A 56,371-nucleotide genomic window follows, 5' to 3' on the forward strand; every position below is an offset into this window, starting at 1 on the left:
CGCTGGTGTTGTCGATCGCTTCCTGAGCGGCTTCGGCCTCGGCGATCATCGCCACGCAATGACGGTAATAGACTTCGCCGACCTCGGTCATCCCGAAATGCCTGGTCGAGCGCTGTAGGAGCCGGCTCTTCAGCCTTTCTTCGAGCAGCGCAACACGGCGGCTGAGCGTGGATTTCGGAAGGCTAAGAGCACGCCCGGCAGGCGCGAACCCGCCATGTTCAACCACCCGGGCGAAATAGTAGAGGTCGTTGAGGTCCTGCATATACCCGTTCCATTTTTGGAACGGACAGTACCGAATTAGGCAACTACAGGCAAATTCGTTCCATCAGTATGTCTTCAGCCAACGGGGCCGTTGCCTCGGTCAACCCCCAAGGAGATATAGCCATGGCAAAGAGTTCGCCGCCACCTTTTCAGCCCTTCGCTCCGCCGCGGGGTCTTTGCCTTCAGCGAGTTTCTTGCGAGCATCCGCGGCCTTGAGCCTGGCATCGGCGAGGGACAGTCCGTCCTTGCCTTTTCCCTTGGCCGGTCCAAGGCCAAGCTCTCTGCGCTTGCTGGTGCCACGCACACGGTAAAGGAAGATCCATTGGCGTCGGCCATGCACACCGGCCTCGATCACGAGGTAAAGCCCTCCACCATCACCGTGGCGGCCGGGCTCCGTAATGGTTTCCGCCTCGCGCGCGGAAAGCTTGTGCAACTGTCTTTTGGCCATCTCTCCGCCCCACCATCCGCCCCACCATTGAACACGGATCGCGGTGAATTCCGGCGGAGTTCCGCGAACGTTGGCAGACTTTCGAGGGAGGGATTATAGCTGAATCAACAGATACTTAGAAGCTCATCCACGAACTAGGGCGACCACCCGCGAAATCGCACCGCAACCGTGGTGATGCCAGCCGCGCCCCCCAATTTTTGAGAAATTTCCTGATGTTGTACGACCGCCCGCTTTGGCGTGCGGCGTTGGTGACGCTTGGGAACAATCCTTTCGCCTGACGCTCAACTAAACTGCGCCGGGGCAGATCGGCGTTTTCCACCGTTTTTTGCCGCCATGGAACCCGCGAAACCGCGCCGCGGAAGCAACTGCAAAAATGAATCCGCGAGTGTTGCGCGCCGTTCCTAGACGACGCATGGCCCATAATCTTAGGTGTCGGCGCGCCGGCATGGTTGCACCCTGCTCCCGCGCGTATCCATTGCAACCGGCAGGAGCGGTTCCATGGCTGACGACACAATTGCCTCGATTATTCCCCTTCATCAGATCCCGCTGGAGAAGAGGGATAAAAAGAGCGTGAGACGCGCGAAGGCTTACCGCCCGCGCAAAAAGCGGGCGAAGGCCGCTGCAACAGAGCGCGAATCTCTTTCTTCCGAGTCGTTCATACCCCCGGAATTTTTGCCGACAGAAGAGGCAATTTCGGAACCGCCCGTCACGCCGCCATCGGCCGTGACGACCCATCCGAGCGAAGCGGTCGCGTGCTCGCGCGACTACCTGGCTCCCGTTCTTTTGTCGATCGCGGCGCTGGCCCTTGCCGCCGTCGGCATCACGATCAACGGCTGGTTTGCCCGATCACTGGGATCAAGCGACGCCGCGGGATGGCTTTTCCTTGCCGTTGGCGTCGCCGCTGACCTCGTCGCCCTTGTCATGCCATCCTGCGCCGCCGGCCTATGGCGAACGGGGCAGCGTGCGACCGCGCTGGTAGGCTGGGCGCTCTGGCTGATGACATTCGTGTTCGCGGTAACGGCGGGCATCGGCTTCGCATCCACCAATATCAGCGACGTGGCGATCACGCGTGCATCGCGCGTCACCCCCGCAATTACAAACGCGCAGGCCGCGCTGACGGACGCGATGGCCGCCCGTGACCGGGAGTGCAAAGGCGGCGTCGGGAAATTCTGCCGCGAACGCGAAGCGGCCGTCGCAGAACGTCGCCAGGTCGTGGACTCCGCCATGACGGCTGTCGGGCAGACCGCGGACCCTCAGAGTGACGCGGCGATCAAGCTTGTTACGTGGGTCTCCCGCGGCCTGTTGCGGCCGACGCTCGAAGACTTTGCCATGCTCAGGCTTGTCTTGCTGGCGTTGCTGCCGCAAATCGGCGGGATTCTGATCATGGTCGGACGCCACGCCGCACTGAAGCCCGCATTAACGCATCAAACGAGCACGACATAAAAAACGGACGCGCTTTCGCGCGTCCGTTTCGTTTTGGCTTCCTTGGATGATTTTGATCAGGCGACCTTAGGCGAACGGTTGCGCGAGTTGCGCTGAAAGAACAGCGCCTGGCTTGCTACCGCCGATACCATCGCCGGCTGGAACGGCTTTGAGATCAGGAAGGCGGGCTCCGGACGCTCACCGGTCAGGAAGCGCTCGGGATAGGCGGTGATGAACACCACCGGCACCTCGAAGGTCCGCAACAGTTCGTTCACGGCGTCGAGACCCGAGCTGCCGTCGGCCAGTTGAATGTCGGCGAGGATCAGACCGGGCCTCTTGTTCTTGGCCAGCGCCACCGCATCCGTGTGCGTGCGCGCGACACCAATCACGTTGTGACCGAGATTTTTGACTAGGCTTTCGAGATCCATCGCGATGAAGGTTTCGTCCTCGATGATAAGAACATCGGTGGCGATTTCCGCGGCCATCTCGCGCCCGGCCGTATCGGCGAGCTTGCGTGCCTCCGGTACGTCGACGCTGAGAATGAAGGCGACTTCCTCTTCCGAAAAACCTTCCAGAGACAGGAGCAAGAACGCCTGACGCGGCAGAGGGGTGATATTTGACAGTCGGCGCTCCGGCGGCATCGGCAGCGTCGTCACCTCAGGATCTTCGTTGATCGAAACCGAATTCCAGATCTGGGTGAACAGCCGGAACAGGCCAGCGCGAGCGCCATGGCCTTCATCGAGCAAGGATGGATCCTGAAGCAGCGCCTCCAGCATGGCTCCGACGTAGGCGTCACCCGAGGACTGATTTCCTGTCAATGCGCGGGCATACCGGCGCAACAACGGCAAGTGTTCGGCAACGAGCTGTGATCGGGACATCCCCACTCCGTCTATTTCCTGGGTCAAACCTTTCAAATGGGGACCGACCCGATACTCCCCAAGTGCGGAATTTACGCCCGACTGGGGGAAAAGTTCCCCTCGTTCGCGGAACTTTTATGCCAACTTCGAATTAGGCCTTGCACGGAAGGAGCCGAGGCATGGGTCATTTCGAGGATTAGCCGTGAAAATACAGAAGCTTAACCCCCGGGGAAGCGTGGGACAGGACATGAAGGAAGCAAAAAAGCAGGGCGGCCTGAATGCCGAGATCCAGTCCAGAATCGGTCATCAGTTGCGCGCCATGTACGACGATGTTGTCCGGCAGGGCGTTCCCGATCGGTTCGTCGAGTTGATCCGCAAGCTTGATGTCCCTGAGGGTAGTCCCCACCTGAAAGATGCGGGCACAAAAGACGGAGGGGAGTAATGCCTCTCACCGATTCACTGCGCGACGACATTCTGGCGTCGGTACCGAGCTTGCGCGCCTTCGCAATTTCGCTTTCGGGTAGCGGCGATCGCGCCGACGACCTGGTGCAGGAGACGTTGTTGCGTGCACTCGCCAACATCGACTCCTTCCAGCCGGGCTCGAACCTGCCGGCCTGGTTGTTCACGATCCTGCGAAACCTGTTCCGCTCGGATTACCGCAAGCGGCGCCGCGAGGTTGAGGATGCCGACGGCAGCTACGCCAAGACTTTGAAAGCCCAGCCGGCGCAGAATGCCCACCTGGAGTTCGAGGAGTTTCGCACGGCGCTCGACAAGCTGCCGCAGGACCAGCGTGAAGCGCTGATCCTGGTGGGTGCTTCCGGCTTCTCCTATGAGGATGCGGCGGCGATCTGCGGCTGTGCGGTCGGCACCATCAAGAGCCGCGTCAACCGGGCGCGATCCAAGCTCTCCGCACTGCTCTATGTCGACGGCGCCGAAGACTTCGGCCCCGACGAGACGGTACGTGCGGTGATCGGTGGCAGCGGTTAATACCCGCGGCTATCGGACCGGCTTGAGCGGCGCCGAAAATTGTTCGGTCCGGTCTCTTTCCGACATGTCGACGACGGTCTCCATCGGAGCCGTCAATTCATACACGTAACTGACGTCGGTGAAATATCGTTTCGATGTGCCACCGAGCGCCTCGGGCGCGACGCGGTCGAGCAAAATGAGGCTGAAATCGCTATCGGCGCGGCGGGTCGCAGCGCTGGTATTGAACTCCTCCCAACGAAACTGAAAGGTCGTGTCCGGCTCTTCTCCGGACACTTCCCAATGCGCGACAATATGCGGATGCTTGCCGACCAGCGAGAGACCTTCGTCGGAGTGTGAGGCCAGCTCGAAGAACAATAGTGACAATGACTGCGCGGCCCGCGCGCTCACGACAATGTCGGGACCGCTGACGGCGATGCGGTCGGCATGCGGTATCGCCCGCGCTTCGAACAATCCCTTCAGGTTGACGCCCTGCCACTGGCTTTCGCTGAGCAGCGAAACCACGTTGGACATCGCATGAATTCGGCCGATCAGCAGTTCGCGGGCAACGTCGATATCCGCCCCATGGCGCAGCGTGCGCGTCACGATCGACTGGATCACCGCCAGGATATTCTTGACGCGATGGTTGAGCTCGTCGATGACCGCGGTCAGGCGGCGCTCGAAACCGATCCGCACCTGGATTTCGCGGCTCAGGCGCAGGTTATTGTAGGCCACATACCCGAACAGACCGCAGACGATGGCGGTCAAGGCAAGGCCAATGGCCGCCACAATCGCCGCCGTCTGCCGGGCGCGATTCATGGTGTTGGTCTTGGCGTAGTAGGTCAGCGTCCAGTCCCGCCCGCCAAATGAAACCGTCCGGCTCACGGCCGGCGTCGGGCTTTGCGGGTTGGCCTGTCGCGAAACAGCCGCGCCTCCCTCGCCTGCGACCAGTTCGCCATGTTCGTCGCGCGGATCTTTCAGCGCGACCGAGAACAGCGAGAGGTCGTCATTGGTCAGCATCAGCGGGGCGATTTCATAGGAGAAGGTCACGAAGCCGGCCGGCTGCGCTCCGTTACTCTGTAAAACCGGCGCGGCAAGGACGAAGCCGACGGGTCCGTCATGACGCAACAGCGGAAGTGGATCGGACGCTACCGGCTTCATCTCCGACATCGCCCGCGCCAGCATCGGCCCCAGAATGGGATGTTGATCGAGACGGCGGCCCGGAAAATCCATGGTCTCCGCGTTACGCGGTTCGACGTCCATCAACAGGTCGATAGGTTGGGAAAGAGCGGCCGTCTGCAACGGAACGTCGTCGAAACCGCGAATGGTCGGATTGGGAAACCCGGCATTTGCAAGCTCGGTCTGCGCCGCTCCCAGTTCTTCGGGACGAAGCCGTGCGATCCAGCTTGCAATCGCAAAATCCGTCTTGAAAGCGTAGATCGAGGAACGCAGGGGCTCCAGCATATTGGCCTTGATCACCGAAGGTGCCCGGAAAAGGCCGGATGCCACGCTCGCCAGCAGCTCGCGCTCGGTCAAGCGGTCCTGGACCAAACTTGCATGGACGTCGATCGCGCGTGCCAGCGCAATGCCATCGACCGTCAGTTCCTGATCGTGAACGCGATAGGCCGCAAGCCCGGAGAGCAGAACTCCGATCAGGGCGATAAAACCGGTGATGAGACCCAGCCGAACCACTCGTTCACTCAAATAAGAGGCGTTGGAAAATCGATTGAACTACCTCTGACGACGGCCTGAACAGCCATAAATCGGAATGCAGTGAGAGCCAACCATCCTGCATGAGACGGCTGTTATAGTCGATCGGAACGGCGATTGGTGGAAAGCGATCTAACACAGCGGGCAAAGCGACTACCACGCAAAATAGGTTAACGCGTCGGAGGATGCTAACGGCCACAAGCCGATTTTGTTCCCGGGAAGCTTTTTTGTTTCCACGAAGCCTTTTTTGTTTCCAGGGAGGCTTTTTACTTTAAGGAAGTCTTGGCCATTCTGCGAATTGTTGAAGTAAGTGTAACCGAGGCGGAAGTCAGCGCCCCCCGGCCCCGAGCTTCCCGGCGGGCTCGGCTGGTCGCAGACCGCCTTTGGTCTCGATGAAGCCAATGATGCGATCCAAGCCCTCGCTCTTCTTCAGGTTGGTCATGACAAACGGCCGCTCGCCGCGCATCCGCCTGGCATCGGTATCCATCTTTTCCAATGAGGCTCCGACATAGGGAGCCAGGTCGATCTTGTTGATCACCAGAAGGTCCGAGCGGGTGATGCCTGGGCCCCCTTTGGAAGGAATTTTGTCGCCGGCCGCCACATCGATCACATAGATCGTCAGATCGGCGAGTTCCGGCGAAAATGTAGCGGCGAGATTATCGCCGCCGGACTCGATCAGGATCACGTCGAGACCGGGAAATTTGGCACGCATGTCGGCAACTGCCGCCAGATTCATCGAGGCGTCCTCGCGAATGGCCGTGTGTGGGCAACCGCCGGTCTCTACACCCGCGATCCGGTCCGCCGTCAGAGATCCCGAACGAACCAGGAATTCGGCGTCCCATTTTGTATAGATATCGTTGGTGATCGCGGCGATGTCGTAGCGCTGGCGCATCGACTTGCACAACAGATCCATCAGCGCGGTTTTTCCCGATCCAACCGGACCTCCGATGCCGACGCGAAGCGGACCGTGAGATTTAGCCATGTCGAATGCCTCTCCATCGTCGTCCCCGCGAAAGCCGGGACTCATAACCACCAAATTCAATTCCTAGAGCACGCTGGTCCCCAGCTTGCATAACCACGCGCATGTCTGGTTATGGATCCCGGCTCGCGCTCGTCGGAGCCTGTCATCGGGTGCGTATTCGCGCGACCCGTTGGCTCGCTTGGCCGGGACGACAGCACAATAACCCGTCATGACCGGAACAACCGCGTATACTGCGTTTCATGCCGCATGCTGGCGAGATCGGCGCGAAACGTCGCACTGCCGAGATCGTCCAACGAAGCCGCCAGCGCGCGCCTTGCGGTGTCGCCCACGACCGGCTCGAGCGCCGCAAGCAGGCGCTGACTGTCGCTTTGTCCCAACGGGACCAGGCGCGCGCCGGCCGATATCCAGTTCGACGTCACCGCATGCAGGAAGGCGTGAAGCGTCGGCGCGAGCGGAGTAGCATGCGCGGCGCTGACAAGACCAACCGCAACCGGATAGACGATGGCGGCCTTGCAAGAGGCAACGAGCCGATCCAGCAACGCGTTATGCCACGCGGCTCGCGCGATCTCGATGAACGCCCTGCCCTGCGCCGTGGTCTCGAGATGACGCTCGCGCGAGGGTGCAAAGGCGGAAGCAAGCTCGGCGAGATCCGCCAGCAATGCGTGATCACCGGACGACGCGGCTCGGAAGCTGTGCGCCAGAAAGATACAGTCGCAAATCCCGGCGCCATCCGTCAGCATCGAAATGAGCCATTGCCGCAAGGACGTGGCGTCCGTGATGTCACCCGCCTCCACCGCCCATTCGATGCCGCTTGAATAAGAAAACGCGCCAACCGGAAATGACGGCGAGAGCCACGTCATCAGACGGTAAAGGCTGGCCACTTCGCTTTCCGACATATCGGCCGGCCCGGACGCCGGTGCCTCGCTCGATCCGGCCGCCTCCGTCACCACGCTCCGCCGCTTTCCAGGCGGCTTATTTGTCTTCATGAGCATGGGGATGGCCGTCATGATGGTCATGCTCGCAATGTTCGTCGTGCTGAAGATCATGGCCGTGGTCGTGCGCATGGTGATGACCGTGGTCATGATGATGCCCGGCATGATCGTGAGGCGAATGAGCGTGCGACGCATGGTCATGCGTTTCACCGGCCGCGTGCGCGTGGCCGTCACCGGCATAGGCGCCGCCTTCCGGGTCGAACGGCGCTTCGATTTCGATCAGCCGCGCGCCGAGCCCCTTCACCATCGCTTCGATCACGTGGTCGCGGCGGATACGCAAGCCGCGTCCGGCGATCTGCGTCGGCAGGTGACGATTTCCGAGATGCCAGGCGACGCGAACCAGATGCTGCGGATCGCTGCCGCGGATTTCCACCAGCGGCTCCGGCGCCGCGACAACTTCCACCAGCCGGCCGTCCTCGAGCACCAGTGCGTCGCCGCCGCGCAGGGCCACCGCATTTTCCAGATCCAGCAGGAACTCGAGCCCGCGCGTGCCCGCCATCGCCATTCGCCGCCGGTGACGATCGTCGAAATCGAGCACGATGGTGTCGGCCGGCGGATCATCCCAGCGATGTTGGCCGCGAACCTGCGTGGCGCGGATCATAGGCTAATGACCATGGATGGCGTCCTAATACATGAAATAGCGCTGCGCCATCGGTAGCACTTCGGCGGGCGCACAGGTGAGAAGTTCATCGTCCGCGCGCACCTCGTAGGTTTCGGGATCGACCTCGATCTTGGGCGTCGCATCGTTGTGGATCATGCTCTTCTTGGAAATCTTGCGCGTGTTCTGAACGCCATAAAGCTTTTTTTCGATGCCGAGCTTGCGGCCGAGCCCCGAAGTAATGGCGGCCTTCGAGGTGAACACCACGGAGGAAGCGGTGAGCGACTTTCCGAACGCGGCAAACATCGGCTGGTAATGCACCGGCTGCGGCGTCGGGATCGACGCATTGGGATCGCCCATCGGGGCTGCCACGATCGAGCCGCCCTTGATGATGCATTCGGGCTTGACGCCGAAGAATGCCGGCGACCACAGCACGAGATCGGCGAGCTTGCCCTTCTCGACCGAGCCGATCAGTTTCGAGACGCCGTGCGCGATCGCGGGATTGATAGTGTATTTGGCGATGTAGCGCTTGACGCGGAAATTGTCGTTGTCCTTGCCATTGTCTTGCGGCAACGCGCCGCGCTGCTTCTTCATCTTGTCGGCGGTCTGCCAGGTGCGGATGATGACTTCGCCGAGCCGGCCCATGGCCTGCGAATCCGACGACATCATCGAGAGCGCGCCAAGGTCATGCAAGATGTCTTCAGCCGCAATGGTCTCCTTGCGGATGCGGCTCTCGGCAAAGGCGAGATCTTCCGCAATCGACGGATCGAGGTGGTGACACACCATCAGCATGTCCAGGTGCTCGTCGATGGTGTTGCGGGTAAAGGGGCGCGTCGGATTGGTCGAAGACGGCAACACGTTCTTCAATCCGGCGATCTTGATGATATCCGGCGCATGGCCGCCGCCGGCGCCTTCGGTATGGAAGGCGTGGATGGTGCGGCCCTTGAACGCTTTCACCGTGTCCTCGACGAAACCGGATTCGTTCAGCGTATCCGAATGCAGCATCACCTGGACGTCGTAATCGTCAGCAACACTCAGGCAATTGTCGATCGCCGCCGGCGTCGTACCCCAGTCCTCATGCAGCTTGAGCGCACAGGCGCCGCCCTTGATCATTTCAACCAGCGCGGCCGGTCGCGACGCGTTGCCCTTGCCGGAGATGCCGAGATTGACCGGAAACGCATCGAACGACTGGATCATCCGCCCCATGTGCCAGGGGCCGGGCGTGCAGGTCGTGGCATAGGTGCCGTGCGAAGGCCCGGTGCCGCCGCCGAGCATCGAGGTGACGCCGCTCATCAGCGCGTGTTCGATCTGCTGCGGACAGATGAAATGGATATGGCTGTCGAAGCCGCCGGCGGTGAGAATCTTGCCTTCGCCCGCGATCACGTCGGTGCCAGGTCCGATCACGATGGTTACGCCAGGTTGGATGTCGGGATTGCCGGCTTTGCCGATCGCCGAAATCATGCCTTCCTTGATCGCGACGTCGGCCTTCACGATGCCCCAGTGATCGACGATCAGCGCGTTGGTGATGACGGTGTCGGCCGCGCCCTGCTTGTTGGTCACCTGCGACTGGCCCATGCCGTCGCGGATCACCTTGCCGCCGCCGAATTTCACTTCCTCGCCATAGGTCGTGAAATCCTTCTCGACCTCAATGATGAGATCGGTGTCGGCAAGCCTCACCCTGTCGCCAGTGGTCGGGCCGAACATGTCGGCATAGACGGAACGCTTGATCTTCACGGACATGACTTCACTCCGACCGGCTTGCTCATTTTCACAGCTTCCCCATCACTTCGCCGCGAAAGCCATAGACGGTGCGCTTCCCGGCGAGTGCGACGAGATGCACCTCGCGGGTCTGACCGGGTTCGAACCGTACGGCGGTGCCGGCGGCGATATCGAGCCGCATGCCGCGCGCTTTCTTGCGATCGAATTTCAGCGCCGGATTGGTCTCGAAGAAATGATAGTGGGAGCCGACCTGGATCGGGCGGTCTCCGGTGTTGGCGACCGAGAGCGTCACCGTCTTGCGGCCGGCGTTGAGTTCGATGTCGCCGTCCTTGATGAAGAGTTCACCGGGGATCATTTTATCTCCTTTAACCTCTGGATTCCGGCTCTATCGCTTCGCGACAGCCGGAATGACTGGCGTCACCTGATCGGCTCGTGCACGGTGACGAGCTTGGTGCCGTCCGGGAACGTCGCTTCGACCTGAATGTCATGAATCATCTCGGCGATGCCATCCATCACCTGCGCGCGGGTGATCACCTGCGCGCCGGACTGCATCAGTTCGGCCACCGTGCGGCCGTCGCGTGCGCCTTCGACGATGAAATCCGAGATGATGGCAATCGCCTCCGGGTGATTGAGCTTGACGCCGCGTTCGAGACGCCGCCGCGCCACCATGGCCGCCATTGAAATCAGCAGCTTGTCCTTTTCGCGGGGAGAGAGATTCATGCGAGCACTCTGGTGTTATGAAGTTTAGTTAAGCCATAGCCTAGGCAATGACGCACCACTGGCACGGCCCAGCACCGCCATCATATCGGCCCGTAGCCGGGCCGCATCTTGGGCACAGAAGCGGGCCATTGCAAATCCATTCCATGCGGAGATGCCGACCTCGCCGCCGAACGTTGGCGAGAGCTCGCGAATCCGCTCCACGAGAGCCTCATCGCCGGGCACGATCAGCGCCATACCGATCGCGACGCCGCCTTTGGCGACCGCCGAACTTGCGAGCTTGTTGCCGATATCGCCATCGAGCCGGATGTTTTCGGCGAAAACCAATCGGCCGCCGCGGCGGAGCCGCCACCGATCGACAAATTCCCCCGTCAGAATTCGTTCGCCCATCGCGAGCCGGCCGAACACAACGATTTCGCAGAGCAGAAGCGAGGCGGTTTCGGACAGATCGATCTCGAAGCGGCGATGGATCCGCGTGCGGTCGAACAGGATCGTCTCCTGCGGCAGCCACGAAAAATGCGAGCGGCCTTCGGCCCTGAGCGTGACATTCAGCTCTGCCGGCGGACCTCCCCCGCGGTAGATTTTCTCCGCCGCCGCTGTCGTGACAGTCAGCCGCGCATCGCCCGTGCCGGTAATATCAATGTCGAAGCGATCGCCGCCCGCGATCCCGCCCGCGGTATTGACCAGTACCGCCGAAAGCCCTGCATCCTCCGGCGAGGGAAAGCGCACCCGTAACGATCCCGCCTCGTGCAACTCGCGACGGCGCGTCACGCCGTCGACGCCGCTCACATCGAACCGCACCGCGCCCCTGGCGCGGTTGGCGGCGAAAATCGCAGCACTCTGAGGTGTGGTATCGGTCCGCATCCGCCCAACTCTATCCCTACGGGATGTAACAGCGGCCCGCCGCGCCACAGGCCTCTCTCACAAGGCCATCTGACGGCTGATTTCGCCCGGATCGAGATTGCTTCGATCGCAGGCGTATTTCACCGCGCCCCGGTCCATCACCGCGAAATTGTCGCCGAGCTCGCAGGCAAAGTCGAGATATTGCTCGACGAGGACGATCGCGATGTTGCCGAGGCTGCGAAGGTAGGTGATCGCGCGGCCGATATCCTTGATGATCGAGGGCTGGATGCCTTCGGTCGGCTCGTCGAGCAGCAACAATTTCGGCCGCATCACCAGCGCCCGCCCGATCGCCAATTGCTGCTGCTGCCCGCCGGAGAGATCGCCGCCGCGGCGGCCGAGCATCGATTGCAGCACCGGAAACAGCGAAAATACGTCGTCGGGGATGTTGCGGTCCTGGCGCTTCAACGGGCCAAAGCCGGTTTTGAGGTTCTCCTCGACCGTCAGCAACGGAAAAATCTCGCGCCCCTGCGGCACAAAGCCGATGCCCTTGCGCGCCCGTTCATACGGCCTGAGGCCGGTGATGTCGGCGCCGTCGAAGGTGATCGATCCGCCGGAAATCGGATATTGCCCAACCATCGCCCGCAACAGGCTGGTCTTGCCGACGCCGTTGCGGCCAAGCACGCAGGTCACCTTGCCCGGCTCAGCCGAGATCGAGACGCCGCGCAGCGCCTGGGCCGCGCCGTAGTAAAGGCTGATGTTGTCGACCTTCAGCATCGGAAATATCTCTGCGTCGTGATCCCCTCTCCGACCCTCCCCTTTTCAAGGGGAGGGAGAAGCGCGCTGCGGAAGTTTCCTCCCCCTGAAAGGGGGAGGATCAAGGAGGGGGTCATTGTCATCATCTGCCCAAATACACTTCAACCACGCGTTCGTTCGCCGAGACCTGGTCGATGGTGCCTTCGGCCAGCACCGTGCCTTCGTGCAGGCAAGTCACCTTGACGCCGAGTTCTCGCACAAAGGTCATGTCGTGCTCGACGACCATCACGGTCTTATCCTTGTTGATCTCCTTCAGGAGCTCGGCGGTCTGATGGGTTTCGACATCGGTCATGCCGGCCACCGGCTCATCCACCAGCAGCAATTTCGGATCCTGGGCCAGCAGCATGCCAATCTCCAGCCACTGCTTCTGGCCGTGCGACAGGCTTCCCGCCAGGCGGTTGCGGGCATCCTTCAAGCGGATGGTTTCGAGCACGCGCTCGATGCGTTCGGCCTCGGCATTACTGCCGCGCCAGAACAGGGTGCCCTTGACGCTATGGTCGACATTGAGCGCGAGCAGCAGGTTGTCCTCGATGGTCTGGCTCTCGAACACGGTCGGCTTCTGAAACTTGCGGCCGATCCCGAGTTCGGCAATCCGGGTCTCGTCGAGCCGTGTCAGGTCTGTGACGCCGTCGAACAAAACGGTGCCTTCGTCCGGCTTGGTCTTGCCGGTGATGATGTCCATCATGGTGGTTTTGCCGGCGCCGTTTGGACCGATGATCGCGCGCATTTCACCGGGCTCGAGCACCAGCGACAGATTGTTGATGGCATGAAAGCCGTCGAACGAGACGTGCACGCCGTCGAGATAAAGCAGCGCGGAAGTGGCACGGGTATCTCTGACGTTCATCCGCTCACTCCGCCATATGGGGTTCGCTGACGCCGTCTTCGGCCGCCGCGCTCTCGGCGTTCGCCGTCAGGCGCCTGGCTTTCAAGGGCTCCCACCAGGCGTTGAAGGTGCCGATGATTCCCTTGGGCAGTAATAGCGTCACCAGGATGAACATGGCGCCGAGCATGAACAGCCAATACGGCGCGAGCGGACCCGATGTGAAGTAAGTCTTGGCATAATTGACCACGACCGCGCCGAGCGCGGCACCAATCAGCGTGCCACGACCGCCGACCGCGACCCAGATCACGGCCTCGATGGAATTAGCGGGCGCAAATTCACCGGGATTGATAATGCCGACCTGCGGCACGTAGAGCGCGCCCGCCACGCCTGCCATGCAGGCCGACAGCGTGAACACGAACAGCTTATAGGATTCGACGCGATAACCGAGGAATCGCGTACGCGATTCCGCATCTCTCACCGCAATCAACACTTTACCGAGCTTGGAGGTCACGATCGCCCGGCAGATCAGGAACGCGATCATGAGGGTGAGACAACTCAACGCGAACAACGCAGCCCGAGTGCCATCGGCCTGGACGTTGAAGCCGAGAATATCCTTGAAATCGGTCAAGCCGTTATTGCCGCCGAACCCGAAATCGTTGCGGAAAAACGCCAGCAGCAATGCATAGGTCATCGCTTGCGTGATGATCGACAGGTAAACACCCGTGACGCGCGAACGGAACGCGAGCCAGCCGAAGCAAAACGCCAGCAGGCCCGGCGCGACCAGCACCATCAGGGCTGCGAACCAGAACATATCGAAGCCGTACCAGTACCACGGCAGCTTCGGGTAGTTCAGGAACACCATGAAGTCCGGCAGGATCGGATTGCCATAGACGCCACGGCTTCCGATCTGACGCATCAAATACATGCCCATGGCGTAGCCGCCGAGCGCAAAGAAAGCGCCGTGGCCGAGCGAAAGAATACCGCAATAGCCCCAGATCAGATCGATCGAGAGCGCCAGGATCGCGTAGCAGACGTACTTGCCGAACAGCGACATCAGATAGGTCGGCACCTGCAGCGTCGAGCCCGCCGACAGCAGCAGGTTCGACAATGGGATCAGGATTCCGAGGACCGCGACGACCAGCAGGAAGACCGTGGCGCTGCGGTCCAGCGATCGTGTGAGCAGATGCGGCGTCATGCTTCCACCGCCCGTCCCTTGAGCGCGAACAGTCCGCGCGGACGTTTCTGGATAAACAGGATGATCAGGACCAGGATGGCGATCTTGCCGAGCACAGCGCCGGCCACCGGCTCGAGGAATTTGTTGGCGATACCGAGCGTGAACGCGCCGACCAGCGTGCCCCATAAATTACCGACGCCGCCGAACACCACCACCATGAAGGAATCGATGATGTAGCTCTGCCCGAGATTGGGGCTGACGTTGTCGATCTGCGAAAGTGCGACGCCCGCGATGCCTGCGATCCCCGAGCCGAGCCCGAAGGTCAGCGCATCTACCCGCGAGGTGGCGATGCCCATCGAAGCCGCCATGCGGCGGTTCTGCGTCACCGCGCGCATTTCCAGCCCCAGCGCCGTATAGCGCAACATGGCGAGCAGGATCACGAACACCGCCAGTGTGAAGCAGAGGATCCAAAGCCGGTTGTAGGTGATGGAGATCTGGCCGAGCTGGAACGCTCCGCTCATCCAGGATGGATTGCCGACTTCCTGATTGGTGGGACCGAATACAGTTCGCACCGCTTGCTGCAACACCAACGACAGGCCCCAGGTCGCCAGCAAGGTTTCCAGTGGCCGGCCGTAGAGAAAGCGGATGATGGTCCGCTCGATCAGAATGCCGATCGCGCCGGCGACGATGAAGGCCAATGGTACGGCGATCAACAACGAATAATCGAACAGACCGGGGAAACTCGTGCGAATGATCTCTTGCACAACAAAGGTGACGTAGGCCCCGATCATCACCATTTCGCCGTGGGCCATATTGATGACGCCCATCACGCCGAAGGTAATCGCCAGGCCGATCGCCGCCAACAGCAGCACCGAACCGAGCGACACGCCATACCAGGCGTTCTGCACGGCAGACCATACCGCAAGACTACTTTGGATCGACGATGTCGCATTCGCCGCCGCCTTCGCGATAGCCGGCGGCTGGTCACCGCCGAGCCCGGTCAAAAGCGCCAAAGCTTCCTGATCGCCGCGTGACTTGATGGTCGCTATGGCTTCGAACTTTTCGGCGTCGGTGGCGTCAGGCTTGAACAGCAGGATTGCGGCCCGTGCCTCGTTGAAGGCGAGCTTGGCGCCCTTGTCGGTCTCCTTGGCCAGCGCGCCGTCAACCATCGGCAGCATGGTCTCGTCATGAGTCTTGAACACCGATTGCGCGGCCGCGATCCGCTTGGCCGGATCGGGCGACGACAGCGTCAGGCCGCCGAGAGCGGCCTCGACGGTACGGCGCAGGCGGTTGTTGAGGCGAACAGCGGCGGCATTGTCCGGCAGCTTGTCGACCGCCGCACCCGTTGCCGCATCGACGACCTTGCCGTCATCCTGGGTGATAAAGACCTTCTTGGTATCGGGATCGGCCGACAGCCGGCCGTCCTGAAGCGCGCTGATGATGGGAAAGGCCAGCGGATTGCCGGAGGTTGCGATCGCGCCGACCGCTTCCTGGGTATCGGAAAATTCGTCATTGGCGAATTTAGCGACCGCATCCTCAAAGGCGCCGGCGAATGCCGGCAAAGCCAGCGTGGCGATCAGGAAAAAGGCAATAACAAGCGAACGAAGACGGTCAAGGACATTGGCGACCACTGGACGACCCCGGCAGAAGTAAATGGGAAGGCGGCGACATCGCCGCCTTCCCGGCTTGCAGGTAGACTTTTAGCATGATCCTGCGGGCAAAGGCTCAGCACCTGCTCTTACGGCAAAGCCTTTGCCTGCTTGGATCAACCCTCGGAGATCAGGAACCCTGACCGCCGCACTTGTTGGTCTTGGTGTTGTAGTTGCCGCACTTCTTGCCGACCCAGTCGCCGATCAGGTCTTTGGAGCCATCGAGCTCCTTCGACCATGCATCGCCAGCCACCAGGCCCGGGGTCTTCCACACCACGTCGAACTGGCCATTGGCTTTGATTTCGCCAATGAACACCGGCTTGGTGATGTGATGGTTCGGCAGCAACTTCGAGACGCCACCCGTCAGGTTCGGGGTTTCGGTACCAGGCAGCGCGTCGATCACCTTGTCCGCATCGACCGACTTGGCCTTTTCGACCGCCTTCACCCACATATTGAAGCCGATATAAGTGGCCTCCATTGGGTCGTTGGTCGTGCGCTTCGGATTCTTGGTGTAGGCCTGCCATTCCTTGATGAACTTCTCGTTGGCGGGCGTCTTGATCGACTCGAAATAGTTCCAGGCAGCGAGATGGCCGAGCAGCGGCTTGGTGTCGATGCCGGCGAGTTCTTCTTCACCGACCGAGAACGCCACGACCGGAATGTCGGTCGCCTTGATGCCCTGGTTTCCGAGTTCCTTGTAGAACGGAACGTTGGCATCACCGTTGATGGTCGAGACCACCGCGGTCTTCTTGCCGGCGGAGCCGAACTTCTTGATGTCGGCGACGATCGTCTGCCAATCGGAATGACCGAACGGCGTGTAGTTGATCATGATATCTTCCTGGGCCACGCCTTTCGACTTTAGGTAGGCTTCAAGAATCTTGTTAGTGGTGCGCGGATAGACGTAGTCGGTGCCGGCCAGCACCCAGCGCTTCACCTTCTCGTCCTTCATCAGGTAATCCACGGCCGGGATCGCCTGCTGGTTCGGCGCAGCACCGGTATAGAAGACGTTGCGCTCGCTCTCTTCACCCTCGTACTGCACGGGGTAGAACAGGATCGAGTTCAATTCTTTGAAAACCGGCAGCACGGATTTGCGCGAAACCGAGGTCCAGCAGCCGAATACGACCGAAACCTTGTCCTTGGTGATCAGCTCACGGGCCTTTTCAGCAAACAGCGGCCAGTTGGAGGCGGGATCGACGACGACGGCTTCGAGCTTCTTGCCGAGCACGCCGCCCTTCTTGTTCTGCTCATCGATCATGAACAGCACGGTGTCCTTCAGCGTGGTTTCGCTGATGGCCATGGTGCCGGAGAGCGAGTGGAGCACGCCGACCTTGATGGTGTCATCGGCGGCCTTTGCATTCGAGAATGCCGACAAGCCCAACACCAGTCCCGCGGTTGCCGCGAGCCACCGGCGGCGGCTTAAAGTCGCTTTCTTATGAATAAGTTTTGTAAGCATGAAATGTCATCTCCCTGACGCAGGCGTTAAACGCTGCGAACGGCCCCACGGCCGCCTGCGTTCACGGAATCGCAAGAACCATGCCACGCCCGCTTCCGCAGGTAAGTCAATGTATCTATTGTCAAATTTGACTTGGCGGCTTGCTGAAAATGCTTGATAGCCTACTTTTTGTGCAGAAAAAACGGTTGCCCTTTCTACAAACCGACTATTCCTTAGCCAAACTCGTCATCACAACGAGGTGTCGGCCCAAAAATTTGGCAGGCCTCGTTAAGTCTTCGCAGGCATTTCGGGGACTACTCCGGCCATCGAAACCGAGATCGACCTTGAAAGTGCCGCGTTCCTGTTCCATATGAGCTGGATGCAACCCGAATCATCGGGTCAGCGCGAGCTGCGTGTTCCTTAGCCCTGCAGGTTTGCACCGGCTTCTGGCTTGCCCTTTCAGCAACAACATCGATGCCCCATACACGCGGGTGTCTCAGGCACCCCGTATGCTGCTGGTCCCGACAGGACCGGGCAGCCAACGCCTTACATGGAAAGTACCCTATTTTGACCTCCTTTCAGGATTTTGGCCTCGCCGATCCCATTTCTCGTGCGCTTCAAGAAGAAAATTACCTGACGCCCACGCCCATCCAGGCTCAAACCATTCCCCTTGCATTGGCCGGCCGCGACGTCGTCGGCATTGCCCAGACCGGCACCGGCAAGACAGCCGCCTTCGCCCTGCCGATCCTCCATCGCATCCTGGCCAACCGGATCAAGCCGCAGCCCAAGAGCTGCCGCGTGCTGGTGCTCAGTCCGACACGCGAACTGTCCGGGCAAATTCTCGACAGCTTCAATGCCTACGGCCGGCACCTCCGCCTCACGTCGGCGCTGGCGATCGGCGGCGTTCCGATGGGACGCCAGGTCCGCTCGGTGATGCCGGGCGTCGAGGTCCTGGTGGCCACGCCCGGCCGCCTGCTCGACCTCGTGCAAAGCAACGGGCTGAAGCTCGGCCAGGTCGAATTCCTCGTGCTCGACGAGGCCGACCGCATGCTGGACATGGGCTTCATCAACGACATCCGGAAAATCGTCTCCAAATTGCCGGTCCGGCGGCAGACGCTGTTCTTCTCGGCGACGATGCCCAAGGATATTGCCGAACTGGCCGAAGCGATGCTGCGCGACCCCGCGCGGGTGGCCGTGACGCCGGTGGCCTCCACCGTCGAACGCATTACCCAGCGCATCATCCAGGTCGATCATTCGGCCAAGCCCGCATTTCTGGCGCAGCTTCTGAAGCAAGAGCCGGTCGATAGGGCGCTGGTCTTTACCCGGACCAAACACGGCGCCGACAAGGTGGTGAAGGGTCTTGCGCGGGCCGGCATCACCGCCGACGCCATCCACGGCAACAAGTCGCAAAATCATCGCGAGAGGGTACTTGCGGCATTCCGTTCCGGTGAAATCCGCACCCTGGTCGCAACCGACATTGCCGCCCGCGGCATCGACGTCGACGGCGTCAGTCATGTGGTGAATTTCGACCTGCCCAACGTTGCCGAAACCTACGTCCATCGCATCGGCCGCACCGCGCGCGCCGGCGCCGAAGGCATCGCGATTTCGCTGGTCGCGGGCGCTGAAGAGCTGTCCTATTTGCGCGACATCGAAAAGCTGATCCGCATCGCCTTGCCGCGAGAAGATAAGCGCACCCCCGGCCATCGCGACACTGCGCCGGCTCCCGCACCGCATCGCGGCGGTAGGGCCGCGCCTCGCGCGCATACGGCGCGCGCAAATGATGCCGGAGAGGGATCGAAAGGCCCTCGCCGACACCGCCGGGGTGGTGGTAATAATGGCGCTTCAAAAACAACCCGAAACAACGAGGTCAATCGGCAGAAGCCGAGCCGCCCCTCGCAGGGTGGCGGTGAGGCCGAAGGATTGCAGGGGGTCGCCTTTCTCTACCGTGAAAGCCGTCCGAACACCCAACCCAACCGCACTCGTCGGCCACGCTAGCCGCCGGTCGACCTGGAGATAACCATGGCTAAAGAAGAGCTGATCCAGTTCGAAGGACTGGTCACCGAAATCCTCCCCGATGCCCGCTACCGCGTCCAGCTCGACGCAGGGCACGAGATCGTTGCCTATACCGCAGGCAAGATGAAGAAAAACCGGATCAAGACCCTTGCGGGCGACCGGGTAACGATCGAAATGTCGCCTTACGATCTGGAAAAAGGCCGATTGATCTTCCGACACAAGGACGAACGCCCGGGTGGAGGAAGCGGCGCCCCTGGCGCCCAACGCGGCGCGCCGCAGCGCGGCCAATTCCGCCGCAGATAAACCCCGCGAGGCTGTTGGCCACGTGACAGCATCGTGTCAGGCGACTTGCGCCATCTGACGCTGCCCTCGGGCGCGATCAAAAAATCGCGCCCTCAGGATTGTTTGGGGCGCTACTTTGGAATAATATGACCTTATCGATTTTCGGCCGGACGACATTAGCTATCCACCGGTACAGCCGGTTTAGGCGCTGACGACCCTTCCAAAATTCGATCTCACCTGCCTGCGAAAGTAGGCTTCGTTATATCTATCTTGAGAAGGGACTATCCCGTGAGCATGGGAACCGTAAAGTGGTTTAACGCTACCAAGGGCTACGGCTTTATCCAGCCGGATGACGGTGGCAACGACGTATTCGTGCATATCAGCGCGGTCGAACGCGCTGGCCTTGGAACGCTGCGTGAAGGCCAAAAGATCAGCTACGAAATCGTCGCCGATCGCCGTTCCGGCAAATCCTCCGCCGATAATCTGCGCGCCGCGGGCTAAGCTCGGCGTCACGCAGGAAATCAGGGCGGCGCGAGCTTCGACCGCCGCGATTTTCGGCCCTGTGCCGACGATATCCATATGCCAACAAAAAGGCCGCGCATCGCGCGGCCTTTTTCATTGCACCATAGCGGGCCGATAAGCCTCAGGTCGACGAGCAGCCGTTGGCTCCGGGAAGGTTGTCGGTCGATGCGTTTTGCCTGACGCGGAGCGCTATCGGCGAAATCGCCACGCCGTTATTATTGCTTGGGCGCCGCCGCGCCTGCGGCTTGCCCGCTCAGGTTTCCGGCCTGATCCATCGTCGTTTTGAAGAAGGTATCGCCGTCCCCGAGCGTAACGCGGCGCTGGCAGATCGGCATGCAGCTGTAGGACTCGCGGTCGACGCCGCGATAGACCGTGATGAGCTGATCCGTTGGACCCTCGACCTGGATCAGGCGGTCCACCAGAATGTCGCCCGAACGATCCATCGCAATGAAATTAGTGGCGCCGTAGCCTTTCCCGGTCACGACCAGCACCCCGCCGGCCTGCAACGCGACGTCCGCGATCAGCGGATTACCGACGACAATCGTGGCGACGCGAGCCGGCAGCTTCACGAGCCTTGCCTGGTCGACGTTCACCGCGATGGTGTTGGCGGAGGGCTCAGCGATGGCCGCTATCGGCCACATCAGCATCCCCGCGACCAGCGAGTGAAGCGCGAAGCGCAGGCTTCTGGAAGAGCACAAAGATTGATACGACATACGATACCCCGGGGCGTTGACAAGCCGGCTTGAGCGATACGCAGCGGAACCGGCGCCCGACGTGGCAAATCTGCCGTCAATTAGTGAACGAACTGCAAATGGAGGGCGAATTCGCGAGGCCCGGCAGTCCTACTGACGAAAAGGGTAAGCAAGTTGCCCAACAATTTCATTAGGAATGCGCGGATCGTCGGCGCCGTAGTCTTGCGGCAACCGGCCTTCCGGCATCCGGAACGTCCCAAACAGAATGTCCCAGATCGGAAACGTGCCTGCGAAGTTGGTATCGCCGCCTTCCTCGAGCGAGGTGTGATGCCAGCGATGAAACACGGGCGTTGCCAGCACGTATTTGAACGGCCCAAGCGTCCAGTTCAGGTTGGCGTGCACGAAGGCGGAATGGAAGGTGGTGAAGGGTCCGACCCAGAGCATGATGTTCGGAGAGATCCCGGCCATCAGCAGGATAACGTCTACTCCAATCGTTCCCAGGAACAGATTGACCGGGTGAAAGCGCGCCGCCGAAATCCAGTCCAGCTCTTCCGATGAATGATGGATCGCGTGGTATTTCCAGAAGCCGCCGCCATGAAACAGCCGGTGCAGCCAGTACAGCATGAAATCGGAGAGCACGAGAAACAACAGCGCCTGAAGCCAGAGCGGCAGCAGCGACAGCGGACCGTGCCCGTTGTCGTAAAATGCGATCAGTTCGTCGGCGTCATGAATCTTGAAGACCACTTGCGCGCCAAGCACGAGCAGGCCGATCCGCAGCACCCGAGCAAATAGCGGAACGAAGAACCAGTAACAGACATCGGTGATGAGCTCCCGCTTGCGCCACCAGGGAGTGCCGGGATTGCAGGCCCAGAAATGAGTCAGCACCGAAAACGCCAATGCCAGCCCGATCGTGATCGGCACCACCTTGGCAATCGTCTGACCGAGCATTTCGACGACTTCCAACGTTAGACTGGACATGGCGGCCTCATGTGAACGATTGCCCAGAGAGGTACGCCTCGCCGCTTAAGGAGCCGTAAAACAGAGCGCCAGGCCGGGCTCGTCCGTCCCTCTCAACAGGAGCAGAATCTTGCAGGTTGCACCGATTGGACTTTAAGAAGCGGGTTAAATCCAAATTTACCGTGCGCAAGAACAGCGCTATTTCAGGCTTTTTGCGCAGTCGAATTAACCGTGCCGAAATTTGTCCGCACGTAGGGTTCGCCATGGTCACGGTGCTGAGAACGCCGGCGAGACCACATTTAGTTCGACCAGCCACGTGTCACATGGAGTTATCTATGAAGAATCTTATTGCGCGTTTTGTGAAGAACGAGTCCGGCGCCACCGCCATTGAATACGGCCTGATCGCCGCTGGCATCTCGCTTGCCATTATCGCCGTCGTCAACGGCCTCGGCAGCAACCTGAACGCCAAGTTCACCTCGATCAACACCTCGCTGAAGTAAGCGTCGGTTGATTTTTTGACATTAAGGCCCCGGTTGATCCGGGGCCTTTTTTTCGTCCTGTAACCTGTAGCGTAGCCTCATGCGTATCGTTCCGATTGCGCCGGTTCCGGCGAGACCGCTGCCAGCTCCCGATAGCGGCCAGCCGGCGTCGCCGACGGCGATCATATGCGCCGCTCTGATGCTTGCGCTGGTCTTTCTCGCGCTTCAAATCGCAAGCGTTCTGCGGACGCCTCCATTTCCCGATTGTTCATCTATCGGCGATAGCGTCAAAGACAGCTGTACCTTCTGATCCAAGCGAGCGGCCCCTCTCATGATTCTTGACGTTGCGCGCCTCTTGTTTTTCCCGGCCCTGATGGCGTTCGCTGCGGCGAGCGACCTTTTCACCATGACGATTTCAAATCGGGTATCGCTGGCGCTCGCGGCAGGTTTTCTCGCTTTGGCGCTCGCAAGCGGCATGCCCCCATCGGATATTCTGATGCACCTAGCGGCCGGCGCGATCGTGCTGGTCGGAGCTTTTGCCTGCTTTGCATTTGGATGGATCGGCGGCGGCGACGCGAAGGTGGCGGCGAGCGCCGCGCTCTGGTTCGGCTTTGCCCATCTGCTCAACTACCTGCTCTATGCCTCGCTGTTCGGCGGCGTGCTGACGCTGCTGTTGCTGCAGTTCCGGCAATGGCCACTGCCCTATGCGCTGGCGGGCCAACCCTGGCTGCTCAAACTGCACGCCAAGGAGAGCGGGATTCCCTACGGCATCGCGCTCGCCGTCGGTGCGCTGATGATCTATCCGGAAACCGAGTGGATCAAAGCCGTCGATCTGACGCGCCTGATGATCGGTTGATCGCCACTAGTGCTCACTTTCCGACGTTCGTACTACGCTTCAGCAGATACCTTTTGCCGCTGGCGGCGCAGGAACTTCAAAAGCGGCACTAGAGGTAAACTCTCGTTAAGACGATTTAGATACGCCTCATTAACCATGCTTTGACGAATAACTGGTCAACTCCCGTTACGGCGGCGGAAGCGTCGCAGCGTAATGTGGAAAGTGAAGCGTATGAATAGGGCACGCATTGTCGTCCTGACCATCGCTCTCGGTGCTGGCGGTGTCGCTGCCTATCTCGCAAGTGGATCGGATAGCAGACCCCCACCACCGGCCGAGCCGGTCGTGCAGTTACAGACTGTCGATGTTCTCGTGGCTAAATCCGATATTAGCCTCGGCCAGACGGTCACGCCCAACGAAATGTTGTGGCAGACCTGGCCGGCGGCTACCGCCAGCAGCTCCTTCATTCGCCGCAGCGATCGCTCCGATGCCATCAAGGAGATCACAGGCTCAATCGCGCGCTCTCCCTTTATCGCGGGCGAACCGATCCGCGAACCGAAACTGATCAAGGCCAATGGATCCGGCTTCATGGCCGCAATCCTTCCGCAGGGAATGCGCGCCATATCGACCGAGATTTCGCCAGAGACCGGCGCCGGCGGCTTCATCCTGCCCAACGACCGGGTGGATGTCATCCTGACCCGGCGCGAAAAGAACCCGGATCCGAAAGCTACCGGGGATCTCGTGATTTCCGAAGTCAAACTTTCAAACATACGCGTTCTCGCGATCGATCAGGCCCCCAAGGAAAAGGACGGCCAGAATTCCGTCATCGGCAAGACCGTCACGCTCGAGCTGAAACCTGAACAGGTTCCGGTTCTCTCCGCCGCGCGCCAGGCCGGCACGCTGTCGCTGTCGTTGCGCAGTATCGCCGACGTCAACCAAACGGAAATCGTCGCCGACGACCGTCCCCGCCAGATCGGCGTCAATGTCGTTCGCTACGGGGTCAACACCCCCACGGCGGCTCAAAAGTGACCAAAGGACCCTACGATATGAAGTGCAGGGAAAATCAGTTTCCAATGCGGACCCTCTGGGTTCGCGCCCTGTCGTTTTCGGCCGCGACTGCGATGGCGCTCAATCCCGCTCTGGTGCCGGCGGTGGCTGCCGACTATCGTACTGTGCCGCAGGTTTCCGCCGACGGGCAGATCAACGCGCGGTTTCTCTCGCTCGGCGTCGGCAAGTCGATCGTGATCGACCTGCCCCGCGACATCAAGGACGTGCTGGTCGCCGATCCGAAGATTGCCAACGCCGTCGTGCGCTCGGCGCAGCGCGCCTACATCATCGGGGCCGCGGTCGGGCAGACCAATATCGTGTTCTTTGACTCGGCCGGCCAGCAGATCGCGGCCTATGACATCGCCGTGAAACGCGATCTCAATGGTGCGCGCGCCGCGCTCAAGCAAATTATGCCGAATTCCGACATTCAGATTGATGGCTTGGGAGATAGCGTGATCCTCACCGGAACCGCGGCGACCGCGATAGAGGCGCAGCAGGCGGGAGATCTCGCAGCGCGGCTGGCGGGCGGTGTCGAAAAAGTCGTCAATTCCATCACGGTCCGCGGCCGCGACCAGGTAATGTTGAAGGTGACCGTGGCTGAAGTCCAGCGCACGATCATCAAGCAACTCGGTATCGACCTCAGCGGGCAGTTCAATTACGGCACCGCCGTCGTGAACTTCAATAACTCCAATCCGTTCACCGCCACGGGCCAGCCACTGGTCGGCACCAACGCCATCACCACCTCGTTCGGCGCCACCCCGTCGGTGAAGGCGACCTTGAGAGCGATGGAGAGCGCCGGTGTGACGCGAACGCTGGCAGAGCCGAATCTGACGGCCATTTCAGGCGAGTCGGCGACCTTCATCGCCGGTGGCGAATTTCCGATTCCGACCGGTGTGACCTGTCAAACCTCGACGAATGGCACCGTCGGCCAGTGCGCGCCGTCGATCGCCTTCAAGAAATTCGGCATCTCGCTCAACTTCACGCCAGTGGTCCTCACCGAAGGCCGCATCAGCCTCCGGGTCATGACGGAAGTGTCGGAAGTGTCCAACGACAACTCGATTACGGTAACAGGAATCAGCGTTCCTTCGGTCAAGACCCGCCGCGCGGAAACGACCCTCGAAATTCCCTCGGGCGGTTCGATGGCAATGGCCGGGTTGATTCAGGACCAGACCAAGGCGGCGATCAACGGCCTTCCCGGCCTATCGCAACTGCCCGTCCTCGGCACCTTGTTCCGCAGCCGCGACTACCAGGACAACAAGACCGAGCTGATGGTGATTGTGACGCCTTATGTCGTTCGCGCGGTCGCGCAAAAGGACCTGTCGCGTCCGGACGACGGCTTCGCCTCGGCGTCAGATCCGCAGTCCGATCTGCTTGGCAGCATCAACCGCATCTACGGCGTTCCCGGCCGCACCGATCCAGCGGCTAAGAGCTATCGCGGCACCTATGGCTTTATCACGGACTAAGACGGGACAAGGACGAAGACTATGACAGCCAGGATACCCGCCGAAGTCAGGCGCGCCCTCCGCATTGCGGGGGCGCTTGTGGGTCTCGCCACCGCGCTTGGGGCCTGTACGCATACCGACGAGGTGGCGGCGACGGCAAGCATTCCCGACGACTATCGCCTGAGGCACCCGATCGCGATCCAGGAATCCAATCGCTCCGTGGTGATCTTCGTTGGCCAGTCGCGCGGCGGCCTGTCGGCGGAGCAACGCGCCGACGTGATGGGTCTCGCGCAGATCTGGCTGCAAGAGGGTACCGGCGCGATCGTGGCCGACGTTCCGGTCGGCACTCCCAACGCCCGTGCGGCCGCAGACGCCTTCCGGGAAGCTCAGTCATTGCTGACGGCGGCCGGCGTACCGTCACGCGGTGTCACCTTGCGCCACTATCATCCGGACGATCCGCGTCAACTCGCGACGCTGCGGCTGAGCTATCCGAAAATTTCGGCGGTGGCCGGCCCATGCGGATTGTGGCCCGATGATCTCGGTCCTTCAATCAAGGACAAGGGGTATTTGGACAACAAGCCGTATTACAATTTCGGCTGCTCCTATCAGCGCAATATGGCGGCGATGATCGACAATCCCGCAGACCTCGTGCAGCCGCGGCCGGAAACCCCGGCCTATACCGCGCGGCGCTCGGAAGGCTTCGAAAAATATCGTCATGGCAATACCTCCACGACCAACTATCCCGAAGCCGACAAGGCCAAACTCAGCGATACAGGAAAATGATCAGTTACGCGCGTCAGAAACCAGAAGAACAGCCGGACGGGACTTCGCCGGCAGAAGATCACATCGCACCCGCCCCACGGGTGTCGGTGCAGGCCTTCTGCGAGACGGTCGAAACGGCCGCGGCCGTGCAGTCGGCGGGCGAAGACCGGCGGCTTGCCAAGGCGCATCTGAAGATTCAGATGGGCGGCATGGCTGCTGCGGTCGAGGCCTATCGGACCGCACCGACGCCGAATGTCATCATTCTGGAGACCGAAGGCCGCAACGACATCCTGGCCGGTCTCGACCAGCTTGCCAGCGTATGCGACTCGGGCACGCGGGTGATCGTGATCGGCCGTATCAACGACGTCACGCTGTATCGCGAACTGGTGCGCAGGGGGGTCAGCGACTACGTCATCGCCCCGATCAATACGCTGGACGTGGTGCGTTCGATCTGCGGACTGTTCTCCTCTCCGGAAGCCAAGGCCGTGGGCCGCATCATCGCCATCGTCGGCGCCAAGGGCGGCGTCGGCGCATCGACCGTCGCGCATAACGTCGCCTGGGCGATCGCGCGCGACCTGACGCTGGATTCGGTGGTGGCCGATCTCGACCTCGCTTTCGGTACCGCCGGCCTCGACTACAATCAGGACCCGCCGCAGGGCATCGCAGATGCCGTGTTCTCACCGGACCGGGTCGATACCGCCTTTATCGATCGCCTGCTGTCGAAGTGCACCGATCACCTCAGCCTGCTGGCCGCGCCGGCAACGCTCGATCGCGTTTACGATTTCGGCGCCGACGCCTTCGATGCGATCTTCGACACGCTTCGCACCACGATGCCGTGCATCGTGCTCGATGTCCCGCATCAATGGTCGGGCTGGACCAAGCGGGCGCTGGTGGCTGCCGACGATATCCTGATCGTGGCTGCCCCCGACCTCGCCAACCTGCGCAACACCAAGAATATCTTCGATCTGTTGAAGGCGGCCCGGCCCAACGACCGGATGCCGCTCTACTGCCTCAACCAGGTCGGCGTTCCCAAGCGACCGGAAATCAACGCGAGCGAATTCGCCAAAGCGATCGAGTGCGATCCGATCGTGTCGATATCGTTCGATCCTCAGATGTTCGGCGCGGCGGCCAATAACGGACAAATGATCGCGGAGATTTCCGAAAATCACCGCAGCACCGAAATGTTTCGGCAAATCGCGCAACGGCTCACCGGCCGCGGCGAGACCAAAAAGCCGCGAGGTTCGTTCCTTTCACCACTGATCGAGAAGCTGCGGTCAAAGTAAGCTGACCCGTCGGGAGTGTCGTCGTGTTTGGTAAGCGTAGCGGAACGGAAGGCGATTCAAGGACCATGCGGCCCCCGGCCGCAGCACCGGAGGCTGCGCCTGCCGGAGCGGTCGCTCCGCGCGTGGCGCCGCCGCCTGCCGTTGTGTCACCTCCGCTGGCGCCGGCCAAGCCGGCTCCGCCGCCGCCGCCCGTGGAAGCCCGGCGGTCCGACAGCTATTACCAGGTCAAGGCGACGATTTTCGGGGCGTTGATCGAGGCGATCGATCTCGCCCAGTTGGCCAAGCTCGACGGCGAATCGGCGCGGGAGGAAATCCGCGACATCGTCAACGAGATCATCGCGATCAAGAATATCGTGATGTCGATTGCCGAGCAGGAAGAGCTGCTCGACGATATTTGCAACGACGTCCTCGGCTACGGCCCGCTCGAGCCGCTGCTGGCCCGCGACGACATCGCCGATATCATGGTCAACGGCGCCGGCACGGTCTATATCGAAGTCGCCGGCAAGATCCAGCGCACCGGCATCCGCTTTCGCGACAACCAGCAACTGCTCAACATTTGCCAGCGCATCGTCAGCCAGGTCGGCCGGCGTGTCGATGAATCGTCGCCGATCTGCGACGCCCGTCTTGCCGACGGCTCACGCGTCAACGCGATCGTTCCGCCGCTGTCGCTCGACGGCCCTGCGCTCACCATCCGCAAATTCAAAAAGGACAAGCTGACGCTTGACCAGCTGGTCAAATTCGGCGCGATCTCGAAGGAAGGCGCGGAAATCCTGCAAATCATCGGCCGGGTCCGGTGCAACGTGCTGATTTCCGGCGGTACCGGCTCGGGCAAGACGACGCTTCTCAATTGCCTGACGAACTATATCGACGAAGAAGAACGCATCATCACCTGCGAAGACGCCGCCGAGCTTCAGTTGCAACAGCCGCATGTGGTGCGGCTCGAGACCCGCCCGCCCAACATCGAGGGCGAAGGCCAGATCACCATGCGCGAACTGGTCCGCAACTGCCTGCGTATGCGCCCCGAACGCATCATCGTCGGCGAAGTCCGCGGACCGGAAGCGTTCGACCTGCTACAGGCGATGAACACCGGCCACGACGGCTCGATGGGCACGCTGCACGCCAACAACCCGCGCGAAGCGCTGTCGCGATGCGAATCGATGATCACCATGGGCGGCTTTTCGCTGCCCTCGCGAACCATCCGCGAGATGATCTGCGCCTCGATCGACGTGATCGTCCAGGCTGCACGTCTGCGCGACGGCTCGCGGCGCATCACCCACATCACCGAGGTGATGGGCATGGAAGGCGACACCATCATCACCCAGGATGTCTTCCTGTACGACATGATCGGTGAGGACGCCAACGGCAAGATCATCGGCCGCCACCGCTCGACCGGTATAGGCCGGCCGCGTTTCTGGGAACGGGCACGTTACTACGGTGAAGAAAAGCGGCTTGCCGCCGCCATCGACGCCGCCGAAGTCGCGACCGAGAACTAAGGAGAGCCGCGATGAAGATGCAAGTACTCGCTTTGGCCTTTCTCGCTACCGCCGCGATCGGCGGCCTCGCGTGGGTCTTCCTTTATCCGCTGTTGTCGGGAGAGAAAAAAGCGGAGGGCCGCCGGGCTTCCATCGCCAAGTCGGAGCCAGTAGCGGCCCGGCAGACGCAAAGGGAACAGAAAACCCGCCGCGAACAGGTCGAGGGATCACTCAAGGAAGTCGAAGCCAGGCGCGCGAAAGATGCCAAGGTCACGTTGACCACCCGCCTGACCCAGGCGGGGCTCGACTGGGAGCCGCGCAAGTTCATGATCGTTTCCGGCATTCTTGCCATCGCGGCTTTTGCGGCGGCGATGCTCGGCGGCGGCGGACCGCTCGGCGCGGTCGGGCTGGCTTTCGCCGCCGGGTTTGGCCTGCCGCGCTGGATGCTGAGTTTCATGAAGAAGCGGCGCGAGAAAGCCTTTCTGCGCGCGCTGCCGGATGCCGTGGACGTCATCGTTCGCGGCATCAAGGCCGGCCTCCCGCTGTTTGAATCGCTGAAGGTGGTCGCCGCCGATTCGCCGGAGCCCCTGCGCTCCGAATTCTCCGCCATTATCGAAACCCAGGCGATCGGTATGCCGCTTGGCGAAGCCTGCGGCCGCCTGTTCGAGCGGATGCCTGTACCGGAAGCGAACTTCTTCGGCATCGTCATCGCGATCCAGCAGAAGTCGGGCGGTAACCTCTCCGAAGCGCTCGGCAACCTCTCCAAGGTGCTGCGCGACCGCAAGAAGATGGCCGAAAAGATTCAGGCGATGTCGATGGAAGCCAAGGCATCGGCCGGCATCATTGGCGCGCTGCCGCCGATTGTCATGATCCTCGTCTACATCACGACGCCCGACTACATTTCGCTGTTGTGGACGCATCCGACCGGTCAGCTGATGCTGGTTGGCTGCGTGGTCTGGATGTCGATGGGCATCCTCGTGATGAAGAAAATGATCAATTTCGACTTCTAAAGGTGCCGCATGATTAGTTTTCTGGTTGAAAAGCTCCACGACCCCCATTTCATGACCATGCTGCTTGCCGCCGTCGCGGTCAGCGCCACGGCCTATACGCTGATCATGCCGCTGTTCGCCGGCGAGGGGTTGGCCAAACGCATGAAGGCGGTCGCCAGCGAGCGTGAGCGGATCCGGGCGCGGGAGCGCGAGCGTCTCAACAAGACCGAAAAAGTTTCGCTGCGGCAGACGCCGAAACAAATCGTCTCCAAGGTGGTGGAGGACTTCAACCTCGGAAAATGGCTGGCGCAGGAAGCGGCGCGCGACAAGCTGACCCAGGCCGGTTATCGCGGTCAGGCGCCCTATATCACCTTCCTGTTCTTCCGGGCGGTAACGCCGATCGTGTTTTTCGTTTCAGCGGTGCTGTATGTGTTCGTGATCTCGCATCTCGAGAAGTCGTTTCCGGTCAAGGTCGGCATGTGCATCGCAGCCGCCTATCTGGGCCTTCAGGCGCCGATGCTGTTTTTGAAAAATGCGATTTCAAAGCGCCAATTGTCGATCCGCCGCGCCTTCCCGGACTCGCTCGATTTGCTCCTGATCTGCATCGAATCCGGCATGTCGATCGAAGCCGCTTTCCGCAAGGTTGCAGTCGAGATCGTGACGCAATCGGTCGCGCTGTCGGAGGAATTTACGCTGACCACGGCCGAGCTTTCCTATTTGCAGGACCGCAAGGTTGCCTATGAAAACCTTGCCAAGCGCACCGGCGTCGACGGCGTCAAGTCGGTCTGTCTCGCGCTTCAGCAATCCGAGCGCTACGGCACGCCGCTGGGCCAGAGCCTGCGCGTCATGGCGCAGGAAAACCGCGACATGCGCATGAACGAGGCCGAGAAGAAGGCCGCGGCACTTCCGCCGAAGCTGACGGTGCCGATGATCCTGTTCTTCCTGCCGGTATTGTTTGTCGTCATTCTCGGGCCGACCGGCATCAAGATCTCCTCGATGCAATAGCGCGTTGAAGGCGCGGGCCGCGCCTTCAAGATTTCAGCTACCTGATAAAAAGAGACCCCGTCACTCCGGACGGTTCAGCGAAGCGACGGGCATTTTTCCCGCACTGCCGAGGTGCGGGTCGCCCTTTCGGTTCAGCATCTGCTTGAGATAGGCGACGTTGGCCGCCGCCTCTTCGGCGGGAAGATCGGCACGCACGATCTGCTCGGCTTCGGCGAAACGGCCTTGCAGGCCGATCACCAGCGCCAGGTTCTGCCGCACCCGCGCATCGGCCCGTCCGCCGGCATAGGCCTGGCGAAGCACTTCCTCGGCCTTCGGCAGATTCTTCGACAGCATGTAGGACAGACCGAGATTTGACAGCACCGACGGCTCGTCCGGAACGATCTTCAATGCGCTCTCATAATAGCGGCGCGCCTCGTCGTGGCGGCCGAGCTGGTCGAGCGTGGTGCCCTGCACCGACAGCAGCCGCCAATCGGGATTATCGGGCGAGTGGGCGCGGTTCAGGACGTCGAAAGCCTGCTGGAAATTACCGTTGTCGGCCAGCGCCCGGCCGTAGCCCGCCAACAGCGCCTTGTCGCCGGGATGGGCAATCGTGGCCTGTTCCAGCACGGCCGCCGCCTGGCTGCGTTGTCCGGAGGCGCGCAGCGCCTGGCCATAGGCAAGGGCAGCTTCGGCATTCTTGGGATCGGCGCGGAAACGTTCGCCGGTAACGTCGACTGCCTGACGCGAGTCCGTCTCGGCGCTCGCCGAGCTCTTAGGCGATATCGAACCCGTAATATCGGACATGGTCTGGCAGCCGACAAGACTGGCGGCCAGAATCGCCGTCATGGCAACGGATGCAAGAAACCGGGTGGATTGCTGACGCATGCACGGGACTCACGGATATCGGCGTCAGACCGAGCCGAATTTGCCCCAGCAATAGTCTGTTAACCCTAATGCAGGGTTAACGCCGCCCCAGGATCACCCCGATTTGGTCCCGTGATTTCCGCAAATCCGCCCCGTCCTGGCCGAGGCCGCGGCAAACGCGACCTGAAAGGCCCTCCGCCCTCCCCGCCAACCAGGATCGACCCTACAGCCCGCGGTTACTTGTGGTGCTTGCGCAAATAGGCGTGCAGCGAGTCGGTGCCCGTCTCTGCCAGCAACGTCTTCAGCATCGTGTCCTTGCGCCGGCCTTTGGCGAAATGCTCGCCATAGGTCTTGCGAAGGCTACCAACGCGCGTGTTGCCGTGCTTCTTGTCGATGCGGCCAGTCGTGTCGCGGTGCCGGCCGTCCAAACCTTTCCTAGCCATTTGACACTCCTCTGCAGAGTCCAATTCACGAAAGGTATCACGACAACCGGGAAACCTGTAGATCGCGGCCCTTCGCACCAGGGCCACCGATCTGAAGTCCCTGTACAAGGCCCGCTTCGGAAACTGGGCACTGGTTTGGCATCATAGGCCATTGTAGAATTTCGAAAACGCGCAAGAGACTGCCTTCAAGAGACTGTCTTGCCGCGATCCGTTTCAACCGAAGATCAAAGCATGCCCTCCGTGTTCGAGACCGCGACGCCGGCCATTTCGATTAGGTTTGCGACAACCTCGACATGGGAGGCAATCTCCGCCGATCTCCCCGAACCCTCCCGGCAATTCGCCCGCGCCAACGGATTCAAGGCCAAGCCGGGCGCCTATCTGGCGCTACCAGACGCCAACGGCGAGATCGCACAGGTGGTGTTCGGGCTGGACAACGAGACCGCCAAATTCCGCGACCCGTTCCGGCCCGGCCAATTGGCGGGTTTGTTGCCGCCGGGCGTCTATCGTTTTGCCAATGTGGCCCCCGACCACGCGCATCTAGCGACGCTTGCTTTCGCACTCGGCTGTTATCGTTTTGGCCGGTACCGAAAGTCGGAACCGCCCGAGGTCAGGCTGGTGCCTCCCGACGGCGTCGACATCGCCGATATTACGCGGATGGCGAATGCCGCTGCGCTCGCCCGCGATCTCATCAATACGCCGGCCAATGATATGGGGCCGGAAGAACTGGCGCAGGCGGCGCAACAGCTTGCGCAACGTTTTGGCGCCAAATTCGACTGCATCGTCGGTGACGAGCTGACGCGAAAGAACTTTCCGCTGATCAACGCCGTCGGCATGGCGTCCCCACGCGCGCCGCGCCTGATCGATTTGACCTGGGGCGATCCGTCTCATCCCAAGGTGACGCTGGTCGGCAAGGGCGTGTGCTTCGATACCGGCGGGTTGGACTTGAAGCCTTCCAGCAGCATGCTGATCATGAAAAAGGACATGGGCGGGGCTGCCAACGTACTCGCTTTGGGGCAGATGGTGATGGACGCCCAACTTAAGGTGCGCTTGCGGGTCTTGATCCCCGCGGTCGAAAATTCGGTCGCCGGCAACGCTTTCCGGCCGCTTGATATCTTCACCTCGCGCAAAGGTCTCACCGTGGAGATCGGCAACACCGACGCGGAAGGACGGCTGGTGCTGGCCGATGCGCTGGCGCTTGCCGACGAGGAGAAACCCGATCTGTTGATCGATCTCGGCACGCTGACGGGCGCGGCGCGAGTGGCGCTGGGCCCCGACTTACCGCCGTTCTACACCGACGACGAAACGCTCGCCGAGGCGCTTTCATCTTGCGCCAAACAAGAGCACGACCCGTTGTGGCGACTGCCGTTATGGCCGCCTTACGATAGCTGGCTCGATTCGAAAGTCGCCAACATCAACAATGCGCCGTCCGGCGGCTTCGCCGGTTCGATCACCTGCGCGTTGTTTCTCCAGCGCTTCGTCGAAGCAGCCAAGAGTTGGCTGCATGTCGATATTTATGGATGGACGCCGACTGCCAAACCCGGCCGCCCCGAGGGCGGCGAATGCCAGGCGGCGCGCGCCATCTACCGGCTCCTGAGCAACCGCTATGGATGATGATCCACGCCTCACGCCAGCGAGAGCCGACCTCGCCGCTAAATATCTCGAAGGCAAGGTCAACGCCGCCCGCTTTGTCACCGGCGAGGAATTCGAAATCTCGGATGCGCTGGCGCCGCTTCGTCGCGCACCGTCTTCCGACGCGGAACTCTCGACGCAGGCGCTCAAGGGCGAGCGCGCAACGATCTATGACCGCAACAGTGAAGGCTGGGCCTGGGGCCAGCTCAACAGCGACGGCTATGTCGGCTGGCTGCCCGATCAGGCGCTGAAAAAGCCGGCCGGCCAACCAACCCATAAGGTTACGGCCCTGCGGACCTTCGCCTTTCCGGGCCACTCGATCAAGCTGCCGCCGGCCGAGACTTTTGTGATGGGGAGTTTGCTGACGGTACTACGCGAGGAGGGTTCGTTCGCGATCACACGCGAGGGCTGGCACTTGCCGCGGCAGCATCTCGACATGATCGGTCGCCGTGCCCCGGATTTTGTCGCGGTCGCGGAAGCGTTTGTCGGCACGCCGTACTTATGGGGCGGCAAGAGCAGTCTTGGGATCGATTGTTCGGGGCTGGTTCAGATCTCGCTCACTGCCGCCGGCACCGGCTGCCCGCGCGACAGCGACATGCAGCAGGAGGGGCTCGGCCGCGAACTCAACCCGCGCGACACGAAGAAACTCAAACGCGGCGACCTGATTTTCTGGAAAGGCCATGTCGCGATCGCCCGCGATGGCGAGACCATCGTCCACGCCAACGCGCATCATATGGCCACGACGATCGAACGTACGCAGGAGGCGATCGCGCGCATCAAGGCCTCCGGCAGCGAGGTCGCGGCGATCAGGCGGCTGGATTAGGCCATCATGTTTTCCCAAGCGAGAAAACTTGATTGGAGCAAGCCACCCGCAGTGGCGGCGTTACACGAGCACGCGTTGGTCGCGGTAGGACTTGCCACCACGCGAGAGCGTGACCGTGCCACCGCGGGCTTCGATGACCGGCAACGCGGCCAGCGCGTTCACCACGTGATGCATGGTCGGAAGGTCCGCCCAAGTTGCCTTGTGGAAGCGCACGGTGCCCACGCCCGCCTGGCGCTGCTCGACATGCCTGTCCGGATCGCTGGCCGGCGTGAGCGTCACCTGGCATAAATCCGCCTCGCCCCAGGCGCCCGTGCGCGGCTTGTATTTCAGCATCAGGTTTCCGTCCGACGCGGGACCTTGTTGGTTCGTCTCCGCATCGTGCAACTGCGAAACCTCGAGTTCGAGAAAGCGGAATCCCCTCCAGCCTGCTGTACAGATCTGGACGCCGTCCAAGCGGCGAGCCTCCTCGATATCGGCGTAGAGTTTCGGATGCCCGATCTCATCACGCCCGGTAATGATCGCATCGGTGAGATTTTCCCAGACAACGGCTAGAAACTTGCCGGTGGCCCGGTCCCGGCTCCCCTTGAACGTCGCCGGCCAGGTGACCCAGATCATCGTGTAGCCACGCCCCGCGAGCCAATCGATGTCCGTCATGTGATGAAACTCGACCGTCACTGCGGGTTCGCCGGCCAGCGTAAACCCTTCCGGTAGATGCTGCTCCAGCGCCGAAGCATCGGTCAGGAAACTCGCCGCGACGGAGAGCGTTCGTTTGCTGCGCTTCGGGTCGGCCACGGCGTCGCCCGGCCATTGGCGAGGTCCATCCGCCGGTCCGAAATGCGTCGGCATTCGATAGATGCGCCCGGCCTCAAATCGATAGCTCATTGCTCATCCTTTTTATTCTACACATCGGGATATTTGACACCGTGGTCAAATTTGACACGTATGTCAATAATAAATTTGACACCACTGTCAACAATGCGTTATATCTTGACGTCATGGTCAACACGCGACAATTCGACGAAGATGCCGTGCTGGAGGTCGCGCTGAAGACCTTCTGGCAGAACGGGTTTGCTGCGACATCGATGATCGACGTGGCGGAAGCCACGGGGGTTCAGCGCGGCAGCCTTTACAACGCCTATACCGACAAGGAGCAGTTGTTCCTGCTCACTTACGAGCGCTACGCAAGCCGCTTTCTCGACTCTGTCAGGCTTGCGCTGTCGAACCCGGATCCCGCGGTCGCACTGACAGCCTTGCTCAAGGGGATCATCGCGAGCTTCAGCGTGGGCGCTCCGACGCGCGGCTGCCTGACGACCAAGACGGCGATCGAACTGCCGCTTGCCGGCAAGGCGATCGAGGCCCGGGTCAGGCGCCTGCTCGAAGATTTGACCACCCTGATCCGGGACGCGCTTTCGATGCCGGCCGCGCGGCGAAAGCTCAGTTGCGATCCCGACGTCGCTGCGGACCTCGTGGTCACCTTCACGCGGGGACTGGCGGTGATGGAGCGCGCTTTTCGGAATCCCCGGCACCTGGAAAAAATGGCGCAGCAATTCGTGAAGGTGCTGGTGCCGGAAGCCAGGCGCCGCTAGCTCGTGACGCATGGCGCGATCAAAGCGCTGTCGAACGAGCGCGGACGCGCACTCTGAAATATTCAACCATCATCCATGCCATTTACGAACTGGTATCGCGCACGGATGCGCGTTATCTGATGGTCAATAACCCCGCGAGTCCATGATGCCTCATTTGACCGCCCTGCTCGGCTTTGCGCTTGTCTCCTTCGGCATCGTGCTGACGCCCGGGCCGAACATGATTTACCTGATCTCCCGCTCGCTCACACAGGGCCCTGCGGCCGGAATCGTGTCGCTCGGCGGCGTCGCGCTCGGCTTTGTGTTCTACATGCTGTGCGCGGCATTCGGCATCACCGCGCTGTTGCTCGCGGTGCCCTACGCCTACGATGCGCTCCGCCTTTCGGGTGCCGCGTATTTACTGTGGCTGGCGTGGCAGGCGCTGAAGCCGGGTGGCCGCTCGCTGTTTCAGGTCAAGACGCTGAAAGTCGACGGTCCGCGCAAATTATTCGCGATGGGATTCGTCACCAATCTGCTCAACCCGAAGATCGCCATGCTGTATCTGGCGCTGCTGCCGCAATTCATCGATCCCGCGGCCGGCAGCGTCCTGGTGCAGTCGGTCGTGCTGGGGTCGATCCAGATCGTGATCAGCGTCAGCGTCAACGCCATGATCGCGCTCGCCGCCGGATCGATCGCAAGTTTCCTAGGCACGCGCCCGAGTTGGCTGTTGGCCCAGCGCTGGCTGATGGGCACGGTGCTCGCAGGTCTCGCGGTGCGGATGGCGATGGAAACAAAGCGGGCGTGACTATCCTGCCTTCTCGCTTGACGAGAAACGGAAGAGTCCGTCAATCCGGCAGATAGCAATACTCGTCAGTTCAGATGCCGAGCGCGCTCTGGTAGGCGAAAAGTGCCGGCACGCCGCCCGTGTGCAAGAAGATGACATCCTCGTCCTTGCGCCAACGCCCTTGACGGATCAGGGCGATCAAGCCCGCAAGTCCCTTGCCCGAATAGACCGGATCAAGCGGGAGAGCCTCGAGCTGGCCGGCAAGCCGAATCGCTTCGATTGTCGCTTCGTGCGGGACGCCGTAGGCAGGTCCTGCGTGCCCGGCGATGACTTCCACCGTTGCTTCGTCGAAGGGAAAATCAAGCAGATTGGAGGCTTCTCGCGCCAGCACCGCGACGTCCGATCTCACCCTCGCAGGCTCGGCGTCGATATCAATCCCGACGATCCGCGTGTTTGGCATCGCCACGGCTGCACCGGCGACAAGACCGGCCTGCGTGCCGGCACTTCCTGTACAGTGCACAATGGCGGCGGGTACGAAGCCCAATCGCGCTGCCTGAAGTTCCATCTCGGAAATCGCCGTGGCATAGGCAACGGCGCCCAGGGTATTCGAAACTCCATACGGCACAAAGTATGGCCTGCGACCCTTGGCTTCGAGATCCCCGACGAGCGAGCGAATGGCGGCGTTGCGGTCGCCGGTCCACGCCACGTCGTGGAGGTGCGCGCCAAACAGCCGATTGAGGAATGCATTTCCAGACGTCCTGTATTCGGGCGTCGGCGGTTCGAGCCGGCCGTGGTAGACGGCGAGATGGCATGCGAGGCCCAGCTTAGCGGCAGCCGCGGCAACCTGCCGCTGGCTGTTCGATTGAACAACGCCGCCAGAGACGATGGTATCGGCGCCGCTCGCGAGTGCCTCGTACAGGACATAGTCAAGCTTGCGCAGCTTATTGCCCCCAAAACCGAGCCCCATGGCATCCTCGCGCTTGACCCACAGCCGCGGTCCGTCAAGATGAGCCGTCAGTCGCTTCATCGGCTCGAGCGGGGTCGGCAGATCGGCCAAATCCAAGCGGGGAAAAACAGCGAGCCTGTCTGATAATGGCTTGCGATCCGTTGGCACCGTTCTTCTGTCTCGAAATTCACGTTCAAGCAATTGGCCGGCGCTGGACGCGTAGGCGCGCCGACACGTTCCTTCCAGGAGCAAGCAAAGATGAAGCGGACTAATCCAGCTTCGCTTCGATGCCGCGCTTGACGGCCGGCCTCGTCATCATCGCGTCGTACCAGCGGCCGACATGGGGAAAATCCGCAAACGACACCTTGTGACGTTCGTGCCGCCAGGCCCACCCGAGGATCGCGAAATCCGCCACCGACAGCGCGCCGGCGACGAATTCATGACCGGCCAGGCGCCGGTCCAGCACGCCATAGAGCCGGCGCGTCTCGGCCATATAGCGCTTCAGGCCGTAGGCGCGGTCCCGCTCATTCTCCAGCGCAATGAAGTGGTGCACCTGCCCCGGCATCGGCCCAAAGCCGCCCATCTGCCACATCAGCCATTCATAAACCGGAATACGCTCGGCCAAAGGCACGGGTAAGAACTTGCCGGTTTTCTCCCCGAGATAAAGCAGGATCGCACCGGATTCGAACACGCTGACGGGTTTGCCGCCGGGGCCGTCGGGATCGACGATCGCCGGAATCTTGTTGTTCGGGCTGATCGCCAGAAACGACGGCGCCATCTGCTCGCCCTTGCTGATATTGACCGGAACGACCTTGTAAGGCAGCCCCATCTCCTCGAGCGCAACGCTGATCTTGCGGCCGTTCGGCGTATTCCAGGTGTGCAGTTCGATGGTCATCGACGGTTCCTAGGGCGTTGGGAGGAGCGTGTCTTTAGCATCGTGCCGAGCCGCCGGAAATGCCGCAGCGCGCCTACCCCCTTGCCGATTTGGGGGTGCCAAGACTCGCCATTTAGCGGCATCGGCCCGGCTGTGCGCTGTTGACGGTGTGGGTTCCGCTCTGGATATGACGCCCGTCCCCGCATAAATTGCGCCTCCCATACCGGAGATCATTTTGTCCAAATCCGCGTCCCGCGCCCGCCTCGTCGAGATCATTCGCAAACGCTCTTTCGGGCGCGGCGAAATTACCTTGGCTTCCGGGCGCAAGAGCAATTTCTATTTCAACCTCAAGCCGACGATGCTCGATCCGGAAGGCGCCGCCTTGCTGGCCGAATTGACTTATGAGGCGCTGAAGGACGACGGCCTCGACTATATCGGCGGCCTGGAAATGGGCGCGGTCCCGCTGGCCGGCGCCGTCGCCCAGCTCTCCTGGCTCAAGGGCCATCCGATCGCGGCCTTCTTTGTACGCAAGAAGCCGAAGGAACACGGCGCAAGACTGGCAGTCGAGGGCCTGACCAAGAACGAGAGCCTGCAAGGCAAACGTGTGGTGATCGTCGAAGACGTCACCACGACCGGCGAATCGGCATTGAAGGCGGTCGAGGCGGTGCGCGATGCCGGCGGCGAAGTCGTTCTGGTGCTGACCATGGTGGACCGCGAAGAAGGCGCGGTCGAAAACTTTGCGCAAGCCGGCCTTGCCTTCCGCTGGCTGTTCCGGGCGAGCGAATATCTGAAGGACTGAAATTCTTGTTCCCGCTGTCTCCCGCATCTCGCGGGGCGAGACAGTATATGAAGCAGTTTCTTTATCGCTCCCGTGCCCTTGCTCATAGCTCGTTTACCATCCCGCACTAATGTCGACGACGGCGGGCAGTGAGTTACTGCCGACTTAAGGTCCTGGCGTCGGGTGGAGTGAGCGTTGCGTACAGAGTTGACCGATCAGCGCCGGCGGCGGCGCAAGATTCCTGCGGCCGCCATCCTCCTTGCCAGCGCATTTCTTGCGCCGCAAGAAGTCGCCGCCGAAGGCCTGTTAGACATGTTTTTCGGCGGGCTTCAGAAACAGCAGCAGCGCCAGGCACAGCCACCCCAGGCGAATTTCTTCGCCGACCCTTTCCAGCAGAATCAGCCGCCCGCGCCGGCGCCGCGACAAGTGGCCTCCGGCGGCCCCGCTTTTTGCGTGCGAAGCTGCGACGGCAAGTATTTTCCGCTGACGCGCAGCAACGCTTCGCCGATCCAGATGTGCCAGGCCTTCTGTCCGGCCAGCCCGACCAAGGTCTTTTATGGCAGCAACATCGACGGCGCGACGAGCGCGACCGGCGAGCGTTATGCCGATAGCGAAAACGCCTTTGCCTATCGAAAGGCGCTGCGCACCGACTGCACCTGCAACGGCCGCGATGCCGCCGGCCTTGCGCCGGTCGATTTGATGCTGGATGCTTCGCTGCGCGCAGGGGACGTGATCGCCACGACAGATGGGCTGGTGGCCTATTCCGGCATCAAGGTCGGCAACAACCAGAACCCCGAATTCACCCCGGTCGCCTCCTACCCAGGTCTGACGGCGGAAGTCCGCACCCGTCTCGGCGAAATGAAGGTGGCGCCAGTCGCGGCAGATGCGATCGGCAATGAGGCCTCGAGGGTGGATATCAGCAGCGACGTCACGGCGTCCATCACACCCGCGCCGAAACCTCTTTCGCGCGCCAAGCGCGCGGAATCGAAATGATCGTCCTGCCTCGCGGTGGCGCGCTGATGCGTGTCGTTACCGCCCGACAATGACGCCAATGACGTTCGGCGCCGCGCGGTATTTCTCCTCGATTTGCGCCCGCGCGGCGGTGCGGTTTTCCGATGTGAGCAGGCCGCGTTTCTCGGCGAGGATCATCCAGCAATAACCCCACCAGTCCGTCAGCATGCCCTCCTCGTCCACGAGGTCATAGCCTTGTTCCGCGGCGAACAGGCGCGCCGGCGCCTCATCGAGCGAATCCAGAAAGACGTGGTCGGCGTCGGAAAACAGATCGTCGCTGATGTCGTCGGTGGTGTAGCCCCAGACCGACTGGCAGACGGCGTTGAATTCCCGGTCGATCGCATCATCGTCCACAAGCTGACGGCGGGAGGTTTTATGCAGGCGCGACAGCGAACGGGCGAAGTCGGCGATGCGGGTGAGCGCGAATTGGTCGAAGGCGATGGTGGACATGTAGTCCTCGAAATCTCGGATAGACCCTAGATGTTGTGTCGGAATATCTCGAATCACTATGATATATCAAAGACTTGCTAAAGTGTTCTTAATTTGTTCTAGCCAAAGCGAGACGCTGCCCTTTGGTAGAGGGTAGTTTTGGAAGGAGCGAAAAATGCCGCGAAGCGACGTCGTGCGGAAAGCCATCGCGTTAGGTCGCGACAAGGGCTTTGTGACCTTTGGTGAGCTCAACGAGATATGGCCTTCTACCCATGACCGAGCCAGAAAACGTCGAGGCTGTGATGGCGGCCTTAAGTGATGAAGGATAAACGTTATTGAAGACGAGGGACCATAGCCGGATCAGGCATCAGCCTGTTAAATCGGCCCGGTCCTTGCATGAAATTCATGCAAACGTCGCACAATTAAAGTCCCGGGTTTCGATCCCGGTGCAAGGTGCTGTATCGTGGGGGCCGCCGCAGGGGATTTAATTTGTCAGAGCCTTCTATCCCAGTTTTCTCGGTGCCGGATCCCATCGACGAACTGGCGCTGACCGAAATCAAGAGCGCTATTCTCGCCAAGCTCCGACTTGCGATCGGCAAGGACGCCGGCATGGCGACCAAGCACGACTGGTACAAGGCGGCGGCGCTGGCGCTGCGTGACCGCATCGTGCATCGCTGGCTTACGGCCGAGAAGATGAGCTACGACGCCGGCCGCAAGCGCGTCTATTACCTCTCGCTCGAATTCCTGATCGGCCGCCTTTTCTCCGACGCCTTGAACAATATGGGGCTGTTGGCGCTGTTCGACGCGGCGCTGGGCGATCTCGGCGTAGGCCTGTCGGAGTTGCGCAAATGCGAACCGGACGCGGCGCTCGGCAATGGCGGCCTCGGCCGGCTTGCCGCGTGCTTCATGGAAAGCATGGCGACACTCGGCATCCCCGCGATCGGTTACGGCATCCGCTACGATTTCGGCCTGTTCCGCCAGATCATCAACAATGGCTGGCAGAAGGAATATCCGGACGAGTGGCTGAGCTTCGGCAACCCCTGGGAATTCCAGCGGCCGGAGGTGGTCTATCACGTCCATTTCGGCGGCGGTGTCGAACACGTCGATGCCAAGGGGCGTGACCGCGCGATCTGGCATCCGGCGGAAACCGTGCAGGCGGTCGCCTACGACACCCCGATCGTCGGATGGCGCGGTCAGAACGTCAACGCACTCCGCCTGTGGTCGGCCCGCTCGCCCGATCCGCTCCGGCTCGACGTCTTCAACAGCGGTGACTACGTCGGCGCAGCCGCTGAGGAAACACGCGCGGAATCGATCTGCAAGTTTCTCTACCCGAATGACGAAAGCCCGGCGGGCCGCGAACTGCGGCTGCGCCAGGAATATTTCTTTGTCTCGGCCTCACTTCAAGATCTGATCAAGCGTCATCTGGCGGCAGACGGGCAGATACGCGGTCTCGCGGCGAAAGTCGCGGTGCAGCTCAACGATACCCACCCGAGTCTGGCCGTCACCGAGTTGATGCGCATTCTCGTCGACCTGCACAACATCCGCTGGGACGATGCGTGGAAGATCACGGTCGACACGCTGTCCTACACCAACCACACGCTGTTGCCGGAAGCGCTAGAGACCTGGCCCGTCGAATTATTCCAGCGGCTGTTGCCGCGGCATCTGGAAATCATCTACCGCATCAATGTGGCCCATCTTGCGCTCGCCGAGGAGCGCTGTCCTGGCGATGTCGATTTCCGCGCGTCCGTCTCCCTGATCGACGAGAGGTCTGGCAGGCGCGTGCGGATGGGGCAACTGGCTTTCGTCGGCTCCCACCGCATCAACGGCGTCTCGGCCATGCATTCCGATCTGATGAAGGAGACCGTGTTCCACGATCTCAACCATCTCTATCCCGGGCGCATCACCAACAAGACCAACGGCATCACCTTCCGCCGCTGGCTGATGCTCGCCAATCCGAAGCTGACCGACCTGTTGCGCGAGGCCTGCGGCGACGCCGTGCTCGACGATCCGACCCGGCTGCAACTGCTTGAAAAGAGCGCCGGCGACAGCGCATTTCAGGAAAAATTCCGCAGCGTCAAGCATCACAACAAGATCGCACTGTCGCGCCTGATCGGCGAAAAGATCAACATCAAGGTCGACCCGGCTGCGCTGTTCGATGTGCAGATCAAGCGCATCCACGAATATAAGCGCCAACTGCTCAATATCCTGGAGGCGATCGCGCTTTACCACGCGATCAAGGATAATCCGCAAGGCAACTGGGTGCCGCGCGTCAAGATTTTTGCCGGCAAGGCGGCGGCGAGCTACCGCTACGCCAAGCTGATCATCAAACTCATCAACGACGTTGCCGAGGTCGTCAACAACGATCCCGCGGTCGCCGGCCGCCTGAAGGTCGCGTTCCTGCCCGACTACAATGTCAGCCTTGCGGAAGTGATCATTCCGGCCGCCGACCTCTCCGAACAGATTTCGACCGCGGGCATGGAAGCGTCAGGCACCGGCAACATGAAACTCGCCCTCAATGGCGCCATCACCATCGGTACGCTCGACGGCGCCAATATCGAAATCCGCGATCATGTCGGCGCGGAGAATATCGCGATCTTCGGCATGGAAGCGATGGACGTGGTGGTGCGGCGCAAGCAGGGCCTCGACGCCACCGACGTGATCAGAGCTTCGCCCGCGCTCTCGCGCGCCATCAACGCCATCGGCAGCGGTGAATTCTCACCGGACGATCCGAGCCGCTTCGAATCGATTGCGCACGCGCTGCGCCATCTCGACCACTACATGGTCAGCGCGGATTTCGATTCCTACTATACGGCGCAGCGCGGCATCGATGCGCGCTGGCAGACGCCGGCGGCCTGGACCCGGGCTTCTATCCTCAACGTCGCCCGGATGGCCTGGTTCTCGTCCGATCGCACCATCACCGAATACGCCGAGGATATCTGGAACGTTCCGGTGAACGGCCACGTCAAGGTCGAGCCGCTTCGCGCCGAGGGGTAAAGCCTCTATTCCCTGACGACATCATCGCCCGCGGCTTCCAGGCGGAAGGCCGCCGCAAACAACGCGCGGGTATAGTCGGTTTGCGGGCGCTTGAACAAATCTGCCGCAGCGCCTTCTTCCACCACCTTGCCATCACGCATCACGATCAGGTGGCTCGCGAGCGACGCCACCACACGCAGGTCATGCGAAATGAACATGTAGGTCAGGTCTCGCCGGCGCTGCAGTTCGCGCAACAAATCGACCATCTGGGCCTGAAACAGCATATCGAGCGCGCTGGTCGGCTCATCCAGCACGACAAAGTTTGGCTCCAATACGACGGCCCGCGCAATACTGATGCGCTGGCGCTGTCCGCCGGAAAATTCGTGCGGATAGCGAAACCGTGTCGCCGGATCGAGACCGACGTCGCGCAACGCCTGGATCACGCGCGCTTCGCGCTCGGCTTGCGAGAGCGATGGCTGGTGCACGCTGAGCCCCTCGACCACGATGTCGCCGACCGACATTCGCGGGCTTAAGGCCCCGAACGGATCCTGAAATACGATCTGCATGTCGCGGCGGTAGGGAAGCATTTCCTTGAAGCGGAGGCCCTGGATTTCTGCGCCTAAGAAGACGATCGGCCCGTCGGAGGAAATCAGGCGCAGCAGCGCAAGACCGAGCGTGGTTTTGCCGGAGCCGGATTCGCCGACGACGCCGAGCGTCTCGCCCTTGCGCACCGACAGGCTGACGCCGTCGACGGCCTTGATGTGGCCGACCGTCGAGCGCAGCAGGCCGCGCTTGATCGGAAACCAGACCTTCAGATCGTCGGCCGAGATCACGACCGGAGATTCAGGCCGCGGCGGCGCCGGATCTGGCTTGGGCTCGGCGGCGAGCAGCGCGCGGGTATAGGGATGTTTCGGCGCAGTGAAGACGTCCTCGACCAGCCCCTGCTCGACGATCTTGCCGCCGTTCATGACGCAGACCACGTCCGCAATGCGGCGCACGATGCCGAGATCGTGGGTAATGAACAAGAGGCTCATGCCGAGCCGTTTGCGGATGTCGGCGAGCAGCGCCAGAATTTGCGCCTGCACCGTGACGTCGAGCGCCGTGGTTGGCTCGTCCGCGATCAAGAGATCCGGTTCGTTGGCGAGCGCCATCGCGATCATGACCCGTTGGCGCTGACCGCCGGATAGCTGATGCGGATAGCTCCTGAGACGTGTCTGCGGATCGGGAATACCGACTTGGGTCAACAGCTCCAGCGTGCGCGAACGCGCCATCTGGCCGCCGACGCCCTGATGCAGTTGCAGGATTTCACCGATCTGCGACTCAATCGTATGCAGCGGATTGAGCGAGGTCATCGGCTCCTGGAAGATGATCGAGATGTCGTTGCCGCGAATGCCTCGCATTTCGCGCTCCGACATCGTCAGCAAGTCGCGGCCCTTGAACAAAATGACGCCGGAAGGATGCGAGGCGGTCGGATACGGCAGCAGCTTCAAAACCGACAGCGCGCTGACCGACTTGCCGGACCCGGATTCACCAACCAGCGCCACGCATTGTCCGCGCTGAATCGAAAATGAAACATGGTCGACTGCAATCGTGTCGCCGCTCGGCTGGTGAAACGCCACCGACAGGTCGCGGACATCGAGCAAGGGCTGGTTGACGGCGTCCATGGCCGGGCTCACCTGAACGTCTTGCGCGGATCGAAGGCGTCGCGGACGGCTTCGCCGATGAAGATCAGGAGCGACAGCATGATCGCGACCGCAAAGAAGCCGGTAAAGCCGAGCCACGGCGCCTGAACATTCGCCTTGCCTTGCGAAAGTAGCTCGCCGAGCGAGGGTGAACCCGGCGGAAGCCCGAAGCCGAGGAAATCGAGCGCGGTCAGCGTCATCACCGACGACGAAACGATGAACGGCAGGAAGGTCATCGTCGCCACCATCGCGTTCGGCAACAGATGGCGGAACATGATAACGGCGTTGGAAACACCGAGTGCCCGCGCCGCCTGGATGTATTCGAAATTGCGGCCTCGCAAAAATTCTGCGCGCACCAGACCGACCAGCGATACCCATGAAAACAACAAGAGGATACCGAGCAACACGAAGAAGCCAGGCACCAGCACTGAAGACAGGATCAGCAGCAGATAGAGCGAGGGAATCGCGGTCCAGACCTCGATCACACGCTGAAAGGTCAAATCGATCCAGCCGCCGAAATAGCCCTGCACCCCGCCCGCGGCAACGCCGATGATCGAGGAGATGATGGTGAGGCTGAGGCCGAATAGCACGGAGATGCGGAAGCCATAGATCAGGCGCGCGACGACGTCGCGACCCTGATCGTCGGTGCCGAGCCAGTTATATTCCAGGTCGCGGCAGCTCTTGAGGCCTTTTCTTTCCACCACTTCCTTGCATTGCGCTTCCGTTAGCATCCAGGTCGGCGGCGACGGCGCGGGCGTCGGAAGATCAAGATTGTGCGTGTCAAAGGAGTAGCGGATCAGCGGCCAGATAATGGTGCCACCCTTCGCTGCGATCAATTTCTGTAAGTAAGGATCGCGATAATCGGCCGCGGTTTCGAAATCGCCGCCGAAGGTCGTCTCGGAATAGCTGACGAAGGCAGGCCAATACGAATGTCCGTCAAACCGGATGAAGAAAGGCCGGTCATTGGCAATGAGTTCGGCGAACAGCGACACGAAGAACAGGAAAAGGAAAATCCACAACGACCAAAAGCCCCTGCGGTTCGATTTGAAATTCTGCCAGCGCCGGCGGTTAAGCGGAGAGATGCCAAGCCCATGGCTCGTCGACGGAACCGCCGCGCCGAGTGGCGCCTGCGTGGTCGTCTCGACCGGAGGCGGCGGAGGCGCGGCGCCATCTTTCTGAAGCTCGTACATCAGACCTCTCGCGCCTCGAAATCGATCCGCGGATCGACCCACATATAAGCGAGATCGGAGATCAGATTGACGACGAGACCGACCAGCGAAAAGATGAACAGCGTTCCGAACACCACGGGATAGTCGCGGTTGAGCACGCTCTCGAAGCCGAGCAGACCGAGTCCGTCGAGCGAGAAGATGGTCTCGATCAGGAGCGAGCCGGAGAAGAACGCATGGATGAAAGCGCCGGGAAATCCGGCGATCACGATCAACATCGCGTTGCGGAAGATGTGGCCGTAAAGCACCTGGTTCTGGCTGCACCCCTTGGCGCGCGCCGTCATCACATATTGCTTGCGGATTTCATCGAGAAAGGAATTCTTGGTCAACAACGTCATAGTGGCGAAGGCGCCGAGCGCCATCGATATCAGCGGCAGAGTGATGTGCCAGAAATAGTCGATGATTTTCCAGTACCAGGGAAATTGCGACCAGCCGTCCGACGTCAGCCCGCGCAACGGAAAAATATTGAAGAAGGAGCCGCCGGCAAACAGGATGATCAAGAGGATCGCGAACAGGAATCCCGGTATAGCAAAGCCGACGATGATCACCGCCGAGGTCCAGGTATCGAATTTCGAACCGTCCATCACCGCCTTGCGGATGCCGAGTGGAATCGAGATCAGGTAGGTCAAAAGCGTCATCCAGATGCCGAGCGACATCGAGACCGGCAGCTTCTCCTTGATCAGTTGCAGCACACTGACGTCGCGAAAATAGCTTTTGCCGAAGTCGAACCGCGAGAAATTCCATACCATCAAGAGAAAACGCTCGGGCGCCGGCTTGTCGAAGCCGAACTGCTTCTCCAGGCTCTTGATAAAGTCAGGATCTAGTCCCCGCGCGCCGCGATATTTGGAGCTTACCGCATCCGACGACACACCGACCTGGTTGCGCCCCCCGAAATCGCCACCCGAGCCCGAGATCCTCGACGTACCTCCGGTATCGGCCCCGGACAGTTGCGCGATCACCCGCTCGACCGGGCCGCCGGGCGCGAATTGCACAACGACAAAGGAGACGAACAGGATTCCCAACAGCGTGGGAACCATCAACAAAATGCGGCGTGCGATATAGGCGCCCATGTGTTACTTCGCCTGCTCGGCTGCGGCCGCTTTGCTGGCGTCCGCCCACCAGTTGTCCGGCGCACCAACACCCGATGCGTAACGCGGAGGTTTTTCAGGGTGAGCGAACAAATCCCAATAAGCGAGCTTATGCGTGTTGGCGTACCACTGCGGCACCCAGTAACGCCCGGCGCGAAACACCCGGTCGAACGCCCGGCAGGCAACCGTCAGATCGGCGCGGCTGTCGGCGGCGAGAACCTTTTCGACCAGTGTATCGATCACGGGGTCGGCGATGCCGGCAAGATTATAGGAACCTTTGGTCTTTGCCGCCTGCGAGGTGAAGAATGGCCGCATGCCATCGCCCGGGGTCGCCGACATGCTGAAGCGTTCGATGGTCATGTCGAAATCGAAGTCTTCAACGCGCGCGCGGTACTGGACGGGATCGACGAGGCGCAAGCTGGCCTCGATGCCAAGCGTCCCGAGATTCTTGATGTAAGGCGCATGGTGCGGCTCGATCGACGGCTCGTCGACGAGAAACTCAATCCGGAAGATTTCGCCATTCGGCAGCAGACGCTTGCCATCCTTGATCGGCAGGCCCGCGTCTTGCAGCAATTGCTGCGCCTTGCGCAACAGCGCGCGATCCTGTCCTGATCCGTCCGAGACCGGCGGCACGAAGGGCGCGCCGAATACCTCATCCGGCACCTGACCACGAAACGGCTCAAGCAGCTTGAGCTCTTCCGGCGACGGCACGCCGCTCGCTACCATATCGGAATTCTGGAACGGCGAGTGAGTGCGCGCATAAGCGCCGTACATGATGGTCTTGTTGGTCCATTCGAAATCGAACGCCTGGATCAGCGCCTCGCGCACGCGCGAATCCTTGAATTTGTCGCGGCGGGTATTGATGAACCAGCCTTGCGCTCCGGATGGCGTTTCATCCGGCAAGATTTCGCGTTTGACGCGGCCGTCGCGCACCGCCGGAAAATCATAACGCGTCGCCCATACCCGCGAGGTGAACTCTTCGCGATAGAGATAATTCCGCCCGGTAAATCCCTGGAAGGCAACGTCGCGGTCCCGGTAAAATTCATAGCGCACGACATCGAAGTTATAGCTGCCTCGGGCGACGCCAAGATCGCGCCCCCACCAGTCCTTGACCCGTTCGAACTCGACGAAGCGATTGACCTCAAATTTTCCGACCTTGTAGGGGCCGGAGCCGAGCGGGACGTCGAGCGTCGATTCTTCAAACGGCCGCGTGGCGTAATAGGCTTTCGAGAAGATCGGCAGGCTTGCGACATAGAGCGGGACATCGCGCGCCCGCTTTTCGGCGAAGGTGACGATCAGCGTCGCATCGTCCACAGCCTCCGCTTTCACCATATCGCGCATTTGCTGCAGGATCAGCGGATGGCCCTTGGTCTTGAGCGTCATCAGCGAGAACGCGGCGTCCTGCGCCGTCAGTTTGGAACCGTCGTGGAATTGGGCTTCAGGACGCAGCGTGAAGCGATAGGTCAGCTTGTCCGGCGAAATCTGTACTGATTTCGCCACCAAGCCATACATCGCATCGGGTTCATCGCCCGCACGCACCATCAACGGCGCAAACGTCATGTCCATGCCCTGCGCCCCCTCGCCTTTGAGGACATAGGCGTTGAAGGAGTTGAAGGTCTGATAGGACTGGTTGTAGGCACGAACCGACGGGATCAGCGAAAACATGCCGCCTTTCGGTGCGGCCGGATTGACGTAGTCGAAGTGCTGAAAATCAGCCGGGTATTTCAAGTCGCCGAACACCGAAAGCCCATGGGCCTCGCTGGGAGCATCCGTCGAAAGCGCCGGCCGCAGCCACGGCACGCCCGAAACGCCGGCACCGAAAACACCAGCGCCAAGACCGAGCACATGCCGGCGAGAGAGAGACGTCATGGCGGAAAATTCCTCAAGATCTCTTGCCGATTCTGGCGGCCTTGTCGGCATCGAACCACCACAAAGCGGGGAATCCGGTGAGCCCGTATTTCGGCATTTCGGCCGGCCGGCCGAAGCGATCCCAGCGTGCAGTCCGCGCTTTGGGATAATTCCACTGCGGCACCACGTAAGAATTCCACAGCAGAACGCGATCAAGCGCTTTGGTCGCAGCGACCAAATCTTCCCGATCCGTCGCGAAAATCACTTTATCAACCAGGGCATCGACCGCAGGGTCTTTGATGCCAATCAAATTTCTGGAACCCAGCACATCGGCAGCTTGCGATCCCCAATATTCACGCTGTTCATTTCCGGGCGATAGCGACTCCGGCCAGCTATCGATAATGATGTCGAAGTCGAAATTTCGTTTTCTATTTTCGTACTGCACTTCATCGACCACGCGAACTGAAGCAGTTATGCCAATACGCTCCAACGACGGCTTAAAGAACAATGCGACTCGTTCGTAGGTCGGATCCTCCACCAGGATCTCTGCCGTCACGGGCTTACCGGTTGGATCCAGCAACTTACGGTCCTTGATTTCAAATCCGGCTTCTTTGAGCAGTTTCGTGCTTTCCCGGAGGTTGTTGCGGACGGCGTCGGGATTGCCACCGACGGGATTTTGATAGGGCGAGGTGAACACTTCGGCCGGCACTTTGTCACGGACCGTCTCGAGGATCGCAAGCTCGCGCCCTTGCGGCAGCCCGGCGCACGCAAGCTCCGATCCGGCGAAGTAGCTACCGATGCGGAAATACTGCCCGAAGAAAAGCTGCTTGTTCATTTCCTCGAAGTCGAAAGCCCAATTTAGTGCGCGCCTGACCCGAATGTCCTTGAACTGGTCGCGGCGGATATTGAGCACAAAAGCTTGCATGCGGCCGGAGCTGCGGTCCGGAAACTCTTCCAGCACCACACGCTTCTCGGTCACAGCAGGGAAGTCGTAGGCCGTGGCCCAGTTCTTCGCGCTGTTTTCCAGGCGCCAGTCGACCTGATCTCCTTTGAAAGCTTCGAGCGCAACAGTGGAATCGCGGAAGAATTCGTAACGCAGCTCATCGAAATTGTTCTGGCCAACCTGAACCGGCAGATCGGCACCCCAGTAATCCTTGACACGTTCGAGGCTCAGCGAGCGGCCGGCGACAAACTCCTTGATACGATACGGGCCGGAGCCCAGCGGCGGCTCCAGCGTCGTCTGGGAAATATCACGCTTGCGGCCCTGGCTGTCGCTGCCGTCCCAATAATGCTTGGGCAAGACCACAAGCTCGCCGACGATATGCGGCAGTTCGCGGTTTCCCGGCGCGTCGAATGTGAACTTGATCTCACGCTCGCCGGACTTCTCGGCCTTCACGACGTGGCGATAATACGAAGCGTACATCGGGCTGAGTTTCTTCAGCTGTTCGAGTGAAAAGACGACGTCTTCCGGCGTGACCGGCTTGCCGTCGTGCCAGCGCGCTTCCTTGCGCAGCCGATAAACCACCCAGGCAAAATCGTCGGGGTGCTGGGCGGCTTCCGCCAAAAGGCCATATTCAGTCGCGACCTCGTCCAGCGCATGTGCCATCAGTGTTTCGTAGATTAGCCCGATGGGAGCGATCGAACCTTTGACGCCCGAAACCACGATGTTGAAATTGTCGAAGGTACCAACTGCGATCTGCCGCACGATGCCGCTCTTCGGCGCGCCGGGATTAACGTAATCGAAGCGCTTGAAGTCGGCGGCATATTTAATGTCCCCAGACAGTGACAACCCGTGCCGCCAGACCGGCGCGCTTGCGGCGGTCTGAGCCTCGGCGGAACTGATGATCGTAAAGCCGGAAGCCGTGCCGAGCGCTGGCGCAACGGCAGCAGCCGCGCCGCCCTGCAAGAGATGTCTTCGGTTCAGTGCCAAAGGCAAAATCCTCTCGTAATCCGCGGTATCAAGACCGGAGTATAAGGCAAGGTTTCGGCCGCTTAAGTTGCTTTTTGCTCATGATTACACCCCTTCTGGGGCGAAAGGCCGCGGTAACAATAGTGAGACCCGCCTGGCTCTGGCTGAACCAGAATAGGAACCCATACCAGAACGCAAAACGGCCGGAGCTGAACCCGGCCGTTGAACAATGCTCGAATAATTTGCAGTTACTTTGCCGCGGTTGGCAGAGGCTGCGGACTATCGGAAAGCGAATTCAGGTAAGCGATCACGTCGGCGCGCTCGCTGCCTTTCTGGATACCGGCAAAGCCCATCGCGGTGCCGGGGACGAAACCCTTGGGATTATCGATGAACTGGCTGAGGTCATCGATGGTCCAGGTGCCGCCCTTGGCCTTCATCGCCGCCGAGAAATTGAATCCGCGGCCCTCGCCCTTCTTGTCACCCACGATGCCGAAAAGATTCGGACCGACCTTGTTGGGCCCGCCCTTGGTGAAGTCGTGGCAAGCGGCGCACTTCTTGGCGGCCTGTTCGCCCTTCTGGACGGAGGCGGTTTGCAGCAGTTTCTCGATCGGCACGGCCGGTTCGGCTGCAGCGGCCTTCTCGCCTCCTGCCGCCTCTTCCTTCACCGCGATTTCAAAACCGGGCTTTTCCGGCTTGTTGGGAGCGAAAAGCGCGCTGGCCGCAAAGCTCGTCACCAGCAAGATGAGACAGGTGCCGAGAATGGCACCGAGAATTTTATTGAGTTCGAAGGAGTCCATTGTGGATCAGGCTCCAGGCCGGGAATGTCGACTTTTGGCCGGCGAGAAACGGCCGCGATTGGCGCTAAGGAATCGGGCTTTCGCGCCGCACCCTGAGCGGAAATCAGATATCGGTTTGCCCGTGCTCTGGCAACCCGTATAAACGCCTTGGCTTTTGACCCATCCCCATTATTTCGGCCGCTTCTCGGAGGGGCACCAGACCGCATTCTGATGACCAACCCCCGTATTTTGGTACTGATTCCTGCCCGCATGGCCGCCACGCGCCTGCCCGGCAAGCCGCTATTGGAGATGGCCGGTCTGCCGATGATCGTCCATGTGCTCCGCCGCGCCGAGGCCGCCGGAATTGGCCGGGTGGCGGTTGCAACTGATACGGCCGAGATCGCGGCCGCGGTTAAAACGCACGGCGGAGAGGCGGTCATGACCCGCGCCGACCATCCGTCCGGCTCGGACCGGATTTTCGAGGCGCTCGGCTCGCTCGATCCCGGCCACGAGACCGAGATCGTGATCAATCTGCAGGGCGATTTTCCGACCATCAGCCCGGACAATATCCGCGATGTGCTGGCGCCGCTGGAAAACCCCGCGGTCGACATCGCGACCTTGGCGGCGGAAATCCATACCCAGGAAGAAGCCTTGAACCCCAACGTCGTGAAGGCGGTCGGCTCAACGATCGGCCCCCGGCGGCTGCGCGCGCTCTATTTCACCCGCGCGACCGCCCCCCATGGCGAGGGACCGCGCTACCATCACATCGGTCTCTACGCCTATCGCCGCGCCGCGCTTGAGCGCTTCGTCCGCCTCCCCCCCTCGCCGCTCGAGCAGCAGGAGAAACTGGAGCAATTGCGGGCGCTGGAGGCGGGAATGCGGATCGACATCGGGATCGTCGATACCGTGCCGCGCGGCGTCGATACCCCGGCCGACCTGGAGGCTACGCGGCAACTACTGGCGAAAAGCTGAGCGGCTGGTACAAGGCGCCATGACCAAGTCGACCAAGATCATGAAAATCGCATTCCAGGGCGAGTCGGGCGCGAACTCCCACATCGCCATCGCCGAGGCCTATCCCGACGCTGAAGCGCTGCCCTGCCCGACTTTCGAGGACGCGTTGGCCGCGATCTCCTCGGGCGAGGCCGACCTCGGCATGATCCCGATCGAGAATTCGGTCGCCGGCCGCGTCGCCGACATTCATCATCTCTTGCCGCAATCCGGCCTCTTCATCGTCGGCGAGTGGTTCCTGCCGGTGCATCATCAGTTGATGGCGCCCCGCGGTGCCAAAATCGGCGACATCAAGACGGTCGAAAGCCACGTTCACGCGCTCGGACAATGCCGGCGCATCATTCGCAAGCTCGGCATCAAGCCGATCGTGGCGGGCGACACCGCCGGCAGCGCGCATATCATTGCTGATCGCGGCGACAAAACCTGCGCCGCGATCGCCCCAAAACTCGCGGCCGAAATTTACGGCCTCGACATTCTGGCCGAAGACGTCGAGGACGAGGCCCACAACACCACCCGCTTCGTGGTGCTGGCGCGCCAAGCCAATTGGGCCAAACAGGAGTCGGGGCCGCTGGTCACCACATTTGTCTTCCGGGTGAGAAACCTGCCGGCAGCGCTCTACAAGGCGATGGGCGGCTTTGCCACCAACGGTGTCAACATGACCAAGCTCGAAAGCTACATGGTCGACGGCAATTTCTTTGCCACGCAGTTCTACGCCGATGTCGACGGCCACCCCGACGACAAGGGCCTCGCCTTTGCGCTCGAGGAGTTGAAATTCTTCTCGCGTGAATTCCGCATTGTCGGCGTCTATCCGGCTCATCCGTTCCGCGCCACCTTTAGCGAACAGCAGGACTGATCGGCTTACGCCGCTTCCTTCTTGGCTAGCCCGAATGCGTCAGCCAGCAGGCTGTAGGACTTCTTGCGCGCCTCGTGATCGTAGACAGCGGTGATCACCATCAGTTCGTCGGCTTGGCTTGCCGCGATCATCGACTCTAGCTTTTTTATCACCGTTGCGGGGCTGCCGACAAACAAGCGCGAACGGTTGCGCGCAATCGCAGCTCGATCGGCGTCGGTGTAAGGATAGGCCTGCGCCTCCTCGATACTCGGCAGCGGAATATATTGGCCACGATCGCGCAGCAAGCGATTGAGGTCCATCGACGCGGCGAGCCGTTCGGCTTCGGCATCCGTTTCGGCCGCGACCACCGCCACCGCCAGAATCGCATACGGTGTTTCGCGCCAACCGGTCTGCTTGAAACGGGCGCGGTAGTTCGTCATCGCAGCGATGGCGTCATAGGACGCAAAATGATGCGCGAACGCGTAGCCCATGCCGACCTGGGCCGCCAGTTCCGCACTGTAATCGCTGGAGCCGAGCAGCCAGATCGGCGGCAACGGCGTGTCGTCGGGCATCGCCACGACCTGATTGAAGGGATGGTTGGGCGGGAAGTTGCGGGTCTCCCACAGCGTCAACTCATGCAGCCGTTCGAGGAAGTCATCGCCTTCCCGGCGATCGAGCCGGCTGCGTAGCGCGTGAGCCGTGGCGCCATCGGTGCCGGGCGCGCGGCCGAGCCCGAGATCGATCCGGCCCGGAAACAGCGCTTCCAGCATTTTGAACCGCTCGGCCACCACCAGCGGCGCATGGTTCGGCAGCATCACCCCGCCGGAGCCGACGCGGATGTTCTTCGTCACGGCTGCGATCTGGCCGATCATGATATCGGGCGCGGGGCTCGCGACCGAAGCTAGGTTGTGATGCTCGGCGAGCCAGTAGCGGGTGAAGCCGAGCGCGTCCGCATGGCGGGCGAGATCGATGCTGTTGCGCAGCGCCGCGGCAGGCTTGGTAGCCGTGGTAACCACCGAGAGATCGAGGACGGAGAGCGGAATCATCGCCTTAAACCTAATGCCACGGCCCAACCGTACAACCGCTGGGCATGCATGACGTTTGAAGCCGGCCCGGCGCCCGGATCACTGGCGTCCGATGGGCAGTAAGTTTTATATTTATTAATATCTTTATCTTGCCCACCAATGCCTCATCGCGATTTTTAGTCATTATACTTCAAATACAATCTGATACGTGGGTCGACAATTGCCCACCTAATTTTAAAAAGGATATAATATCTCGACATATTTAGCATTTTTGGGCAAATTCCCATATCCGGTGGGCTATAAGGCTCAAGCCTTTTCGCCTATCTTAGCGGTTCCTGTACCAGCGCCATGCGAGGCGTGAGGTTGCCGCGGAGACCATTGAGTATCATGAGCGAAGCTACCCCTGTTGCCACCGGCGGCCCCCGCGCGACCAAGCAGCCGGCAATCTCCTTCGAGTTCTTCCCGCCCAAGACCGAGGAAATGGAGAAGAATCTCTGGGACACGATTAACCGCCTCGCCCCGCTTGCGCCGAGTTTTGTCTCCGTGACCTACGGCGCCGGCGGATCGACCCGCGAGCGCACCCATTCGACCATCGCCCGCCTTCTCGGCGAAACCGATTTGTTGCCGGCCGCGCATCTGACCTGCGTCGGAGCTTCGCGCGGCGAGATCGACGACATCGTCGCCAAATATCACGAGACCGGCGTC

Annotated in this window: 56 protein-coding genes (1 of these 56 cut by a window edge); 25 read left to right on the top strand and 31 right to left on the bottom strand. The window is 61.1% G+C overall.

Features of this window, described 5'->3' with window-relative positions:
* Both ABSE61_RS23045 and ABSE61_RS23050 read right to left on the bottom strand, forming a co-directional pair.
* Positions 1–262, bottom strand: a 262-nt coding sequence (locus tag ABSE61_RS23045) for a LysR family transcriptional regulator (protein WP_423873446.1), incomplete at its 3' end; no start/stop codon positions are given.
* A gap of 99 nt (positions 263–361) precedes the next feature.
* Positions 362–709, bottom strand: coding sequence for an Arm DNA-binding domain-containing protein (locus tag ABSE61_RS23050; protein ID WP_423873447.1), 348 nt, complete (start codon positions 707–709; stop codon positions 362–364).
* A gap of 498 nt (positions 710–1,207) precedes the next feature.
* Between ABSE61_RS23050 and ABSE61_RS23055 the strand changes: the two genes are divergently transcribed.
* On the top strand, positions 1,208–2,152 hold the full coding sequence (locus ABSE61_RS23055; RefSeq protein WP_423873526.1) for a hypothetical protein: 945 nt from the start codon (positions 1,208–1,210) through the stop codon (positions 2,150–2,152).
* Between the two features lie 56 nt (positions 2,153–2,208).
* Here the strand turns inward: ABSE61_RS23055 and ABSE61_RS23060 are convergent, their stop codons facing one another.
* The gene (locus ABSE61_RS23060) at positions 2,209–3,009 is read right to left on the bottom strand and encodes a response regulator (protein ID WP_423873448.1); all 801 of its coding nucleotides are present in this window, start codon (positions 3,007–3,009) and stop codon (positions 2,209–2,211) included.
* Positions 3,010–3,235: 226 nt separating this feature from the next.
* Here ABSE61_RS23060 and ABSE61_RS23065 point away from each other — a divergent pair, with 226 nt between their 5' ends.
* Positions 3,236–3,430 carry a NepR family anti-sigma factor gene (locus ABSE61_RS23065; RefSeq protein WP_423873449.1) on the top strand — a complete coding sequence of 65 codons (195 nt, stop codon included), beginning with the start codon at positions 3,236–3,238 and terminating at the stop codon, positions 3,428–3,430.
* On the top strand, positions 3,430–3,975 hold the full coding sequence (locus ABSE61_RS23070) for a sigma-70 family RNA polymerase sigma factor (RefSeq protein ID WP_423873450.1): 546 nt from the start codon (positions 3,430–3,432) through the stop codon (positions 3,973–3,975). Before ABSE61_RS23065 ends, ABSE61_RS23070 begins: the two co-directional genes overlap by 1 nt.
* Positions 3,976–3,984: 9 nt before the next feature.
* On the opposite strand, the gene ABSE61_RS23075 is transcribed toward ABSE61_RS23070, so the two are convergent.
* The 13 genes from ABSE61_RS23075 to urtA all read right to left on the bottom strand — a co-directional run bounded on the left by ABSE61_RS23075 (position 3,985) and on the right by urtA (position 17,421).
* Positions 3,985–5,643, bottom strand: coding sequence for a CHASE domain-containing protein (locus ABSE61_RS23075; protein WP_423873451.1), 1,659 nt, complete (start codon positions 5,641–5,643; stop codon positions 3,985–3,987).
* Between the two features lie 346 nt (positions 5,644–5,989).
* The gene (ureG, locus tag ABSE61_RS23080) at positions 5,990–6,643 is read right to left on the bottom strand and encodes an urease accessory protein UreG (RefSeq protein ID WP_423873452.1); all 654 of its coding nucleotides are present in this window, start codon (positions 6,641–6,643) and stop codon (positions 5,990–5,992) included.
* A gap of 206 nt (positions 6,644–6,849) precedes the next feature.
* The gene (locus ABSE61_RS23085) at positions 6,850–7,635 is read right to left on the bottom strand and encodes an urease accessory protein UreF (protein WP_423873527.1); all 786 of its coding nucleotides are present in this window, start codon (positions 7,633–7,635) and stop codon (positions 6,850–6,852) included.
* Positions 7,616–8,236 carry an urease accessory protein UreE gene (locus ABSE61_RS23090; protein ID WP_423873453.1) on the bottom strand — a complete coding sequence of 207 codons (621 nt, stop codon included), beginning with the start codon at positions 8,234–8,236 and terminating at the stop codon, positions 7,616–7,618. The genes ABSE61_RS23085 and ABSE61_RS23090 overlap by 20 nt, the downstream gene beginning before the upstream one ends.
* A gap of 24 nt (positions 8,237–8,260) precedes the next feature.
* Positions 8,261–9,973, bottom strand: coding sequence for an urease subunit alpha (ureC, locus tag ABSE61_RS23095; RefSeq protein ID WP_423873454.1), 1,713 nt, complete (start codon positions 9,971–9,973; stop codon positions 8,261–8,263).
* Between the two features lie 28 nt (positions 9,974–10,001).
* Positions 10,002–10,307: an urease subunit beta gene (locus ABSE61_RS23100; protein WP_423873455.1), complete on the bottom strand. Its 306-nt coding sequence runs from the start codon at positions 10,305–10,307 to the stop codon at positions 10,002–10,004.
* Between the two features lie 62 nt (positions 10,308–10,369).
* Positions 10,370–10,672 carry an urease subunit gamma gene (locus ABSE61_RS23105; RefSeq protein ID WP_423873456.1) on the bottom strand — a complete coding sequence of 101 codons (303 nt, stop codon included), beginning with the start codon at positions 10,670–10,672 and terminating at the stop codon, positions 10,370–10,372.
* A 24-nt stretch (positions 10,673–10,696) separates the two neighbouring features.
* A complete protein-coding gene (locus ABSE61_RS23110) occupies positions 10,697–11,533 on the bottom strand; it encodes an urease accessory protein UreD (protein WP_423873457.1) in 837 nt (278 codons plus the stop codon).
* Between the two features lie 57 nt (positions 11,534–11,590).
* Positions 11,591–12,286: an urea ABC transporter ATP-binding subunit UrtE gene (urtE, locus tag ABSE61_RS23115; RefSeq protein ID WP_423873458.1), complete on the bottom strand. Its 696-nt coding sequence runs from the start codon at positions 12,284–12,286 to the stop codon at positions 11,591–11,593.
* A 121-nt stretch (positions 12,287–12,407) separates the two neighbouring features.
* On the bottom strand, positions 12,408–13,169 hold the full coding sequence (urtD, locus tag ABSE61_RS23120) for an urea ABC transporter ATP-binding protein UrtD (protein WP_423873459.1): 762 nt from the start codon (positions 13,167–13,169) through the stop codon (positions 12,408–12,410).
* A 4-nt stretch (positions 13,170–13,173) separates the two neighbouring features.
* Positions 13,174–14,343 carry an urea ABC transporter permease subunit UrtC gene (gene urtC, locus ABSE61_RS23125; protein WP_423873460.1) on the bottom strand — a complete coding sequence of 390 codons (1,170 nt, stop codon included), beginning with the start codon at positions 14,341–14,343 and terminating at the stop codon, positions 13,174–13,176.
* The gene (gene urtB, locus ABSE61_RS23130; protein WP_423873461.1) at positions 14,340–15,953 is read right to left on the bottom strand and encodes an urea ABC transporter permease subunit UrtB; all 1,614 of its coding nucleotides are present in this window, start codon (positions 15,951–15,953) and stop codon (positions 14,340–14,342) included. Before urtB ends, urtC begins: the two co-directional genes overlap by 4 nt.
* Positions 15,954–16,101: 148 nt before the next feature.
* Entirely contained in the window at positions 16,102–17,421 is a 1,320-nt protein-coding gene (gene urtA, locus ABSE61_RS23135) for an urea ABC transporter substrate-binding protein (RefSeq protein ID WP_423873462.1), read from the bottom strand.
* Between the two features lie 546 nt (positions 17,422–17,967).
* Between urtA and ABSE61_RS23140 the strand changes: the two genes are divergently transcribed.
* From ABSE61_RS23140 to ABSE61_RS23150, 3 genes are all read left to right on the top strand, one after another.
* Complete coding sequence (locus ABSE61_RS23140) at positions 17,968–19,395, top strand: DEAD/DEAH box helicase (RefSeq protein ID WP_423873463.1); 1,428 nt, start codon at positions 17,968–17,970, stop codon at positions 19,393–19,395.
* Between the two features lie 24 nt (positions 19,396–19,419).
* Positions 19,420–19,716: a translation initiation factor IF-1 gene (infA, locus tag ABSE61_RS23145; protein WP_423873464.1), complete on the top strand. Its 297-nt coding sequence runs from the start codon at positions 19,420–19,422 to the stop codon at positions 19,714–19,716.
* 267 nt (positions 19,717–19,983) lie between these two features.
* Positions 19,984–20,196 carry a cold-shock protein gene (locus ABSE61_RS23150; protein WP_002714433.1) on the top strand — a complete coding sequence of 71 codons (213 nt, stop codon included), beginning with the start codon at positions 19,984–19,986 and terminating at the stop codon, positions 20,194–20,196.
* A 236-nt stretch (positions 20,197–20,432) separates the two neighbouring features.
* On the opposite strand, the gene ABSE61_RS23155 is transcribed toward ABSE61_RS23150, so the two are convergent.
* Both ABSE61_RS23155 and ABSE61_RS23160 read right to left on the bottom strand, forming a co-directional pair.
* Complete coding sequence (locus ABSE61_RS23155) at positions 20,433–20,864, bottom strand: pilus assembly protein N-terminal domain-containing protein (RefSeq protein WP_423873528.1); 432 nt, start codon at positions 20,862–20,864, stop codon at positions 20,433–20,435.
* A 195-nt stretch (positions 20,865–21,059) separates the two neighbouring features.
* Positions 21,060–21,887 (bottom strand): sterol desaturase family protein, encoded by an 828-nt coding sequence (locus ABSE61_RS23160; RefSeq protein ID WP_423873465.1) that lies wholly within the window; start codon positions 21,885–21,887, stop codon positions 21,060–21,062.
* A gap of 314 nt (positions 21,888–22,201) precedes the next feature.
* On the opposite strand from ABSE61_RS23160, the gene ABSE61_RS23165 reads away from it, so the two are divergent.
* From ABSE61_RS23165 to ABSE61_RS23205, 9 genes are all read left to right on the top strand, one after another.
* Positions 22,202–22,366, top strand: a complete 165-nt coding sequence (locus tag ABSE61_RS23165; RefSeq protein ID WP_423873466.1) for a Flp family type IVb pilin — start codon at positions 22,202–22,204, stop codon at positions 22,364–22,366.
* A 310-nt stretch (positions 22,367–22,676) separates the two neighbouring features.
* On the top strand, positions 22,677–23,201 hold the full coding sequence (locus ABSE61_RS23170) for an A24 family peptidase (RefSeq protein WP_423873467.1): 525 nt from the start codon (positions 22,677–22,679) through the stop codon (positions 23,199–23,201).
* Positions 23,202–23,411: 210 nt separating this feature from the next.
* A complete protein-coding gene (cpaB, locus tag ABSE61_RS23175) occupies positions 23,412–24,206 on the top strand; it encodes a Flp pilus assembly protein CpaB (RefSeq protein ID WP_423873468.1) in 795 nt (264 codons plus the stop codon).
* A 17-nt stretch (positions 24,207–24,223) separates the two neighbouring features.
* On the top strand, positions 24,224–25,687 hold the full coding sequence (locus tag ABSE61_RS23180) for a type II and III secretion system protein family protein (RefSeq protein WP_423873529.1): 1,464 nt from the start codon (positions 24,224–24,226) through the stop codon (positions 25,685–25,687).
* Between the two features lie 21 nt (positions 25,688–25,708).
* Positions 25,709–26,449 (top strand): CpaD family pilus assembly protein, encoded by a 741-nt coding sequence (locus ABSE61_RS23185; protein ID WP_423873469.1) that lies wholly within the window; start codon positions 25,709–25,711, stop codon positions 26,447–26,449.
* Positions 26,446–27,711, top strand: coding sequence for a CpaE/TadZ family protein (locus ABSE61_RS23190; protein WP_423873470.1), 1,266 nt, complete (start codon positions 26,446–26,448; stop codon positions 27,709–27,711). The genes ABSE61_RS23185 and ABSE61_RS23190 overlap by 4 nt, the downstream gene beginning before the upstream one ends.
* Before the next feature lie 23 nt (positions 27,712–27,734).
* On the top strand, positions 27,735–29,204 hold the full coding sequence (locus ABSE61_RS23195; protein WP_423873471.1) for a TadA family conjugal transfer-associated ATPase: 1,470 nt from the start codon (positions 27,735–27,737) through the stop codon (positions 29,202–29,204).
* 11 nt (positions 29,205–29,215) lie between these two features.
* Positions 29,216–30,193: a type II secretion system F family protein gene (locus tag ABSE61_RS23200; protein WP_423873472.1), complete on the top strand. Its 978-nt coding sequence runs from the start codon at positions 29,216–29,218 to the stop codon at positions 30,191–30,193.
* Between the two features lie 9 nt (positions 30,194–30,202).
* Positions 30,203–31,177 (top strand): type II secretion system F family protein, encoded by a 975-nt coding sequence (locus tag ABSE61_RS23205; protein WP_423873473.1) that lies wholly within the window; start codon positions 30,203–30,205, stop codon positions 31,175–31,177.
* A gap of 60 nt (positions 31,178–31,237) precedes the next feature.
* Here the strand turns inward: ABSE61_RS23205 and ABSE61_RS23210 are convergent, their stop codons facing one another.
* Together ABSE61_RS23210 and ABSE61_RS23215 are read right to left on the bottom strand one after the other, a co-directional pair.
* Positions 31,238–32,041: a tetratricopeptide repeat protein gene (locus ABSE61_RS23210; RefSeq protein WP_423873474.1), complete on the bottom strand. Its 804-nt coding sequence runs from the start codon at positions 32,039–32,041 to the stop codon at positions 31,238–31,240.
* A gap of 215 nt (positions 32,042–32,256) precedes the next feature.
* A complete protein-coding gene (locus ABSE61_RS23215) occupies positions 32,257–32,463 on the bottom strand; it encodes a hypothetical protein (protein WP_423873475.1) in 207 nt (68 codons plus the stop codon).
* A gap of 231 nt (positions 32,464–32,694) precedes the next feature.
* On the opposite strand from ABSE61_RS23215, the gene ABSE61_RS23220 reads away from it, so the two are divergent.
* Together ABSE61_RS23220 and ABSE61_RS23225 are read left to right on the top strand one after the other, a co-directional pair.
* On the top strand, positions 32,695–34,074 hold the full coding sequence (locus ABSE61_RS23220; protein ID WP_423873476.1) for a leucyl aminopeptidase family protein: 1,380 nt from the start codon (positions 32,695–32,697) through the stop codon (positions 34,072–34,074).
* Complete coding sequence (locus ABSE61_RS23225) at positions 34,067–34,915, top strand: C40 family peptidase (RefSeq protein ID WP_423873477.1); 849 nt, start codon at positions 34,067–34,069, stop codon at positions 34,913–34,915. The genes ABSE61_RS23220 and ABSE61_RS23225 overlap by 8 nt, the downstream gene beginning before the upstream one ends.
* Before the next feature lie 60 nt (positions 34,916–34,975).
* Here the strand turns inward: ABSE61_RS23225 and ABSE61_RS23230 are convergent, their stop codons facing one another.
* Positions 34,976–35,761: an acetoacetate decarboxylase family protein gene (locus ABSE61_RS23230; RefSeq protein ID WP_423873478.1), complete on the bottom strand. Its 786-nt coding sequence runs from the start codon at positions 35,759–35,761 to the stop codon at positions 34,976–34,978.
* Between the two features lie 77 nt (positions 35,762–35,838).
* On the opposite strand from ABSE61_RS23230, the gene ABSE61_RS23235 reads away from it, so the two are divergent.
* Together ABSE61_RS23235 and ABSE61_RS23240 are read left to right on the top strand one after the other, a co-directional pair.
* Positions 35,839–36,501 (top strand): TetR/AcrR family transcriptional regulator, encoded by a 663-nt coding sequence (locus ABSE61_RS23235; protein WP_423873479.1) that lies wholly within the window; start codon positions 35,839–35,841, stop codon positions 36,499–36,501.
* A gap of 145 nt (positions 36,502–36,646) precedes the next feature.
* Positions 36,647–37,282 (top strand): LysE family translocator, encoded by a 636-nt coding sequence (locus ABSE61_RS23240; protein WP_423873530.1) that lies wholly within the window; start codon positions 36,647–36,649, stop codon positions 37,280–37,282.
* Between the two features lie 70 nt (positions 37,283–37,352).
* Here ABSE61_RS23240 and ABSE61_RS23245 read toward each other — a convergent pair whose 3' ends face one another.
* Together ABSE61_RS23245 and ABSE61_RS23250 are read right to left on the bottom strand one after the other, a co-directional pair.
* Complete coding sequence (locus ABSE61_RS23245; protein ID WP_423873480.1) at positions 37,353–38,375, bottom strand: D-cysteine desulfhydrase family protein; 1,023 nt, start codon at positions 38,373–38,375, stop codon at positions 37,353–37,355.
* A gap of 100 nt (positions 38,376–38,475) precedes the next feature.
* Positions 38,476–39,102, bottom strand: coding sequence for a glutathione S-transferase family protein (locus ABSE61_RS23250; RefSeq protein ID WP_423873481.1), 627 nt, complete (start codon positions 39,100–39,102; stop codon positions 38,476–38,478).
* A 214-nt stretch (positions 39,103–39,316) separates the two neighbouring features.
* On the opposite strand from ABSE61_RS23250, the gene pyrE reads away from it, so the two are divergent.
* Both pyrE and ABSE61_RS23260 read left to right on the top strand, forming a co-directional pair.
* On the top strand, positions 39,317–39,880 hold the full coding sequence (gene pyrE / locus ABSE61_RS23255) for an orotate phosphoribosyltransferase (protein WP_423873482.1): 564 nt from the start codon (positions 39,317–39,319) through the stop codon (positions 39,878–39,880).
* 174 nt (positions 39,881–40,054) lie between these two features.
* The gene (locus ABSE61_RS23260; protein ID WP_423873483.1) at positions 40,055–40,852 is read left to right on the top strand and encodes a DUF2865 domain-containing protein; all 798 of its coding nucleotides are present in this window, start codon (positions 40,055–40,057) and stop codon (positions 40,850–40,852) included.
* A 36-nt stretch (positions 40,853–40,888) separates the two neighbouring features.
* Here the strand turns inward: ABSE61_RS23260 and ABSE61_RS23265 are convergent, their stop codons facing one another.
* On the bottom strand, positions 40,889–41,320 hold the full coding sequence (locus tag ABSE61_RS23265) for a hypothetical protein (RefSeq protein ID WP_423873484.1): 432 nt from the start codon (positions 41,318–41,320) through the stop codon (positions 40,889–40,891).
* Positions 41,321–41,788: 468 nt separating this feature from the next.
* On the opposite strand from ABSE61_RS23265, the gene ABSE61_RS23270 reads away from it, so the two are divergent.
* Positions 41,789–44,293, top strand: coding sequence for a glycogen/starch/alpha-glucan phosphorylase (locus ABSE61_RS23270; RefSeq protein ID WP_423873485.1), 2,505 nt, complete (start codon positions 41,789–41,791; stop codon positions 44,291–44,293).
* A 5-nt stretch (positions 44,294–44,298) separates the two neighbouring features.
* On the opposite strand, the gene ABSE61_RS23275 is transcribed toward ABSE61_RS23270, so the two are convergent.
* The 6 genes from ABSE61_RS23275 to ABSE61_RS23300 form a co-directional block, all read right to left on the bottom strand.
* Positions 44,299–45,936 carry an ABC transporter ATP-binding protein gene (locus ABSE61_RS23275; RefSeq protein ID WP_423873486.1) on the bottom strand — a complete coding sequence of 546 codons (1,638 nt, stop codon included), beginning with the start codon at positions 45,934–45,936 and terminating at the stop codon, positions 44,299–44,301.
* Positions 45,937–45,944: 8 nt separating this feature from the next.
* Entirely contained in the window at positions 45,945–47,144 is a 1,200-nt protein-coding gene (locus ABSE61_RS23280; protein ID WP_423873487.1) for an ABC transporter permease, read from the bottom strand.
* Entirely contained in the window at positions 47,144–48,250 is a 1,107-nt protein-coding gene (locus ABSE61_RS23285; protein WP_423873488.1) for a microcin C ABC transporter permease YejB, read from the bottom strand. The genes ABSE61_RS23280 and ABSE61_RS23285 overlap by 1 nt, the downstream gene beginning before the upstream one ends.
* A 3-nt stretch (positions 48,251–48,253) precedes the next feature.
* Complete coding sequence (locus tag ABSE61_RS23290) at positions 48,254–50,137, bottom strand: extracellular solute-binding protein (RefSeq protein ID WP_423873489.1); 1,884 nt, start codon at positions 50,135–50,137, stop codon at positions 48,254–48,256.
* A 13-nt stretch (positions 50,138–50,150) separates the two neighbouring features.
* Positions 50,151–52,046 (bottom strand): extracellular solute-binding protein, encoded by a 1,896-nt coding sequence (locus ABSE61_RS23295; RefSeq protein WP_423873490.1) that lies wholly within the window; start codon positions 52,044–52,046, stop codon positions 50,151–50,153.
* 227 nt (positions 52,047–52,273) lie between these two features.
* Positions 52,274–52,822, bottom strand: a complete 549-nt coding sequence (locus tag ABSE61_RS23300; RefSeq protein WP_423873491.1) for a c-type cytochrome — start codon at positions 52,820–52,822, stop codon at positions 52,274–52,276.
* Positions 52,823–53,032: 210 nt separating this feature from the next.
* Here ABSE61_RS23300 and ABSE61_RS23305 point away from each other — a divergent pair, with 210 nt between their 5' ends.
* Together ABSE61_RS23305 and ABSE61_RS23310 are read left to right on the top strand one after the other, a co-directional pair.
* The gene (locus tag ABSE61_RS23305) at positions 53,033–53,773 is read left to right on the top strand and encodes a 3-deoxy-manno-octulosonate cytidylyltransferase (protein ID WP_423873492.1); all 741 of its coding nucleotides are present in this window, start codon (positions 53,033–53,035) and stop codon (positions 53,771–53,773) included.
* Between the two features lie 19 nt (positions 53,774–53,792).
* Positions 53,793–54,662: a prephenate dehydratase gene (locus ABSE61_RS23310; RefSeq protein ID WP_423873493.1), complete on the top strand. Its 870-nt coding sequence runs from the start codon at positions 53,793–53,795 to the stop codon at positions 54,660–54,662.
* A gap of 5 nt (positions 54,663–54,667) precedes the next feature.
* Here the strand turns inward: ABSE61_RS23310 and ABSE61_RS23315 are convergent, their stop codons facing one another.
* Positions 54,668–55,687 (bottom strand): LLM class flavin-dependent oxidoreductase, encoded by a 1,020-nt coding sequence (locus ABSE61_RS23315; RefSeq protein ID WP_423873494.1) that lies wholly within the window; start codon positions 55,685–55,687, stop codon positions 54,668–54,670.
* Positions 55,688–56,053: 366 nt separating this feature from the next.
* On the opposite strand from ABSE61_RS23315, the gene metF reads away from it, so the two are divergent.
* Positions 56,054–56,371: the beginning of a methylenetetrahydrofolate reductase [NAD(P)H] gene (gene metF / locus ABSE61_RS23320; RefSeq protein WP_423873495.1), read on the top strand. Its footprint extends 597 nt past the window's final position; the window shows 318 of its 915 coding nt (coding positions 1–318); it begins with the start codon at positions 56,054–56,056; the stop codon falls past the right edge of the window.

This window comes from Bradyrhizobium sp., from assembly GCF_049519115.1.
In the GTDB taxonomy this organism is placed as follows: domain Bacteria; phylum Pseudomonadota; class Alphaproteobacteria; order Rhizobiales; family Xanthobacteraceae; genus Bradyrhizobium.

Excerpts from the sequence above, each read along its gene's own strand:
- ABSE61_RS23050 (WP_423873447.1), bottom strand. The coding sequence starts at position 709 with ATGGCCAAAAGACAGTTGCACAAGCTTTCCGCGCGCGAGGCGGAAACC.
- ABSE61_RS23055 (WP_423873526.1), top strand. The coding sequence starts at position 1,208 with ATGGCTGACGACACAATTGCCTCGATTATTCCCCTTCATCAGATCCCG.
- ABSE61_RS23060 (WP_423873448.1), bottom strand. The coding sequence starts at position 3,009 with ATGTCCCGATCACAGCTCGTTGCCGAACACTTGCCGTTGTTGCGCCGG.
- ABSE61_RS23065 (WP_423873449.1), top strand. The coding sequence starts at position 3,236 with ATGAAGGAAGCAAAAAAGCAGGGCGGCCTGAATGCCGAGATCCAGTCC.
- ABSE61_RS23070 (WP_423873450.1), top strand. The coding sequence starts at position 3,430 with ATGCCTCTCACCGATTCACTGCGCGACGACATTCTGGCGTCGGTACCG.
- ureG (WP_423873452.1), bottom strand. The coding sequence starts at position 6,643 with ATGGCTAAATCTCACGGTCCGCTTCGCGTCGGCATCGGAGGTCCGGTT.
- ABSE61_RS23085 (WP_423873527.1), bottom strand. The coding sequence starts at position 7,635 with ATGCTCATGAAGACAAATAAGCCGCCTGGAAAGCGGCGGAGCGTGGTG.
- ABSE61_RS23090 (WP_423873453.1), bottom strand. The coding sequence starts at position 8,236 with ATGATCCGCGCCACGCAGGTTCGCGGCCAACATCGCTGGGATGATCCG.
- ureC (WP_423873454.1), bottom strand. The coding sequence starts at position 9,973 with ATGTCCGTGAAGATCAAGCGTTCCGTCTATGCCGACATGTTCGGCCCG.
- ABSE61_RS23100 (WP_423873455.1), bottom strand. The coding sequence starts at position 10,307 with ATGATCCCCGGTGAACTCTTCATCAAGGACGGCGACATCGAACTCAAC.
- ABSE61_RS23105 (WP_423873456.1), bottom strand. The coding sequence starts at position 10,672 with ATGAATCTCTCTCCCCGCGAAAAGGACAAGCTGCTGATTTCAATGGCG.
- ABSE61_RS23110 (WP_423873457.1), bottom strand. The coding sequence starts at position 11,533 with ATGCGGACCGATACCACACCTCAGAGTGCTGCGATTTTCGCCGCCAAC.
- urtE (WP_423873458.1), bottom strand. The coding sequence starts at position 12,286 with ATGCTGAAGGTCGACAACATCAGCCTTTACTACGGCGCGGCCCAGGCG.
- urtD (WP_423873459.1), bottom strand. The coding sequence starts at position 13,169 with ATGAACGTCAGAGATACCCGTGCCACTTCCGCGCTGCTTTATCTCGAC.
- urtC (WP_423873460.1), bottom strand. The coding sequence starts at position 14,343 with ATGACGCCGCATCTGCTCACACGATCGCTGGACCGCAGCGCCACGGTC.
- urtA (WP_423873462.1), bottom strand. The coding sequence starts at position 17,421 with ATGCTTACAAAACTTATTCATAAGAAAGCGACTTTAAGCCGCCGCCGG.
- infA (WP_423873464.1), top strand. The coding sequence starts at position 19,420 with ATGGCTAAAGAAGAGCTGATCCAGTTCGAAGGACTGGTCACCGAAATC.
- ABSE61_RS23155 (WP_423873528.1), bottom strand. The coding sequence starts at position 20,864 with ATGCTGATGTGGCCGATAGCGGCCATCGCTGAGCCCTCCGCCAACACC.
- ABSE61_RS23160 (WP_423873465.1), bottom strand. The coding sequence starts at position 21,887 with ATGTCCAGTCTAACGTTGGAAGTCGTCGAAATGCTCGGTCAGACGATT.
- ABSE61_RS23165 (WP_423873466.1), top strand. The coding sequence starts at position 22,202 with ATGAAGAATCTTATTGCGCGTTTTGTGAAGAACGAGTCCGGCGCCACC.
- ABSE61_RS23170 (WP_423873467.1), top strand. The coding sequence starts at position 22,677 with ATGATTCTTGACGTTGCGCGCCTCTTGTTTTTCCCGGCCCTGATGGCG.
- cpaB (WP_423873468.1), top strand. The coding sequence starts at position 23,412 with ATGAATAGGGCACGCATTGTCGTCCTGACCATCGCTCTCGGTGCTGGC.
- ABSE61_RS23180 (WP_423873529.1), top strand. The coding sequence starts at position 24,224 with ATGAAGTGCAGGGAAAATCAGTTTCCAATGCGGACCCTCTGGGTTCGC.
- ABSE61_RS23185 (WP_423873469.1), top strand. The coding sequence starts at position 25,709 with ATGACAGCCAGGATACCCGCCGAAGTCAGGCGCGCCCTCCGCATTGCG.
- ABSE61_RS23190 (WP_423873470.1), top strand. The coding sequence starts at position 26,446 with ATGATCAGTTACGCGCGTCAGAAACCAGAAGAACAGCCGGACGGGACT.
- ABSE61_RS23200 (WP_423873472.1), top strand. The coding sequence starts at position 29,216 with ATGAAGATGCAAGTACTCGCTTTGGCCTTTCTCGCTACCGCCGCGATC.
- ABSE61_RS23205 (WP_423873473.1), top strand. The coding sequence starts at position 30,203 with ATGATTAGTTTTCTGGTTGAAAAGCTCCACGACCCCCATTTCATGACC.
- ABSE61_RS23210 (WP_423873474.1), bottom strand. The coding sequence starts at position 32,041 with ATGCGTCAGCAATCCACCCGGTTTCTTGCATCCGTTGCCATGACGGCG.
- ABSE61_RS23215 (WP_423873475.1), bottom strand. The coding sequence starts at position 32,463 with ATGGCTAGGAAAGGTTTGGACGGCCGGCACCGCGACACGACTGGCCGC.
- ABSE61_RS23220 (WP_423873476.1), top strand. The coding sequence starts at position 32,695 with ATGCCCTCCGTGTTCGAGACCGCGACGCCGGCCATTTCGATTAGGTTT.
- ABSE61_RS23225 (WP_423873477.1), top strand. The coding sequence starts at position 34,067 with ATGGATGATGATCCACGCCTCACGCCAGCGAGAGCCGACCTCGCCGCT.
- ABSE61_RS23230 (WP_423873478.1), bottom strand. The coding sequence starts at position 35,761 with ATGCCGACGCATTTCGGACCGGCGGATGGACCTCGCCAATGGCCGGGC.
- ABSE61_RS23240 (WP_423873530.1), top strand. The coding sequence starts at position 36,647 with ATGCCTCATTTGACCGCCCTGCTCGGCTTTGCGCTTGTCTCCTTCGGC.
- ABSE61_RS23250 (WP_423873481.1), bottom strand. The coding sequence starts at position 39,102 with ATGACCATCGAACTGCACACCTGGAATACGCCGAACGGCCGCAAGATC.
- ABSE61_RS23265 (WP_423873484.1), bottom strand. The coding sequence starts at position 41,320 with ATGTCCACCATCGCCTTCGACCAATTCGCGCTCACCCGCATCGCCGAC.
- ABSE61_RS23275 (WP_423873486.1), bottom strand. The coding sequence starts at position 45,936 with ATGGACGCCGTCAACCAGCCCTTGCTCGATGTCCGCGACCTGTCGGTG.
- ABSE61_RS23280 (WP_423873487.1), bottom strand. The coding sequence starts at position 47,144 with ATGTACGAGCTTCAGAAAGATGGCGCCGCGCCTCCGCCGCCTCCGGTC.
- ABSE61_RS23285 (WP_423873488.1), bottom strand. The coding sequence starts at position 48,250 with ATGGGCGCCTATATCGCACGCCGCATTTTGTTGATGGTTCCCACGCTG.
- ABSE61_RS23290 (WP_423873489.1), bottom strand. The coding sequence starts at position 50,137 with ATGACGTCTCTCTCTCGCCGGCATGTGCTCGGTCTTGGCGCTGGTGTT.
- ABSE61_RS23300 (WP_423873491.1), bottom strand. The coding sequence starts at position 52,822 with ATGGACTCCTTCGAACTCAATAAAATTCTCGGTGCCATTCTCGGCACC.
- ABSE61_RS23305 (WP_423873492.1), top strand. The coding sequence starts at position 53,033 with ATGACCAACCCCCGTATTTTGGTACTGATTCCTGCCCGCATGGCCGCC.
- ABSE61_RS23310 (WP_423873493.1), top strand. The coding sequence starts at position 53,793 with ATGACCAAGTCGACCAAGATCATGAAAATCGCATTCCAGGGCGAGTCG.
- ABSE61_RS23315 (WP_423873494.1), bottom strand. The coding sequence starts at position 55,687 with ATGATTCCGCTCTCCGTCCTCGATCTCTCGGTGGTTACCACGGCTACC.